Annotated in this window: 56 protein-coding genes and 1 tRNA gene (2 of these 57 running past the window's edge); 23 read left to right on the top strand and 34 right to left on the bottom strand. The window is 62.6% G+C overall.

Annotated features, from left to right (window positions below):
- Window positions 1-504: the 5' portion of a phenylalanine 4-monooxygenase gene (gene phhA / locus NKI58_RS04620; protein ID WP_352782941.1), read on the bottom strand. It extends 330 nt beyond the left edge of the window; the window shows 504 of its 834 coding nt (coding positions 1-504); it begins with the start codon at window positions 502-504; the stop codon falls past the left edge of the window.
- Window positions 505-643: 139 nt separating this feature from the next.
- On the opposite strand from phhA, the gene NKI58_RS04615 reads away from it, so the two are divergent.
- Together NKI58_RS04615 and bchE are read left to right on the top strand one after the other, a co-directional pair.
- Window positions 644-1120, top strand: a complete 477-nt coding sequence (locus NKI58_RS04615) for an Lrp/AsnC family transcriptional regulator (protein WP_023677481.1) — start codon at window positions 644-646, stop codon at window positions 1118-1120.
- A 102-nt stretch (window positions 1121-1222) separates the two neighbouring features.
- Window positions 1223-2761 carry a magnesium-protoporphyrin IX monomethyl ester anaerobic oxidative cyclase gene (gene bchE, locus NKI58_RS04610; RefSeq protein ID WP_352782939.1) on the top strand — a complete coding sequence of 513 codons (1539 nt, stop codon included), beginning with the start codon at window positions 1223-1225 and terminating at the stop codon, window positions 2759-2761.
- A gap of 19 nt (window positions 2762-2780) precedes the next feature.
- Here the strand turns inward: bchE and argB are convergent, their stop codons facing one another.
- Together argB and NKI58_RS04600 are read right to left on the bottom strand one after the other, a co-directional pair.
- Entirely contained in the window at window positions 2781-3674 is an 894-nt protein-coding gene (gene argB / locus NKI58_RS04605; protein WP_023677482.1) for an acetylglutamate kinase, read from the bottom strand.
- A gap of 96 nt (window positions 3675-3770) precedes the next feature.
- Window positions 3771-5267: an amidase gene (locus NKI58_RS04600; protein ID WP_352853060.1), complete on the bottom strand. Its 1497-nt coding sequence runs from the start codon at window positions 5265-5267 to the stop codon at window positions 3771-3773.
- A 126-nt stretch (window positions 5268-5393) separates the two neighbouring features.
- Between NKI58_RS04600 and NKI58_RS04595 the strand changes: the two genes are divergently transcribed.
- The 4 genes from NKI58_RS04595 to msrB all read left to right on the top strand — a co-directional run bounded on the left by NKI58_RS04595 (window position 5394) and on the right by msrB (window position 8071).
- Window positions 5394-5933: a sigma-70 family RNA polymerase sigma factor gene (locus tag NKI58_RS04595; RefSeq protein ID WP_023677484.1), complete on the top strand. Its 540-nt coding sequence runs from the start codon at window positions 5394-5396 to the stop codon at window positions 5931-5933.
- The gene (locus NKI58_RS04590; RefSeq protein ID WP_352472348.1) at window positions 5930-6634 is read left to right on the top strand and encodes an anti-sigma factor; all 705 of its coding nucleotides are present in this window, start codon (window positions 5930-5932) and stop codon (window positions 6632-6634) included. Before NKI58_RS04595 ends, NKI58_RS04590 begins: the two co-directional genes overlap by 4 nt.
- Window positions 6635-6837: 203 nt before the next feature.
- Window positions 6838-7395, top strand: a complete 558-nt coding sequence (locus NKI58_RS04585; protein ID WP_023677486.1) for a fasciclin domain-containing protein — start codon at window positions 6838-6840, stop codon at window positions 7393-7395.
- A gap of 175 nt (window positions 7396-7570) precedes the next feature.
- A complete protein-coding gene (msrB, locus tag NKI58_RS04580) occupies window positions 7571-8071 on the top strand; it encodes a peptide-methionine (R)-S-oxide reductase MsrB (RefSeq protein WP_023677487.1) in 501 nt (166 codons plus the stop codon).
- A 125-nt stretch (window positions 8072-8196) separates the two neighbouring features.
- Here the strand turns inward: msrB and NKI58_RS04575 are convergent, their stop codons facing one another.
- Together NKI58_RS04575 and NKI58_RS04570 are read right to left on the bottom strand one after the other, a co-directional pair.
- On the bottom strand, window positions 8197-9795 hold the full coding sequence (locus NKI58_RS04575) for a DHA2 family efflux MFS transporter permease subunit (protein WP_352782937.1): 1599 nt from the start codon (window positions 9793-9795) through the stop codon (window positions 8197-8199).
- A 22-nt stretch (window positions 9796-9817) separates the two neighbouring features.
- Complete coding sequence (locus tag NKI58_RS04570; protein WP_352782935.1) at window positions 9818-10996, bottom strand: HlyD family secretion protein; 1179 nt, start codon at window positions 10994-10996, stop codon at window positions 9818-9820.
- Window positions 10997-11139: 143 nt separating this feature from the next.
- Between NKI58_RS04570 and NKI58_RS04565 the strand changes: the two genes are divergently transcribed.
- Window positions 11140-11889: a TetR/AcrR family transcriptional regulator gene (locus NKI58_RS04565; protein WP_352517617.1), complete on the top strand. Its 750-nt coding sequence runs from the start codon at window positions 11140-11142 to the stop codon at window positions 11887-11889.
- 21 nt (window positions 11890-11910) lie between these two features.
- Here NKI58_RS04565 and yihA read toward each other — a convergent pair whose 3' ends face one another.
- The 5 genes from yihA to rpmH all read right to left on the bottom strand — a co-directional run bounded on the left by yihA (window position 11911) and on the right by rpmH (window position 15686).
- Window positions 11911-12570, bottom strand: coding sequence for a ribosome biogenesis GTP-binding protein YihA/YsxC (gene yihA, locus NKI58_RS04560; RefSeq protein WP_031193748.1), 660 nt, complete (start codon window positions 12568-12570; stop codon window positions 11911-11913).
- Complete coding sequence (locus tag NKI58_RS04555) at window positions 12567-13205, bottom strand: CatB-related O-acetyltransferase (protein ID WP_352452996.1); 639 nt, start codon at window positions 13203-13205, stop codon at window positions 12567-12569. The genes yihA and NKI58_RS04555 overlap by 4 nt, the downstream gene beginning before the upstream one ends.
- 144 nt (window positions 13206-13349) lie before the next feature.
- A complete protein-coding gene (yidC, locus tag NKI58_RS04550; RefSeq protein ID WP_352782932.1) occupies window positions 13350-15161 on the bottom strand; it encodes a membrane protein insertase YidC in 1812 nt (603 codons plus the stop codon).
- Window positions 15162-15174: 13 nt separating this feature from the next.
- Window positions 15175-15528: a ribonuclease P protein component gene (gene rnpA, locus NKI58_RS04545; protein WP_352539960.1), complete on the bottom strand. Its 354-nt coding sequence runs from the start codon at window positions 15526-15528 to the stop codon at window positions 15175-15177.
- 23 nt (window positions 15529-15551) lie between these two features.
- Window positions 15552-15686 (bottom strand): 50S ribosomal protein L34, encoded by a 135-nt coding sequence (gene rpmH, locus NKI58_RS04540; RefSeq protein ID WP_008833937.1) that lies wholly within the window; start codon window positions 15684-15686, stop codon window positions 15552-15554.
- 334 nt (window positions 15687-16020) lie between these two features.
- Between rpmH and NKI58_RS04535 the strand changes: the two genes are divergently transcribed.
- From NKI58_RS04535 to NKI58_RS04525, 3 genes are all read left to right on the top strand, one after another.
- Window positions 16021-17508, top strand: a complete 1488-nt coding sequence (locus NKI58_RS04535) for an ATP-binding protein (protein WP_352568512.1) — start codon at window positions 16021-16023, stop codon at window positions 17506-17508.
- Between the two features lie 325 nt (window positions 17509-17833).
- Window positions 17834-17910 (top strand) — tRNA-Arg (locus NKI58_RS04530).
- Between the two features lie 647 nt (window positions 17911-18557).
- The gene (locus NKI58_RS04525) at window positions 18558-18872 is read left to right on the top strand and encodes an antibiotic biosynthesis monooxygenase family protein (protein ID WP_352701780.1); all 315 of its coding nucleotides are present in this window, start codon (window positions 18558-18560) and stop codon (window positions 18870-18872) included.
- Window positions 18873-18918: 46 nt separating this feature from the next.
- Here NKI58_RS04525 and NKI58_RS04520 read toward each other — a convergent pair whose 3' ends face one another.
- Window positions 18919-20061, bottom strand: coding sequence for an alpha-hydroxy acid oxidase (locus tag NKI58_RS04520; RefSeq protein ID WP_352724652.1), 1143 nt, complete (start codon window positions 20059-20061; stop codon window positions 18919-18921).
- Between the two features lie 69 nt (window positions 20062-20130).
- Window positions 20131-21237 carry a LacI family DNA-binding transcriptional regulator gene (locus NKI58_RS04515; protein ID WP_352724651.1) on the bottom strand — a complete coding sequence of 369 codons (1107 nt, stop codon included), beginning with the start codon at window positions 21235-21237 and terminating at the stop codon, window positions 20131-20133.
- Between the two features lie 606 nt (window positions 21238-21843).
- Between NKI58_RS04515 and NKI58_RS04510 the strand changes: the two genes are divergently transcribed.
- The 4 genes from NKI58_RS04510 (at window position 21844) to NKI58_RS04495 (ending at window position 26169) form a co-directional block, all read left to right on the top strand.
- Window positions 21844-22806: a sugar-binding protein gene (locus tag NKI58_RS04510; RefSeq protein ID WP_352588525.1), complete on the top strand. Its 963-nt coding sequence runs from the start codon at window positions 21844-21846 to the stop codon at window positions 22804-22806.
- Window positions 22807-22920: 114 nt separating this feature from the next.
- Window positions 22921-24465: a sugar ABC transporter ATP-binding protein gene (locus tag NKI58_RS04505; protein ID WP_352783755.1), complete on the top strand. Its 1545-nt coding sequence runs from the start codon at window positions 22921-22923 to the stop codon at window positions 24463-24465.
- Window positions 24466-24488: 23 nt separating this feature from the next.
- Window positions 24489-25484: an ABC transporter permease gene (locus tag NKI58_RS04500; protein WP_023677502.1), complete on the top strand. Its 996-nt coding sequence runs from the start codon at window positions 24489-24491 to the stop codon at window positions 25482-25484.
- A 154-nt stretch (window positions 25485-25638) separates the two neighbouring features.
- Window positions 25639-26169 carry a DUF2231 domain-containing protein gene (locus NKI58_RS04495; RefSeq protein ID WP_352472336.1) on the top strand — a complete coding sequence of 177 codons (531 nt, stop codon included), beginning with the start codon at window positions 25639-25641 and terminating at the stop codon, window positions 26167-26169.
- 91 nt (window positions 26170-26260) lie between these two features.
- On the opposite strand, the gene phnN is transcribed toward NKI58_RS04495, so the two are convergent.
- The 9 genes from phnN to NKI58_RS04450 all read right to left on the bottom strand — a co-directional run bounded on the left by phnN (window position 26261) and on the right by NKI58_RS04450 (window position 35732).
- Window positions 26261-26890 (bottom strand): phosphonate metabolism protein/1,5-bisphosphokinase (PRPP-forming) PhnN, encoded by a 630-nt coding sequence (gene phnN / locus NKI58_RS04490; RefSeq protein WP_352782925.1) that lies wholly within the window; start codon window positions 26888-26890, stop codon window positions 26261-26263.
- Window positions 26887-28026, bottom strand: a complete 1140-nt coding sequence (locus NKI58_RS04485; RefSeq protein ID WP_352464729.1) for an alpha-D-ribose 1-methylphosphonate 5-triphosphate diphosphatase — start codon at window positions 28024-28026, stop codon at window positions 26887-26889. Before NKI58_RS04485 ends, phnN begins: the two co-directional genes overlap by 4 nt.
- Before the next feature lie 79 nt (window positions 28027-28105).
- Window positions 28106-28813: a DUF1045 domain-containing protein gene (locus tag NKI58_RS04480; protein ID WP_352568507.1), complete on the bottom strand. Its 708-nt coding sequence runs from the start codon at window positions 28811-28813 to the stop codon at window positions 28106-28108.
- Between the two features lie 154 nt (window positions 28814-28967).
- On the bottom strand, window positions 28968-29780 hold the full coding sequence (iolB, locus tag NKI58_RS04475; protein WP_023677507.1) for a 5-deoxy-glucuronate isomerase: 813 nt from the start codon (window positions 29778-29780) through the stop codon (window positions 28968-28970).
- A gap of 2 nt (window positions 29781-29782) precedes the next feature.
- Window positions 29783-30001, bottom strand: a complete 219-nt coding sequence (locus NKI58_RS04470) for a DUF3329 domain-containing protein (protein WP_254815905.1) — start codon at window positions 29999-30001, stop codon at window positions 29783-29785.
- A 26-nt stretch (window positions 30002-30027) separates the two neighbouring features.
- Entirely contained in the window at window positions 30028-30945 is a 918-nt protein-coding gene (gene iolE / locus NKI58_RS04465; protein WP_352588522.1) for a myo-inosose-2 dehydratase, read from the bottom strand.
- Between the two features lie 15 nt (window positions 30946-30960).
- Window positions 30961-32835 (bottom strand): 3D-(3,5/4)-trihydroxycyclohexane-1,2-dione acylhydrolase (decyclizing), encoded by a 1875-nt coding sequence (iolD, locus tag NKI58_RS04460; protein WP_352783762.1) that lies wholly within the window; start codon window positions 32833-32835, stop codon window positions 30961-30963.
- A gap of 34 nt (window positions 32836-32869) precedes the next feature.
- Entirely contained in the window at window positions 32870-34804 is a 1935-nt protein-coding gene (locus tag NKI58_RS04455) for a bifunctional 5-dehydro-2-deoxygluconokinase/5-dehydro-2-deoxyphosphogluconate aldolase (RefSeq protein ID WP_352453012.1), read from the bottom strand.
- A 199-nt stretch (window positions 34805-35003) separates the two neighbouring features.
- A complete protein-coding gene (locus tag NKI58_RS04450) occupies window positions 35004-35732 on the bottom strand; it encodes an SDR family oxidoreductase (RefSeq protein WP_352826892.1) in 729 nt (242 codons plus the stop codon).
- 138 nt (window positions 35733-35870) lie between these two features.
- On the opposite strand from NKI58_RS04450, the gene NKI58_RS04445 reads away from it, so the two are divergent.
- Complete coding sequence (locus NKI58_RS04445) at window positions 35871-36503, top strand: AraC family transcriptional regulator (protein WP_352782920.1); 633 nt, start codon at window positions 35871-35873, stop codon at window positions 36501-36503.
- Window positions 36500-36760 carry a helix-turn-helix domain-containing protein gene (locus tag NKI58_RS04440; RefSeq protein WP_352782918.1) on the top strand — a complete coding sequence of 87 codons (261 nt, stop codon included), beginning with the start codon at window positions 36500-36502 and terminating at the stop codon, window positions 36758-36760. The genes NKI58_RS04445 and NKI58_RS04440 overlap by 4 nt, the downstream gene beginning before the upstream one ends.
- On the opposite strand, the gene NKI58_RS04435 is transcribed toward NKI58_RS04440, so the two are convergent.
- Complete coding sequence (locus tag NKI58_RS04435; protein ID WP_023677514.1) at window positions 36757-37602, bottom strand: MurR/RpiR family transcriptional regulator; 846 nt, start codon at window positions 37600-37602, stop codon at window positions 36757-36759. The two genes, NKI58_RS04440 and NKI58_RS04435, sit on opposite strands and share 4 nt — an antisense overlap.
- 153 nt (window positions 37603-37755) lie before the next feature.
- Between NKI58_RS04435 and NKI58_RS04430 the strand changes: the two genes are divergently transcribed.
- Window positions 37756-38865 carry a Gfo/Idh/MocA family protein gene (locus NKI58_RS04430; protein WP_352691450.1) on the top strand — a complete coding sequence of 370 codons (1110 nt, stop codon included), beginning with the start codon at window positions 37756-37758 and terminating at the stop codon, window positions 38863-38865.
- Between the two features lie 213 nt (window positions 38866-39078).
- Here NKI58_RS04430 and NKI58_RS04425 read toward each other — a convergent pair whose 3' ends face one another.
- The 7 genes from NKI58_RS04425 to NKI58_RS04395 all read right to left on the bottom strand — a co-directional run bounded on the left by NKI58_RS04425 (window position 39079) and on the right by NKI58_RS04395 (window position 46776).
- The gene (locus NKI58_RS04425; RefSeq protein WP_352724643.1) at window positions 39079-40170 is read right to left on the bottom strand and encodes a 3-deoxy-7-phosphoheptulonate synthase; all 1092 of its coding nucleotides are present in this window, start codon (window positions 40168-40170) and stop codon (window positions 39079-39081) included.
- Between the two features lie 474 nt (window positions 40171-40644).
- Complete coding sequence (locus NKI58_RS04420; RefSeq protein WP_023677517.1) at window positions 40645-41439, bottom strand: SDR family oxidoreductase; 795 nt, start codon at window positions 41437-41439, stop codon at window positions 40645-40647.
- A gap of 23 nt (window positions 41440-41462) precedes the next feature.
- Window positions 41463-42464 (bottom strand): inositol 2-dehydrogenase, encoded by a 1002-nt coding sequence (gene iolG, locus NKI58_RS04415; protein ID WP_352619349.1) that lies wholly within the window; start codon window positions 42462-42464, stop codon window positions 41463-41465.
- Window positions 42465-42532: 68 nt separating this feature from the next.
- Window positions 42533-43300 carry an ATP-binding cassette domain-containing protein gene (locus NKI58_RS04410; protein ID WP_254815918.1) on the bottom strand — a complete coding sequence of 256 codons (768 nt, stop codon included), beginning with the start codon at window positions 43298-43300 and terminating at the stop codon, window positions 42533-42535.
- 2 nt (window positions 43301-43302) lie between these two features.
- A complete protein-coding gene (locus NKI58_RS04405) occupies window positions 43303-44379 on the bottom strand; it encodes an ABC transporter permease (protein WP_292655972.1) in 1077 nt (358 codons plus the stop codon).
- A gap of 114 nt (window positions 44380-44493) precedes the next feature.
- The gene (locus NKI58_RS04400) at window positions 44494-45435 is read right to left on the bottom strand and encodes a sugar ABC transporter substrate-binding protein (protein ID WP_352451673.1); all 942 of its coding nucleotides are present in this window, start codon (window positions 45433-45435) and stop codon (window positions 44494-44496) included.
- Between the two features lie 309 nt (window positions 45436-45744).
- Window positions 45745-46776: a LacI family DNA-binding transcriptional regulator gene (locus NKI58_RS04395; RefSeq protein WP_023677522.1), complete on the bottom strand. Its 1032-nt coding sequence runs from the start codon at window positions 46774-46776 to the stop codon at window positions 45745-45747.
- Between the two features lie 137 nt (window positions 46777-46913).
- Between NKI58_RS04395 and NKI58_RS04390 the strand changes: the two genes are divergently transcribed.
- The 3 genes from NKI58_RS04390 to NKI58_RS04380 are packed head-to-tail and all read left to right on the top strand — an operon-like array spanning window position 46914 to window position 49629.
- Window positions 46914-48041 carry a fatty acid desaturase family protein gene (locus tag NKI58_RS04390; RefSeq protein WP_352620624.1) on the top strand — a complete coding sequence of 376 codons (1128 nt, stop codon included), beginning with the start codon at window positions 46914-46916 and terminating at the stop codon, window positions 48039-48041.
- Window positions 48042-48082: 41 nt separating this feature from the next.
- Window positions 48083-48397 carry a MocE family 2Fe-2S type ferredoxin gene (locus NKI58_RS04385; RefSeq protein ID WP_023677524.1) on the top strand — a complete coding sequence of 105 codons (315 nt, stop codon included), beginning with the start codon at window positions 48083-48085 and terminating at the stop codon, window positions 48395-48397.
- 2 nt (window positions 48398-48399) lie between these two features.
- Window positions 48400-49629, top strand: coding sequence for an NAD(P)/FAD-dependent oxidoreductase (locus NKI58_RS04380; protein ID WP_352782288.1), 1230 nt, complete (start codon window positions 48400-48402; stop codon window positions 49627-49629).
- A gap of 34 nt (window positions 49630-49663) precedes the next feature.
- Here the strand turns inward: NKI58_RS04380 and NKI58_RS04375 are convergent, their stop codons facing one another.
- The 5 genes from NKI58_RS04375 to hslV form a co-directional block, all read right to left on the bottom strand.
- Window positions 49664-50623, bottom strand: coding sequence for a DUF1402 family protein (locus NKI58_RS04375; RefSeq protein WP_352576350.1), 960 nt, complete (start codon window positions 50621-50623; stop codon window positions 49664-49666).
- Window positions 50624-50805: 182 nt separating this feature from the next.
- On the bottom strand, window positions 50806-52119 hold the full coding sequence (gene hslU, locus NKI58_RS04370; protein WP_352782274.1) for an ATP-dependent protease ATPase subunit HslU: 1314 nt from the start codon (window positions 52117-52119) through the stop codon (window positions 50806-50808).
- Window positions 52120-52123: 4 nt separating this feature from the next.
- Window positions 52124-52720, bottom strand: coding sequence for a DUF2585 domain-containing protein (locus NKI58_RS04365; protein WP_023677528.1), 597 nt, complete (start codon window positions 52718-52720; stop codon window positions 52124-52126).
- Window positions 52721-52758: 38 nt separating this feature from the next.
- The gene (locus NKI58_RS04360) at window positions 52759-53268 is read right to left on the bottom strand and encodes a GNAT family N-acetyltransferase (RefSeq protein ID WP_352576348.1); all 510 of its coding nucleotides are present in this window, start codon (window positions 53266-53268) and stop codon (window positions 52759-52761) included.
- Complete coding sequence (hslV, locus tag NKI58_RS04355) at window positions 53258-53809, bottom strand: ATP-dependent protease subunit HslV (protein ID WP_023677530.1); 552 nt, start codon at window positions 53807-53809, stop codon at window positions 53258-53260. The genes NKI58_RS04360 and hslV overlap by 11 nt, the downstream gene beginning before the upstream one ends.
- Before the next feature lie 226 nt (window positions 53810-54035).
- Here hslV and hisB point away from each other — a divergent pair, with 226 nt between their 5' ends.
- The 3 genes in view from hisB to hisH are tightly spaced (at most 4 nt apart) and all read left to right on the top strand, a layout consistent with a single transcriptional unit that may run on beyond the window.
- Entirely contained in the window at window positions 54036-54635 is a 600-nt protein-coding gene (gene hisB / locus NKI58_RS04350) for an imidazoleglycerol-phosphate dehydratase HisB (protein ID WP_352576346.1), read from the top strand.
- Window positions 54636-54639: 4 nt separating this feature from the next.
- Window positions 54640-55113, top strand: a complete 474-nt coding sequence (locus NKI58_RS04345) for a DUF2628 domain-containing protein (protein WP_352576345.1) — start codon at window positions 54640-54642, stop codon at window positions 55111-55113.
- Between the two features lies 1 nt (window position 55114).
- On the top strand, window positions 55115-55413 hold the 5' portion of the coding sequence (gene hisH / locus NKI58_RS04340) for an imidazole glycerol phosphate synthase subunit HisH (protein WP_352576343.1). Its footprint extends 352 nt past the window's final position; only the first 299 of its 651 coding nucleotides appear in the window; it begins with the start codon at window positions 55115-55117; the stop codon falls past the right edge of the window.

Here is a 55413-nt window from a genome sequence, read left to right as displayed (position 1 = left end):
GAGCGCAATCACGCTATCGGCCTTTTTGCCATACATCTGCATGAAGTCGGCAAAGACCGGCTGCGTCAGGATCGGCACGTGACCGAAGAAATCGTGGAACATGTCGGGCTCGACAATGTAGTCGAGCTCCTTTTGGGTTCGCAGCCAGTTGGTGACCGGGAACCGGCGGTTGGCGAGGTGGTCGAAGAACGGCTGGGCGGGAATGAGCCCCGGCACGGCGACGATCTCCCAGCCGGTGAACTTGCGCAGCTTCTCGCTGACCGCACCGAAATCCGGGATCTTATCGAGAAGACCGAGTGCCGCGACGCCGTCGAGGTAGGAGTGGTGGGCGAGGTTCCTGGTCAGCTTCGTCTGCCGGTCGCACAGCGTACGCCACACCGCCTGTTCTTCGTCGCTATAATTGTAGCCCTGCGCCACGGTGAAATCGGCACGGCAGACCGAATAATCGCCGCGAAGGCCTCGCGCCGCACATTCGCGGGCATAGTCGGCAACGTTCATTGTCATGGCTTGCTCTCCCTGGAAATCATGATCAGCGGATTGCCGGAAATTCTAGCGGGATGGCGCGAGGCAAATCAGCTTTGATGGTGGCTCAAATGCGGGGTTGGAGGTAAAAGACTCCACGATCGAGCTTGGGAGAGTGAAAATGCCTCAGTTTGACGAATTCGAGATCAAGATGCTCGACATCCTGCAGCGCGACGGGCGCAAGCCGGTCTCCGAATTGGCGCAGGAGATTGGGCTGTCGACGACACCTTGCGCGCGGCGCTTCGAGGCCCTTCAGCAAGCGGGCATCATAAAGGGCTTTGCTGCGGTGCTCAGCCGCCGCGCCGTCGGGCTGATGGTCGAAGTGTTCATCCAGGTGCGCCTCGTAACCCACAGCGACGGCTCGCCCGAAACCTTTATCGCCGCCGTGCAGCGCATGGACGAGGTGTCGTCGTGCTGGACGATGACTGGAGACTACGATTTCCTGCTGCATGTCATGGTGCCGTCGGTCGACGAGCTCAATGCCTTCGTCATGCACCGGCTGATGCGGCTCGAAGGCGTGCGCGACGTCCACACTCAGCTTGTGCTGCAGAACATCAAGGGGCCAGGCCATGTCCCGCTTGCACATCTCAGACGATAGGCATTTCTGCGGAAAAGCTGCACACGAACTGCTGAATCGAGCCAATCTCCGGAGCTAGATCGCCGACTACGACATGCGGACCGCCATTGCATAAGGTCCGCCATGAAAATCGTCCTGATCAATCCGCCACATACAGCCATCGGCAGCCGTGTGCCGGACGACCATCTGCCGCCGCTCGGTTTGCTGGCACTGGGCGGTCCGCTGATCGACGCGGGACACGAGGTGCGGCTCGTCGATGCCGAATTCGGGCCGATGCCGCTTGCCACGCTGGTCCGGGACGCCTTGAGCGACCATCCCGACTGCATTCTGATCGGCCATTCCGGCTCGACCTCTGCACATCCGACAGCCCTGCTGATCGCCGGCATGGTCAAGCACATCGAGCCAGCGACAATCCTGATTTATGGCGGCGTGTTTCCGACCTATCACTGGCGCGACATACTGGCCGAAACGCATGCCTTCGACTTCATCGTGCGCGGCGAGGGCGAGGCGACAATCGTCGCGCTGGTCGAAGCGCTTGAGAAACGCAAACCGCTGTCGGACGTGGCGGGGATCGCTTTTCCTGACGATTTGCGCCGTCCTTTTGCCACCCGGCCGGCAAGGACGATCGCCAATTTCGACGATTACCGCATCGGCTGGGAACTGATCGACTTCAGTCGCTACAGCTATTGGGGCGGCAAGCGTGCGGTGGTCATGCAGTTCTCGCGAGGCTGCCCACATCTGTGCAATTATTGCGGCCAGCGCGGCTTCTGGACGCGATGGCGGCATCGCGACCCCGTGAAATTCACGCAAGAGATCGCCTGGCTGCACCGCGAGCATGGCGTCGAGCTGATCAACCTCGCCGACGAGAACCCGACATCCTCCAAAAAAGCCTGGCGTGCCTTTCTCGACGCGATGATCGCCGAGAATGTGCCGGTGCTGATCGTCGGCTCCACCCGCGCCGACGACATCGCACGCGACGCCGACAGCCTGCATCTCTATCGCCAGGCCGGCGTCATCCGCTGGCTGCTTGGCATGGAAAATACCGACGAGCAGACGCTTGCATTGATCCGCAAGGGCGGCAGCACCTCGTCCGACCGCGAGGCGATACGGCTGCTGCGCCTCAACGGTATCTTGTCGATGGCGACCTGGGTGGCCGGTTTCGAGGACGAAAGTTTGCGCGACCTCTGGCGCGGCTTCCGCCAGCTGATCGCTTATGACCCCGACCAGATCCAGGCGCTCTATGTAACGCCCCACCGCTGGACGCCGTTCTTCAGGATTGCCAGGGACCGCAAGGTGATCCAACTGGACGCCCGCCTGTGGGACTACAAGCACCAGGTGCTGCGGATGACGCGCCTCAAGCCGTGGATGTTGTTCTTCGCCGTCAAGCTGATCGAACTGGCCGTGCAGTCGCGGCCCAAGGCGCTGGCGCGCATCCTGTTCCACAAGGATCCGGAGCAACGGCATTCGATGCGCTGGTACACCAAAATGGGCCGCCGCGTCTGGTTCCGCGAAGTCTGGGGCTTTCTGGTCCGCGACCGCCGCCTGAAAAATGGCCCGACGCTCGCCGAATTCTGGGGCGCGCCGCAAGACGAGGAAGAAGAATCGATGGTTGTCGAACGCCTGTCGCGTCAGTCCGTGACCGCTATTTCGCCAAACGCTTGAGCCCCTCAGACACCCGGCCTCACGGCACGATCAGCGTGCCGGCGCCGTGTTCGGTGAACAGCTCGAGCAGCACCGCATGCGGCGTCTTGCCGTTAAGGATGACGACGCCTGCGACGCCGCGCTCGATTGCCTCGATGCAGGTCTCGACTTTGGGGATCATGCCGCCCGAGACCGTGCCGTCCTTGATCAGGGCCTTGGCCTCGGCCACGGTCAGCTCGTCGATCAGCTTCTTGTCCTTGTCGAGCACGCCGGGCACGTCGGTAAGGAACAGCAGGCGCGTCGCCTGGCAGGCGCCGGCGATGGCGCCGGCAAAAGTGTCGGCGTTGATGTTGTAGGTATGGCCGTCGCGGCCGGGCGCCACCGGCGCCAGCACCGGGATCATTTCGGACCGCGCCAGGAGGTCGAGCAATGTGCGGTCGACCTCGACAGGCTCACCAACGAAGCCCAGGTCGAGCACCCGTTCGATGTTGGAATCCGGATCGATCATGGTCTTGCGCGCCTTTTCGGCAAACACCATGTTGCCGTCCTTGCCGCACAGGCCGATCGCCCACTCGCCCTCGGCATTGATCAGCGCGACGATCTCCTTGTTGATCGACCCGGCCAGCACCATCTCGACAATCTCGACGGTCTTCTGGTCGGTGACGCGCAAGCCGCCCTCGAATTTGGATTCGATGCCCATCTTGCTGAGCATGGCGCCGATCTGCGGCCCGCCGCCATGCACGACGATCGGGTTGACGCCGGATTGTTTCAAAAGTGCGATGTCGCGGGCGAAAGCCTTGCCGAGCGCGATGTCGCCCATCGCGTGGCCGCCATATTTCACCACGACCGTCTTGTTCTCGTAGCGCTGCATATAGGGCAGCGCCCTTGAAAGCAGCGCGGCCTGCATTTCGGCGGTGGCGGCGACATCCGTCATCGGCGTGGTTCCCAGCTTGGCATGAACGGCGGCGTCTTAGCGGGAATTGGACGAGGGGGCAAACGGCTTTGCTGTCACGATCGATCAAATCACCGCCTATGCCGGCCGCTGCAGCGGCGCCCGTCGGCCCAACCAGCCCGAGATCCTTTCCATCTGCGCGGCGAACGACAAAAGCGTTTCCTCGTCGCCGGGGCGGCCGGCGGCCTGGACGCCGAGCGGCAGGCCGGCATCGGTGACGTAAACCGGAAGCGTGATCGACGGTTGCCCGCTGACGTTCTGGATCGCCGGCCAGTGGGTGAACCACAGGCTCTTGTCCATCAGCTGGCCGAATAGCGGCTTGAACTTCAGCAGGCCGGCGAGGCGCAGTCTGTCCAGAACATTCTCGATGAATTCGTCGGCGCCTTTCGGGTCCATGGTGCCGCAGGCGAGCGGCGGGTGCGCGATGACAGGCATCAGCACTGCATCATAATGCGCGGTTTCGGTGATAAGCCGGCGCGAGGTTGCGTGCAGCCGCTGCAGGCCGGCATAGATTTCGCCGGCCGAGAGAATTTCACCGAACCGGCTCATCACGCGCGTGGCGCGTTCGATGTCGCCTGAGATGGAGCGGCCGACGCGCAAGGCCTCGCCACGCATCGTGCCGGCCACCGCCGCAGCGACGGTTCTGGCGAAATCGGCGATGAAATCGCGATCGATATAGGGCAGGTCGATCTCCTCGACGCTGTGTCCGCCTTCGCGCGCCAGCCCGATCGCCGCATCCAGAGCTTTCAACGTCTCTTCCGATATCGGCAGGCCGAGCGGCGATTTTCGATAGAAGGCGAGCTTGAGCTTGCCCGGATCGCGCCCGGCGGCCGCAGTGAAACTGCCGTTCGGCGAGGGTGCCGCGTAGGGCGACAGCGGGTCGGGCCCGTGGGTCAGGTCGAGCAGCAGGGCCGTATCGCGCACCGAGCGGGCCAACGCATGGTCGACGACGAAGCCGTACCAGCTTTCGGTGACGAGCGGCGTCAAGGGTACGCGGCCGCGCGAGGTTTTCAGCCCGATCAGCCCGGTACAAGCCGCAGGCACCCTGATCGAGCCGCCGCCATCCGAGGCATGCGCCACCGGCACGACGCCGGCCGCGACCAGCGCAGCCGCACCGCCCGAGGAACCGCCGGTCGTGTGCGCGGTGTTCCATGGATTGCGGGTGACGCCGTAAGCCACCGACTCGGTCACCAGACTCAGCCCGTGTTCGGGTGCGGTGCTGGTGGCGATCGGGATCAGGCCGGCGGCCAGATAGCGTTCCGTCATCACCGAGCTGAAATCGGGGGTGAAAGCCGGGATGCGGCTGCCGCCATGCGTCGGCACGCCCTTCATGGCGATGCCGAGGTCCTTCAACGCAAAGGGCACTCCGGCAAGCGGCAGCTTGTGGTCGACGGTTTTCGCTCGCGCCCGCGCCGCCTCAAAAAGCGGTTCGGCGATGGCGTTGATCTCCGGCAGGGTGGCCTCGGCCCGGGCGATCGCCGCATCGACGAGATCTTGCGGTGTGATCTCTCCCTTGCGCACGAGTGCGGCCTGGCCGGTTGCGTCATGCTCCCACAGAACCCGCTCGATCGACATGGTCGCCCTCCCGCTCATTGCAAGCTAGCGGGCGGCGATTTCATTGGCAATCGACGCTGGCGCTGCCGGTGCGCAAGACCATTTCAGTCGTTGCAAATACATTGCAATCGCCTAATTTGGCGGCGGATGACGCCGCAGGACATCAGCAACCTGATTGTCCGGACTTCGATGAAGGACCGGGCTGCGTTCGATCTGCTCTACCGGCAGACCAGCGCGAAACTTTTCGGCGTCTGCCTTCGTGTATTGAAGGATCGGGGAGATGCAGAAGAGGCGCTTCAAGAGGTCTTCGTCAAGATATGGACGAAGGCGGACCGTTTCGCCGTTTCGGATCTGAGCCCGATCTCCTGGCTGGTGGCCATTGCGCGCAATCATGCGATCGATCGGATCAGAGCGCGGCGAGAGCCTGCCGCCTATATCGATGCCGCGCTCGACGTGGCCGATCCGGCGCCGGGGCCGGAGGCCATGGCCGTGGCGGGCGGTGAGTCCGAACGCATCTACCATTGTCTCAAGGAATTGGAGAAGGACCGGGCGGCGGCCGTCCGGGGCGCCTATCTGGATGGCAAAAGCTATGCCGAACTGGCGGAGCGCTATGGCGTACCGCTGAACACGATGCGGACCTGGCTGCGGCGCAGCCTGTTGAAACTGAGAGAATGCCTGGAAAGATGACGCTGGCTGACGACAACGGACCGGAACGTGGGGGCGACGACCTGTTCGCCGCCGAATACGTTCTTGGCGTTCTGGCCGCGGATGAACGCGAGATCGCGTCGCGCCGCATCGATGCGGACGCCGCCTTCGCGCGCCTTGTCGATGCCTGGGAGGCGCATCTTTCGCCGATGGCCGCCGCCTATCCGGAGACAGAGCCTCCGATCAGGGTCAAGGAAGCATTGGACCGCCGGCTGTTCGCTGCAGAGCCGCGCGCCGGCCTGTGGTCGAGCCTTGGCTTCTGGCGCGGTCTTGCCGCCGCCGCCATTGCGGCGCTGGCGATCTACATTGCCGTGCCTTACTTCCGCCCGTCCACCGAACCGCCGCAGGCGCGGCTTGTCGCCTCGCTGGCGGCCGAAGGCAGCGACGTCAAATATCTCGTCGTCTACGATGCCGCCCGTCACGAGGTCGGTCTTTCCCACGTTTCCGGCGAGCGGGCCGCCGGCAAGGACTTCGAGCTGTGGATGATCGAAGGCAAGAAGGCGCCGGTGTCGATGGGCGTCATCCCGGCCGGTGCGACCGCGCATTTGGCCATCCCGCCCGCCGTCCAGGAGAAATTGGCGCAAGGCGCCGTGCTTGCGGTCAGCGTTGAGCCTGCCGGCGGTTCACCGACCGGCCAGCCGACTGGACCGGTGGTCGCAGCGGGCGATCTGAAGAGCATCTGACCGCTTCTCATCTCCGGAAGCAGACCTGAAATCTATCTCCCGCGATTGAAACGCCTGCAAAGCTTGTTGGCGGCTGTCGATCCGCGCCGGGCAAATTGCAGCGACAAATATTTTTTGCGGAGAGGACGAAACTCCAGCATTTCTATCGCGTATCTCCTTGCGTTCCCAAATGAGGGGAACGATAACCCGAGGAGATTGAAATCATGCGTAAATTCGCCACCCTTTTGCTTGCCGGCACGGTCGCCATTTCCGCGCTCGCCACCATTGCCTATGCTCAAAATCCGATGGTCGGCGGCGCCGCCATGTATGCCCAGAAAAACATCGTCGAAAATGCTGTCAACTCGAAGGACCACACGACGCTGGTCGCTGCCGTCAAGGCAGGCGGCCTGGTCGATACGCTGCAAAGCGCTGGCCCCTTCACTGTGTTCGCGCCGACCAACGAGGCCTTTGCGGCACTTCCAGCCGGCACGGTGGAGACGCTGCTCAGGCCTGAAAACAAGGACAAGCTCGTCAAGATCCTGACTTGCCATGTCATCGGCGCCAAAGCGATGGCCGCCGACGTGGCCAAGATGGTGAAGAACGACGGCGGCACCCACAAGGTCAAGACAGTCGGTGGTTGCGAACTGTCGCTCAAGGCCGACGGCGGCAAGGTCACCGTGACCGACGAGAACGGCAACGTCGCCAATGTGACGATCGCCGATGTCGAGCAGTCCAACGGCGTCATCCACGTCGTCGACAAGGTTCTCCTGCCGAAGATGTAACAAACGCACGCTGCCGGCGAAGATATCACTAAGGGCCTCCCTGCGCACACGTCCGCGCCGTTCACGCAAGATGTGGATAGGCGCGGAGTCCCGCTTTGAGGACAGCGATCGTCACCGGCTTTTGATTTCCGTGTGGCGGTCGAATTTGGCACAAGCAATGACAGGAGGAATGGCCATGAACCGTCGCGAGCTTCTTTTGAGTGGTGCGGCAGCCATTGGCGTTGTCGCAGGCGCCACCGCGCTGCGCATGGGCGGAGCCCAGGATGCACGCGCGGCTGAGACTTTCGAGGTTACCAAGACCGAAGCCGAGTGGCGCGCCATCCTGTCCGACGCGGCCTTCAATGTGCTGCGCAAGGAGGGCACGGAATACCCGGGCACCAGTCCGCTGCTCAACGAGCACCGCAAAGGCATCTTCGCTTGCGCCGGCTGCGGCCTGCCGGTCTATTCGTCAGAGACCAAGTTCGATTCCGGCACAGGCTGGCCGAGCTTCTGGCAGGAAATCCCGAATTCCGTCGGCAAGACCGTGGACAGGTCTTTGGGCATGACCCGCACGGAGGTCCATTGTCGCCGCTGCGGCGGCCATCTCGGCCACGTATTCGACGACGGTCCGCCGCCGACCGGGTTGCGACACTGCATCAATGGCGTTGCCTTGACCTTCAAGCCGGCGACGGCGTGAGGACGGCTGCGACCCTGACTTTGTCGGAGCGCGAGAGGACTTCGTAATGGTTGATTTTGCGCATGACCCCGAAAATCGCTTTTCGGGGTCATGCGCGAGGGCGCCAGGCGGGGATCAAGCGCGCCTCAATGGCCTCCGCCACCGCCGCCCTGAGCGGCTGGCTTGCGGATCACCAGGGTGAAGAGCCCAAGCGTCGCGAACAAAACCGTCAGCATGAAGAATACGTCCATGAACGACAGCAGCGACGCCTGCTGCTGGACCATGCCTGACAGTTTGGAGATGGCCGCCTTGGAGGCGTCGAGCCCGGCGGTCTGCTCGAAGTTGAGCGTCATGTTCTGCAGCTTCTGCTGCGCAGCGGCACTTCCCCATTGCACGTGCTCGGAGAGCCTGGCGTAGTGGAAGGCATTGCGGTCGATCAGCACGGTGTTGATGACTGCCAGGCCGACGGCGCCGCCGAGATTGCGGGTCAGGTTGAACAGGCCAGACGCATTCTTCAGCCGCTCCGGCGGCAAGGTTCCGAGCGCAATGTTGTTGATCGGCACCATGCAAAGCATCATCGAGCAGCCGCGCAGGATCTGCGGGATCAGCAGTTCATAGAAATCCCAGTCGGCGGTGAGATGCGTCATCCACCAGGTCCCCGTGGCGAAGCCGAAGAAGCCGATCATCATCATGATGCGCGGGTCCATCTTGTTCGACAGGATGCCGGAGATCGGCGCAGTGAAGAACATGGCTAGGCCGCTGACGAACAGCGCCTCGCCGATCATCATCGAATCGTAGCCGCGGATCCGCCCCAGGAACACCGGATAAAGATAGGTCAGACCGTAGAGGCCGATGCCGACGACGAAGGAGAACAGCGAGCCGAAGGCAAAATTGATATTGCTGAAAGCCCTCAGATCGACAATCGGCTCCTCGGCGGTGAACACGCGCCAGAAGAACAGCACCGCGCCGAAGGTCATGATGACGGCGCAGATGAACACCGCCTGATCCTGCAGCCAGTCGTTGTTGGGACCTTCCTCCAGCACATATTCCATGCAGCCGAGGAAGGCGGCCATGCCGGCAAGCCCCCACCAGTCGAACTTGCTGAACAGCTTGAGATTGGGTTTGTCGAAGTCGATCAGCGACCAGGCGGCCGTCGTCACCAGAATGCCGGGCACGACGTTGACCAGGAACAGCCAGTGCCAGGACATGGCATGGCTGATATAGCCGCCGACGGTCGGGCCGATGGTTGGCGCCAGCGTCGCTACCAGGCCGATCATCGGCGAGACGATGGCGCGACGCGACGGCGGGAAGATGGTGAAGGCGGCTGCAAAGACGCTCGGGATCATGCCGCCCCCGATGAAGCCCTGCACGGCGCGGTAGACGATCATCTGGTCGATATTGGTTGCGGTCGCCGCCAGCGCGCTGGCCGCGGTGAAACCTGCCGCCGAGATTGTGAACAGCACCCGCGTCGACAGCATCCGGCTGAGGAAGCCCGACAGCGGGATCATCACCACCTCGGCAATCAGATACGCCGTCTGCACCCAAGGAATCTCGTCCGAACTGGCGCTCAGGCCCGCCTGGATCTCGGCCAGCGAGGCCGAGACGATCTGGATGTCCAGGATGGCCATGAACATGCCGAACACCATTGCCAGGAAGGCGATGACGCGGCGTGTCGAGATGTGGTCAACCGGCACCGGCACGGCTGGCGTCGGCGCCGATCCTGCAGTTAGGGTTGCGGTCGCCATGACCTTTGCTCCCGGTTCCGCTTTACTTCGATGCCGAAGGCGCCGTGCGGCTGTCGACGGCGACGACGACGCTCAGGCCGGCGCGCAGCTTGCCCGTCTTCAGCACATCCGCGGGCACGTCGATGCGAACCGGAACGCGCTGCACCACCTTGGTGAAATTGCCTGTGGCGTTCTCCGGCGGCAGCAGCGAGAACACTGCTCCCGAAGCCGGGGCCAGCGACGACACGGTACCCTCGATGTCCTGACCGTCGATCGCGTCGACCGACACTCTGACCTTTTCACCAGGCACCAGCCGGGCAAGCTGGGTCTCCTTGAAGTTAGCGACGATGTAGAGCTTGTCCATTGGCACGATGACGGCGAGCTTCTGTCCGGGGCTGATCAGGTCGCCCTGCTCGACCGAGCGGTTGCCGATCACGCCGTCATAGGGTGCGCGCAGCACGGTGAAGGACAGATCCCGCACCGCCCTGTCGTGGGCAAGCTGCAGCGAGGCCAGCGTGCTTGCCGATTCCGCCCGCTGCGCCTGGAGCACGCCGATATTGGCCTGAGCCGCCGCGATCTGCGCGTCGGCGCCGGCTAGTGCGGCATTGGCTTGCTCGACCGCCGTCTGGGCATCGTCCAACTGGGCCTGGGTGCCGACGCGGGTCTTGAGCAACTGGGCGGCACGAACCTGAGCTCGCTTCGCATTATCGGCCGCGGCCTGGTCGGCGGTCTTCTGCGCCTGCGCCTGCTTGAGCGAGGCGCGCGCCGCCTCGGTCTGGGCATCGATGCGGTCGAGCGTCTTGCTCAACGTGGCGATCTGCGCCTCGGCCTGGGCAACGGCTATCTTGTAGTCGCCGTCATCGACGATCAGCAGCGGGTCGCCGGCCTTCACCTGCTGGTTCTCGGTCACTTTGACCTGATCGACATAACCCGAGATTTTTGGCGAGATGAACGCCGTGTCGGCCTGGACATAGGCATCGTCGGTCGTGATCATGAAGCGCCCGTCGGTCCAGTAATCATAGCCATACCAGGCGCCGGCGCCCAGCAGGGCCAGGCCGATGATGGGCAGCAACATCGAGCGCATCGACCGCTTCTTCTTGGCGGGAGCCAGCGGGGTGACGTCGGCGGGCTTGAGAGGGGTTTCCGGCGCTTCGATCGCAGGCTGGACCTTGGCACTGGGGAAGGGGCGGACTTCGGCACTGGTGGGCGCGTTCGAGGACATGATATCTCTCTAAATTAACTGGCGCTGAATTTCGTCAGACTGAACCGTTCGGTTCGATCTCGACGTTGACTTAGCGCTTAAAGAGGCCCATATCAAGAGCAATCGAACCGGATGGTTCGAATTATTTTACGAGGTGTGACATTATGGCCGAAGCCCCCAAGGCCGCTTCTTTGCCTGATTCAGGCCCATTGCCCAGCGCCGGCAAGGACCAGTGCGATCTGCTGGACAGTCTGCCGCGCGGCCGCCCGGCCGCGGGGCAAGACCCGGTCAAGCGCAGCCAGATCATCGAGGGTGCGCGCCGTGTCTTCATCGACAAGGGCTTCGAAGCCGCGTCGATGAACGACATTACGCGCGAGGCCGGCGTGTCCAAGGGCACCATCTATGTCTACTTCGCCAACAAGGAAGAGCTGTTCGAAGCGCTGATCGAGGAAGAGCGCGGCACGATTTTCAAGAACATGTACGAAGTGCTCGACCAGATCGGCGACCTTCGCCAGACGCTGGTGAAGTTCGGCATCGTGCTGTCCATGAAGATCACTTCGGCGAGGGTCATCCTGGCGCAGCGGACGGTGATCGGCGCGTCGGAACGCATCCCGGAGCTTGGTGCCCGGTTCTACGAACGCGGCCCGAAGCGCGGCCATGACAGGGTCGTCGTTTTCCTCAACATGGCTATCGAACGCGGGCTGCTGAAGATCGACGACGTCGAGCTTGCCGCCTATCAGTTCACCGAGCTGTGCCTGGCCGGCCTTTTCCGCCAGTGCATTTTCGCCTATCGCACCAAGGCGCCAAGTGCGGCCGAGATCGAACACATCGTCAGGTCGGGCGTCGATGTGTTCCTGAAGGCCTACGGCACCGAACAGCTTGCAGAGCAGGAACGGGCCTCCAGCCCCGCCTGACAGGCTGCCAGGGTCGGTGGCCTATCCGCCATTGGCGGCGAGCACGATCGCCGCACGCAATTCCTCGAGGCCCTCGCTCTTTTCCGACGACGTGGCGAGCACGAAGGGAAATGCCGCCGGGCGTTTCTTGATCTTCTGGAGCGTTTCCTCGATCAGCCGCGGTACCCCCGCCGCTTTGATCTTGTCGGTCTTGGTCAGCACGATCTGATACGACACCGCCGCCTTGTCGAGCAGCGACAGCACCTCGTCGTCCTTGGCCTTGATGCCATGGCGGGCATCGATCAGCACGTAGACGCGCTTCAGCGTCACCCGGCCCTTCAGATAGTCGAACACGAGCTTCGTCCACTCGTCGACCTTTTCCTTCGGCGCCGTGGCGTAGCCATAGCCCGGCATGTCGACCAGGGCCATCGGCGGCAGATCGGCGCCTTCTCCCGAAAATCCGCCAGGCACGAAATAGTTGAGTTCTTGCGTGCGGCCCGGCGTGTTGGAGGTGCGCGCCAGCCCCTTCTGGTTGACCAGCGCGTTGATCAGCGACGATTTGCCGACATTGGAGCGGCCGGCAAAGGCGATCTCGGGTGGACCCTCCGGCGGCAGGAATTTCATCGCCGGCACGCCGCGGATGAAGATCCAGGCTCGCGTGAACAATTCGATGCCGATCGTGGTCTTGTTCAACGCGTTCAAACCGCTGCCTCCAGAAGAAAAATGTTGCTGCCACGAATGGCATCGAGATTGCGGCTGATCTTTTCCACCGGCCAGTGCCACCACGCCAGCGCCAGCAGCCGCCGGATGGTCCTGTCATCGAAGCGCATCTTCACCACTTTGGCCGGATTACCGGCGACAATCGCATAGGCTGGCACATCGTGCGTCACCACCGACTTTGCCGCGACGATAGCGCCGTCGCCGATTTTCACGCCCGGCAGCATCACCGCTTCCATGCCGATCCAGACGTCGTTGCCGACGATTGTGTCGCCACGCACCTCCTTCGACCATGTCGCCGGGTCGAAACCTTCCTCCCAGCCGTGACCAAAGATGTTGAACGGATAGGTCGAAAAGCCGGACATGGCGTGATTGGCGCCGTTCATGATGAAGCGCGCACCCTCGGCGATGGCGCAGAACTTGCCGATGACCAGCCTGTCGCCGATGAACGGATAATGATGCAGCACGCATTTTTCGGCGAATTTGTCGGGTCCGTCAGGGTCGTCATAATAGGTGAAGTCGCCGATCTCGATATTCGGCGCCGTCACCAGCGGTTTCAGAAAGCCGACGCGTGTGTGCAACGGGATCGGATGCTTGATCGATGGATTGGGTCCGGTCATATCGAGCTCCGTCGAGCAACTGCCAGGCAGGTCAAAATAGCGCGATCCGTCCGGCAGTACCAATCGCTTAATCCAGGCGGGCAGCTTGTGCAAAAAGCCCCGGACGAACCGGGGCTTTTTGGTCTCGCATCGTCGGAGCGCCGGCTATTCCGCCGGCGACGGTTTCTTGCGGAACAGCGCGACCAGATTGTCCCACAATTCGATCTTGGCGCCTTGCCGCTTCATGATCACGCCCTGCTGCAGGATCGACAGCGTGTTGTTCCAGGCCCAGTAGATGACGAGGCCGGCCGGAAAACCCGCCATCATGAAGGTGAAGATCACGGGCATCCACGTGAAGATCGCCGCCTGCGTCGGGTCCGGCGGCGTCGGGTTCATGCGCATCTGCAGGAACATCGTCACGCCCATGATCAGCGGCCAGACGCCGATCATCAGCATGTGCGGCAAGGTAACGGGGATCAGCCCGAACAGGTTGAAAATCGATGTCGGGTCCGGCGCCGCCAGATCCTGGATCCAGCCGAAGAACGGCGCGTGCCGCATTTCGATGGTGATGTAGAGCACCTTGTAGAGCGAGAAGAACACCGGGATCTGCAATGCCACCGGCCAGCAGCCGGCGAGCGGATTGATCTTCTCGGTCTTGTAGAGCTCCATCATCGCCTGCTGCTGCTTCATCTTGTCGTCCGCGTATTTCTCGCGGATCTCGAGCATCTTGGGCTGCACCTTCTTCATGTTCGCCATCGACGCATAGGACTTGTTGGCGAGCGGGAAGAACAGCGCCTTGACAATGACGGTGGTGGCGAGGATCGCCAGACCGAAATTGCCGAAGAATTTGTAAAGCGTGTCGATCAGCGAGAACATCGGCTGAGTTATGAACCAGAACCAGCCCCAATCGATCAGCTTTTCGAAAAGCCTTATCTTGCGATCTTTCTCGTAAGCATTGATCTTGTTGACTTCCTTTGCGCCGGCAAAGATCTCCGATTCAATGGTCTTGGATTCGCCGGACTGCAGCGCAATCGCGTCCGTGCGGAAGTCGGCTTGATAGCGATGACGGCCGTCCTCGTAATAAGCGAAGTTTGGCTGAAACTCCTGCGCCTCTGTCGGCACCAGCGTCGCCGCCCAGTATTTGTCGGTGATGCCCAGCCAACCGTCCTTGGACTTGCTCGGTGTGTACTGCTTGTTTTTCTCGAGATCGGCGTATTTGTGTTCCTGCAGGCCTTCGCTGCCAGTGACGCCGATCAGGCCTTCGTGCAACACATAGATGCTGGCGACCGCCGGCTTGTCGAAGCGGGTGATGCGGCCGTAATTGAACAGCGAGACAGGGCTGCTACCGGAATTCTGCACGGTGTCGGAAACGGTGAACATGTAGTCGTTGTCGACCGAGAATGAGCGTTTGAAAGTCAGGCCCTTGTCGTTGGTGAAGGTGAGCGTCACTGGTGTAGCCGGCGTTAGCGTCGGATTGCCGTCGACGTTCCAAACGGTCTTGGGTCCCGGCAGCGTTCCCACCTTGTCTTCGCCAACAAAGCCGATCTCGGCGAAATATCCGTTCGGCAGCGACTCAGGATTGAGCAGCGCGATCTTGGGTGAGTTTTTGTCGACCGTCTCCGTGTAGTGCTTGAGCTTGAGATCATCGAGACGCGCGCCGGTGAGGTTGATCGAGCCTTCGAGGCTCGGCGTGTCGATCTTGACGCGGCTGGTCGAGGCAATCGCCTGGTCGCGGCTGGCCGGCGTCACGGCGTCGCCGCCAGGCGCGCTCGGAATGGCGCCCGGCTGCACCGGTGTTTCGCTGGCGCCCGGGCTGGTGCCTTGGGCAGCCTTCTTCTGCTCCGCCACGCGCTGCTCTTCGATGCGGGCGGCTTCGCGCTGCATCTCGCTGCGCGGCATCACATAGAAATATTGCCAAAGCGCCAGGATCAGCACCGACAGTGCGATGGTGATGAAGAAGTTGCGGTTGTTTTCCATCGAAGCCCTTGGCCTATCGTGTTCCACGCAATCTGCGGGAGAGTTCGGCCTTCAACTGGCCGAACGGAGTGGTAAGCACGTCTTCGCGCCCGACGATGACATAATCATTGCCGGGCGCCATGTCATCCGCGGCATGCGTGCGCACGGCCTCTCTCAGCCGCCGCCGGATGCGGTTGCGAACGACGGCGTTGCCGACCTTCCTGGTGACGGTGTAGCCGACGCGCGGCGCCTCGCTGTCGCCGCGGCCCAGGACCTCGACGAGGAAAAGCCGCCCGCGGCGCTTTTCGCCGCGGCGGACAGCCAGGAATTCCGCGCGCTTCAGAAGCCGCTTGGGATGGGCACCCGTTGGCTTGCCGGTTGCGGGCAACGATCTTGTCTCTCGCTTGGTGCTCAGGCGCTGAGACGCTTGCGGCCGCGGTTGCGGCGGGCTGCGACGACGCCGCGGCCACCCTTGGTGGCCATGCGGGCACGGAAACCGTGCCTGCGTTTGCGGACGAGTTTGGACGGCTGGTAAGTACGCTTCATTTGTTTAAATACCGCGGGGTGCGGCCCTTCTTGATTCTGTCACTTTGTAACAGGAGCTTTGCCGGGCCGGTTTTGGCGCGATCGAAACCGCGCCGGGACGAATGGCCCGAGCGTGAGCGGGCTTATAGAAAGAAGGGTTTTGGAAGTCAATCCAGCGTGTCGGGCCGGCATTGTCGGACCGGCATCGAAGTCTTGCGGCCCTTTGTCCGGCTTCGGCCAAGGATGAATTTGGCAAAAAAGCCGCAATCGCCTAATCTCACCCGATCAAGCGATCGTGAAGACGAGCAGTCCCTAAGACAAGCAGCCGTGATGACAGGCAGCCGTGACGACGAGCATGAGTGAAGTCCCAGCAACCGACGAACGCATCGCCCAGGCGAAGGCGGCCACCCGCAGGGTGCCGCTGGCGCGCGGCCTGTCGACCAAGTTGCTGCTGCTCACCATCGTCTTCGTGCTCTTGGCCGAAATCCTCATCTTCGTGCCCTGGATCGCCAGCTACAGGCTGAGTTGGCTGAAGGAGAGGCTGAGCACCGCCGCCGCGGTTTCCATCGTCCTGGTGCAGGGCGAACCTGCCTCGCTGTCGCGTGCCGCCCAGAACGACGTACTGATGGCGATCGGCGCCAAGGCGATCGCCGTGCGCGACGGCGGCGTCTCGCGGCTTCTGGTCGTGGCCGAAATGCCGCCGCAGGTCGACGAGCATATCGATATCGCCAATGTCGGCATGATCAAGGGTATGACCGGCGCGCTGGACACGCTGTTTTTCGGCGGCAAGCGGATGCTGCGCGTTTTCGGGCCGGTCGGCGACAGCGACAAAGAATTCGAGCTGATCATGCCCGACCACCGCCTGCGCAATGCCATGCTGATCTATTCGCGCAACGTCGCCTTCGTCTCGCTGCTGATCTCGCTGTTCACCGCCATGCTGGTCTACGCCGCGATAGACCTGATCATGATCGGCCCGATCAGGACGATGACACGCTCGATGCTGTCCTTTTCCGAGGCGCCCGACGACCCCGGCCGCATCATTCACCCCGCCGCCCGGGCCGACGAGATCGGCGTCGCCGAACGCGAGCTGTCGCAGATGCAGGAGCGGCTGCAGAAGATGCTGACCGAGCAGAAGCACCTGGCCGATCTCGGCCTGGCCGTGTCGAAGATCAACCACGACATGCGCAACATCCTCGCCTCGGCGCAACTGATGTCGGACCGCCTGCGCCAGGTCAAGGACCCGACCGTGCAGGCCTTCGCACCAAAACTGCTGCGCGCGCTCGACCGTGCGGTGTCCTACTCGGAGGGCGTGCTGGCCTATGGCCGCACCCAGGAGCCGCCGCCGTCGCGCCGCAGGCTGCGGCTGCGCCAGCTGGTCGAGGACGTCCAGGGCCTGCTCGACATCGAATGCGGCATCGAATTCGTCAACGCCGTCGATCCGGTGCTCGAGGTCGACGCCGATTCCGACCAGCTGTTCCGCGTGCTCACCAATCTTAGCCGCAACGCCGTGCAGGCGATGGCGGCCGACACCGAGAGCGCCGTGGTGCGCCGCCTGACCATATCGGCCGAGCGCATCGGCAGCGTCAGCCGCATCGTCGTCACCGACACCGGCCCCGGCCTGCCGCCAAAGGCGCGAGAAAACCTGTTCGCGGCATTCCGCGGCTCGGCCCGCAGCGGCGGCACCGGCCTTGGCCTGGCGATCGCCCATGAATTGATCCGCGCCCATGGCGGCACGGTGGAGCTGGTCGAAAGCATCGGCGGCCGCACCACATTCGCGGTCACCATTCCCGACCAGCCGGTCCGGCTCGACCAGGCCCGCAACGGACTGCGCCGCCCGGCGTAACGAACCGTTTCGTTACGGACCGTTTCAATTCGCAAATGGTTGGTCCGAGGCTACGAGCCATCGGCTCGGCCGCCGTGCAACGGCGTCTTTCGTTACGGGCCGTTCCGATTGGCAAATGACTGATCCAAGACGACGACCTATCGGCTCGGCCGCCGCGTGACGCGATCTTGCCTTCGCCGGCCGGCGCATGACGGCAAAACATGACGGCAAAACTTTTGGCCAGGATCGGCTTGCTTTTCGCAAATTCAGTCGCTAGGGAACAGCTCACATTCGCGGCCGGTCGCCAGGATCGGATCGCGGGGCTATGCAAAGCATGGCCTGTTGCGCGCCCGTAGCTCAGCTGGATAGAGCACCAGACTACGAATCTGGGGGTCAGGAGTTCGAATCTCTTCGGGCGCGCCAATAAACTCATGCCTACCCCCGGGAACATAAGTAACAGAATCTACCACCGGTGGCCGGAAAGTCGCGAGGGCTGAGCGCCATCCATGCCAAAAAGGGGATCGTCAGCTAATGCTGCTCAGTCGGCCTGCTTAATCTCCGGGCCCGGTTCAGTCGGCGGGCCTGGCGTGCAATCCTGGCCAGTGCATTCCTGCACGGGATCTTTCGCCGGCGGGAGACAATTTTGGCCTTCACAATGAACGGGCGGCTGCGTTGTTGCGGCTTTATTGTTCTGCGGCACAGGCCGATCCTCAGCGCGAACGGCCGGCATTCCAACGTCGATCATGGCCGTGCACAAGAGCGCAATCCGAAGCAAATTCATTTTCGCCTCCGCAACTGACAGCGAGACGCAGATTATACCTTCGAACTGCGGCCAACATCCTGTCACCCGCGAACGGCGTTAACAGCGCGTTTCATTGCCGGTCGGAAGGGCGTACCGATTGAGATCGAGCGTCGTCCTCTTCCTGGCAAAATAGCGCCAGAAACGGGGCTTTCGGCCAGAGGTGACTGAAGCCAACCTTCCGATTTTCCTGTACACCTGTTCGAAGGGTTCGAGGTGCGTTAGGGCCTCGCATATTCGAGGTTTTCAGTTCTTTCACGGGGGAACGTACATGACGGCATTCAACAGCGTCCGCTTCCGGGTCAAGCCGGGTAGTGAAGACGAATTCGTCGAACTATTCAGCAGCGCTCCGCGCAATTTCGAGGGATTGCGAAAAATGGCTCTCATCAAATCGGGAGATGGCGCCTTCTTCTCGATTGGAGAGTGGGACACTTTTCAGCACATGGTCGATGCCAGGCACAAAATGCTGGGCAATCTTGATCGGTTCCGCCATACGTTGCAGCAGCTTGAGGGCGGATATACGGATGCTGTTTCCGGCGAGGCTGTCTTCGAAACGGACGGCAGGAGCAGCGGCAGGTCGGTATAGTTTCGCACTTCGAAAAGCTTATGCCGTGCGCCACTTCCCGGCTCTATTACCTAAACCGCACATTCCCCCTGGAAAGCTCTGCCACCGACCTGCATCCCATCAGCCGCATGTCGCGTTCGATCTCGGTTCGCATCAGGCCGAGCGCCCGTTCGACGCCGGCCTGTCCGGCGGCTGCCAGCGGGAAGAGATAGTAGCGCCCGACGCCGACGGCCTTGGCGCCCAACGACAGGGCCTTCAGCACATGCGTGCCGCGCTGGACGCCGCTGTCGATGATCACGTCTATCTTGTCGCCCACCGCGTCGGCAATCTCCGACAGTTGGTCGAAGGGGCTGCGCGAGCCGTCCAGCTGTCTGCCGCCATGATTTGACAGAACGATACCGGTGCAGCCGATGTCGACCGCCTTTCTGGCATCGGCGACGCTCATGATCCCCTTCAGGCAAAACTGGCCGTTCCAGAAGCGGACCATGTCTTCGACGTCCTTCCAATCCAGCGACGGCTCGAGGATCTCGGTGAAATAGCGGCTGATGGAAAGCGCTCCGCCGCCGAGATCGATATGGCCGTCCAACTGCGGCAGGCTGAACTTTTCGTGCGTCAAATAGTCGATAGCCCATCTCGGCTTGATCGCGAACTGCATCATGCCGCCGAGCGTAAGCCGAAAGGGGATGGAAAAGCCGGTCCGCAGGTCACGCTCGCGGTTTCCGCCGGTGACGCTGTCGACCGTCAGCATCATCACGTCGACGCCGGACGTCTTGGCGCGCTCCATCATGGCGCGGTTCAGGCCGCGATCCCTGTGGAAATAGAACTGATAGACCTGCGGCGTCCTGTGCTTGCGGACTTCCTCCAGGCTGACCGTGCCGAGCGACGAGACGCCGAACATCGTGCCGAACTTCTCCGCCGCCGCGGCGACGGCGCGCTCGCCGCTATGGTGAAACAGTCGCTGGAGAGCCGTCGGCGAACAATAGACCGGCATCGCCAGCTTCTGGCCCATGACGGTGACCGACATGTCGACCTGTCCGACGCCGGCAAGGACGTTGGGGACGAGATCGCAGTCCTCGAACGCCGCCGTGTTGCGCCGCAGCGTCGTCTCGTCGTCCGCGCCGCCATCGATATAATTGAAGATCGGACCTGGCAGGCGCTGTTTTGCCAGCCGGCGGAAGTCCTGAAAATTGTAGCAGCTTTGCAATCTCATGAAATCAATCGGGTATATGCCGGGCCCGATGTCAAGCCTGTGCCATTGTCGATCGCCGGCGCTCTCGCCTCAGCCCGCCAGAGCGCCAACCGACTCCCGCTCCACCAGCGGGCATTCGAGCTTGGTGATGGGATAGCGGCCACGACCGGGAGCAGCGGGGACTTCGAGCTGCTCGATCGCCCATTGTCCCATCGCCATATGCGGCAGGATCGACGTCGTCAGCGGCGGGAACAGATGCCGCGCGATCTCCTCGTCGTCATAACCGATCACCGAAATATCCCGGGGGATGTGCAGGCCGGCCTCCTTCAGCGCCTCGTAGCAGCCGATCGCGGTGCGGTCGTTCTGGCAGAAGATCGCGGTCGGCCGGTCCTTCAGCGCCAAGAGCTTGACGGTCGCGGCATAGCCGGCGCTCGCCGACCAGTCGCCTTCGACGACCAGCGCCGGGTCGAACGGAATGTCGGCCGTCGCCAGCGCCCGGCGGTAGCCCTTCAGCCGGTCCTGCGCCGCTTGCATCCAGGGCTCGCCGGTGATGGTGGCGATGCGCCGGTGGCCATGGCCGATCAAGTGGCGGGTGGAGCTCTGGCCGCCGGCGATCTCGCTCGGCACCACGGCGGGGAAGGCATAGTCGGCGGTGTAGCAGTTGAGCAGGATGACCGGAATGTCGAGGCCGTAGAGATAGTCCGGCGCGACGATCTCGCGGGTGAAAATGGTCATGTAGATCAGTGCCGAAATGCCCCGCTTGGTCAGTGCCGCGATGGCCCGGGGCTCCATCACCTCGTCGCCCATGGTCTGCGCCACCAACACTACATTGCCGGCGTTCCACGAGGCTTGCCGCGCCCCTTCAATGGCGACGACCGCCTCCGGGCTGGTCGCCAACTGGTCGACGGCGAAGCCGATCACGCCATCCAGCCCGTCGAATGCTGCAACCGGGGCTCGCAAGGCAGAAAACACGGGCGGCGAATAGCCCAGCGTTCGCGCCGTCTCGATCACCCGCTCTCGGGTTTGCTGCGACAGCCTGATGCCCGGCGTGTTGTTGAGCACGAACGAAACCGTCGCCTGCGAACAGCCTGCCGCCCTGGCGATGTCGGTCATGGTAACGCGGCCCTTGGGGTTTTTCCCCGACGGCTTGCGCCGCCTGGAGACATCGGGATCGCTGAGATCCGTCGGTTCGCTCATGGTTTCATGTTTCCCACCCCGGCCCGTCTAACCGGATCGCGTCGCGGGCGGCAAGCCGGTCCGACATGCCGCGTTTATAAACGGAAATCAAATTTATCATTATTATCAATCGAATCCCATCGCCCGCCATACGGCGGCGCAAACGACAATCTCGCCACAAAGCTTGATTTCTCGCGGATTTCTGCCGCTGCGCAAGCCATCGACGGTCCGCTCGATCCCCTGGCGCCTCTCTGCTCCACGCGGCGGCCAAGGCCTTGCCGCTCATGGCAAGCGACGTTCCAACCAAGAAACTAATACTGTTTACTAATAACTCGCAACGTTCTAAAGTCAATTTGTCATGCCCGGCATGGATCATGCTGGGCGCGGCAAATCGAGCGTGCGACGCGATGTCTGGCGGCTCTCGGGCCGGCGTAAATGCGTCGCGCAATCACGAAAATGTCAGACAAATCGGACTATTTACTAACCGCAAACGAGTGTCTAGAGTTTGCATCGTGGCTGGATTGGCGCCGTTCTTTCGCTGCCGGAACCCTTGAGGAGGAGGGGCGTCCAAGCCGCAATCCGCAAATTCACATCAGCGACACGACTGATTCAAATGGGAGGTTGAACATGAAATCTGTGATACGAAATACGTCCGTCGCCGCCGCGGCCCTGCTGCTCGGCCTGTCCGTCACGGCAATTGCGCGCGCCGACGACAAGCCGACGCTGGCCTTCGTCGTCAACGGCGCTTCCGATTTCTGGAAGGCGGCCGAAGCCGGCGTCAAGAAGGCTCAAGGCGAACTGCCCAACTATAGTCTGGAGCTCAAATATCCGGAACAGTCCTCGGTCGCCATACAGCAGCGCCTGATGGACGATCTGGTGACGGCCGGCGTGAAGGGGATCATGGTTTCGGCGGTGGACCCCAAGACGTCGACCGACGGGCTGAACAAGATCGCCTCGGAGACGGCATTGTTCACCACCGACAGCGACGCGCCGCAGACCAAGCGTGTCGCCTATATCGGCTCGTCCAATGTCGATGCCGGCAAGCAGGCGGCCGAGATCGCCAAGAAGGCAATGCCCGACGGCGGCAAGTGCCTCGGCTTCGTTGGCCTGCTCGGCGCCGACAATGCCAAGGAGCGCATCCAGGGCATGAAGGACGGCCTCGCGGGCACCAAGATCGAATTGGTCGACGTGCGTGGCGACGACATCGATCAGGCCCGCGCCAAGAAGAACGTCGAGGACGCGCTGGTCGCCAGCCCCGACGTCACCTGCATGGTCGGCTTCTACTCCTACAACACGCCGCGCATCTATGAAGCGCTGCGCGATGCCGGCAAGCTCGGCCAGATCACCGTCGTCGGCTTCGACGACGATCCGATCACGCTGGGCGGCGTCAAGGAAGGTACCGTCGCCGCCACCGTCGTGCAGCAACCCTTCGAATGGGCCTATCAGGGCATGAAGCTGATGGCTGCCTATCTCGAGGGCGACAAGTCGGGCGTTCCCGCCGATGGCCTGATCATCGTGCCGACCAAGATCATCGGCAAGGACGATGTCGACGCCTACGCCGCCAACCTCAAGGCGATGTCGGGAAATTGAGCGAATAAGTTGCGCCGGCTAAAGGGTTCGCCCTGAGCCGGCGATTCTATTGACGCGCCTCGCAAGGCCCGTCAGTCTGAGGCCAAAACGGCTCACCGGCTGCTGTCAGGCGTGATGAATTATTCCGACCCATCCATCGTTGCATCCACGGCCGCTCCGTTCCTGAGCCTCGACGGCGTGCGCAAGACTTATCCCGGCGTTGTCGCGCTGGACGGGTTCTCGATCGAGGTCAGGCCCGGCGAGGTCATCGGCCTGGTCGGCGAAAACGGCGCCGGCAAATCGACGCTGATGAAGATCCTCGGCGGCGTGACCCGGCCGGACACCGGCACCATCACCGTCGATGGCGTCGCCCATGACAGTCTGACCGTCGAAGCCAGCATCGGTTCGGGCATCGCCTTCGTCCACCAGGAACTCAACCTGTTCGAGAACCTCGACGTCGCCGCCAATATTTTCTTCGGCCGCGAACCGCTGCGCGCCGGCCCGTTCAGGCTGGTCGACCGCGCCAGGCTGCGAGCGCTGGCGGCGCCGCTGCTCAAACGCGTGGGCGCCAATTTCTCGGCCGATACGCCGGTGTCGGCGCTGTCGCTGGCCCAGCAGCAAATGGTCGAGATCGCCAAGGCGCTGTCGATCGAGGCGCGGCTGGTCATCCTCGACGAACCGACATCGAGCCTGCCGATCGCAGAAACCGACAAGCTGCTCGGTGTCATCAAGGCGCTGAAGGCAGACGGCATCAGCGTCATTTTCATCTCGCACCGCCTGCACGAGGTCGAGCGCGTCGCCGACCGCGTCGTCGTGCTCAGGGACGGCATGCTCGCCGGAACCTTGCCGAAGAGCGCCATCAATCACGACCAGATGGTCAAGCTGATGATCGGCCGCATGCTGAAGGAGAGGGAGAAGGCCGCAGAATCGGCGCGCCCGCCGGGCTCTGTCGCGCTGTCGGTCAAGGCCATTCGCACCGCTGCCTATCCCGACCGGCCCGTCGACCTCGATGTCAGGCATGGCGAGATCCTCGGCCTCGCCGGTCTCGTCGGCTCCGGTCGGACGGAGCTGGCGCGCGTCCTGTTTGGCATCGACAAGAGCTTTGGCGGCTCGTTCCAGCTTGACGGAAAAGATCTGGTTCTTGGTTCGGCCGCGGACGCAGTGGCCAACGGTATTTTCCTCGTCCCCGAGGATCGCAAGCTGACCGGCATCCTGCTCGACCTGTCGATTGCCCAGAACATCTCGCTGCCCAATCTGCCGGCGCATTCGCGGCGCTCGCTGGTCTCGGCCGGCGCGGAATCCGCCACCGCCGAGAAGCAGAAGACCAATCTCGGCATCAGGGCGCCCTCCGTCCAGACGCGCACCGGCACGCTGTCGGGCGGCAACCAGCAAAAGGTCGTGCTGGCCAAATGGCTGGCGATGAAGCCGAAGGTGATGATCCTCGACGAGCCGACCCGCGGCATCGACATCGGCGCCAAGGCCGAGATCTACGGGCTAATGCGGGCGCTGGCCGATGCCGGCGTCGCCGTGCTGATGATCTCCAGCGACATGGAGGAGGTGATCGGCGTTTCCGACCGCATTGCCGTCATGCATGAAGGCCAGATCTCCGGCATTCTCGACAAGGACCGGTTCAGCCAGGAAAACGTGCTGCTGCTGGCGGTCGGCAAGCAGCCGAAGTAGTTCGCAGGCACTGGGAGAAGACGATGAGCAAGAAAGATCTCGGCCTGCTGATCCTGATCCTGGTGGTCGGCGCGGTGGTGGCGATCATCAACCCACGCTTCCTGCTGCCGATCAATCTCGCCAACACCTCGAACCTGATCGGGTTGTTCGGCATCCTGTCGATTGGCCAAGCCTTCGTCATCATCACCGGTGGCATCGAATTGTCGGTCGGCTCGGTGGTTGCGCTGCTCGGCGTGCTGTTCATCGACTTCATCGCCACGCGCGGCATGGCCTGGCCGGTCGCCCTGCCGCTGATCCTGGTGCTCGGCGGCATCATCGGGCTGGCGCATGGCTGGCTGATCACCCGGCTCAAATTGCAGCCTTTCGTGGTGACTTTGTGCGGCCTGTTGATCTATCGCGGCGTGGCGCGATTCTACACCGCCGACGGCACCGCCGGCTTTGCCTTCGGACAGAACTTCCCGGAACTCGAGTTCCTGACGGCGGGGCGGTCCTGGGGCGTGCCGAACAGCTTCATCGCGCTGATCGTCATCGCCGTCGTCATGTGGGTGGTGCTGCACCGGTCGGTGTTCGGGCGCTATCTCTATGCCATCGGCAAGAACGAGGAAGCGGCAAAATATTCCGGCATCCGCACCGGCCGTATCGTCATGGCCGCCTATGTCATCTGCGGCGTGCTGACGGCGCTGTCGGCTATCTATTTCGCCATGTACACACGCTCGATCTCGCCGGCGAGCCACGGCCAGTTCTACGAGCTCTATGCCATCGCGGCCGCGGTGCTCGGCGGCTTCTCGCTGCGTGGCGGCGAAGGCTCGCTGATCGGCGTCCTGCTCGGCACGGTGCTGCTGCAGGAGCTGCAGAACCTCGTCAACCTGCTCGGCATCCCGTCCTCGCTCAACTTCGCCGTCATGGGCGGGGTGATCCTCATCGGCGTGCTGGTCGACCAGCAATGGGGCGTGTTCAGGGCGCGGCGGCGGATGCTGGAAGCCACACGCAAGGGCGTGGCGGGTGCTGCCGCTGAGTGACGCAAAAATAGCTGGATGAAATACGCCGACTGCCATGGCAGGTGGCGTGAAAGAGTCAACCGGAGCTTCGCGACAGCAGTTCAGGTCGGTCTCTATTTGGAACGAAAACCCGTATCTGAGCGTTTATTTAAGCTTTGCTACGCGGAGGCGTTCCATGCCCACGAATCCAGTTAGTACCGCCAAAGTAGGAACTCACCCCCTCCACCCGATGCTGATACCTTTTCCTGTCGCGTTTCTTGTCGGTGCGTTTGTCACCGACCTGGTTTTCTGGGGGACTGCCGATGCCTTCTGGGCACGGGCATCGATGTGGCTGATCGGGGCAGCCATAGTAATGGCCCTTCTCGCTGCGACAGCTGGTTTTATCGACTTCCTCAACGAGCCGCGCATTCGCGCCTTGTCCGACGCCTGGTACCACATGCTGGGCAACTTGACCGCGGTCGTTGTGGCACTGATCAATTTCTACCTTCGCTATGCGCAAGGCGCCGAAGCCGCGGTCCGCCCATGGGGTGCGCTCTTGTCGTTCATAGTGGTCTGCATACTGCTGTTCACCGGCTGGAAGGGCTGGGAGATGGTGTATCGGCACCACGTTGCAGTTCTGGATACACCAGCGGATGCGCCAGCGAAGCCTTCGACAACCACTGCCACGGATACTCGTCACGCTGGTCGGGACCGGCACGCCGCATGAGGCCATAATCCCGAAAAGTGGATACCGGTTTCCAAAAAGATATCGGTTAGACAAGTAGCGCCCATACCGAATGCATCGGATGGGCGCTACTTTAGATAAGGCCCGACATGTCGGAGAAGGCCATGGCCTTGCGCAGCACCTCGGCGAAGCGCTCGCCGGCGGCTTCACGAGGGCCGCTATTGTCGATCGAGGTGACACCCGGTCCGGACAGCGCCACATTGGCACTGCGCGCCAGCCGTGCCAGCACTTCGCCGCGCGATTCGCGACCGCGCAATGCCAGCCGCTCGGCCAGGATATCCGGTGTAGCCGTGATCTCGACGACAGCCAGATTGGCGTAGCGCTCCCGCAGCGCCGGGATGATCGCGCGCGAGACGTTGGCGATCGCGACACGGCCGTTTGAGACCGACCAATCGACTTCGGCCGGGATGCCATAGCGCAGGCCATGCGCCTCCCAGGAAATCGCGAAGGCGCCATCCGCTTCGGCCTCGACGAAGGCAACGTCGGCGAGCGTGTCGTGATCCTCGGTGGCCGCATCGCTCGGCCGGGTGATCACCCGGCGCACGAACTCCAGCCGGCTCTCGTCGGCAAACACGGCGCGCGCATAGCCGATCACCGTGTCCTTGCCGGCACCGCTCGGCCCGACGACGGCGACGAAGACACCGTCGCGGATCGGAAATCCCGCAGCGGACAATTCACGCTCGACCGATGCCGATACCATCATGCGACTCGGCGTCCCTGCCGCCAGACCGTGCGGACGACCGGGACATGGTCGTCGACGCGCACGCGAACCAGATCGGCGCGCCGGCCGGGCTCGATGACACCGCGATCGCTGAGGCCGACCGCCTCGGCCGGGTTCTTCGAGACCATCGCCACCGCCTGTGGCAAGGAAATGCCCTCGACCACGTCGCCGAGGAAGAAGGCTGACTGGATCAGACTGAAGGGAATGTAGTCCGACGACAGGATATCGAGCAGGCCATCGCCGGCCAGCGTGCGGGCCGAGACATTGCCCGAATGCGACGCGCCGCGCATGACGTTCGGCGCGCCCATCAATACGCCGAGCCCTGCCTCTTTTGAAGCCCGCGCCGCCTCCTCAGTGGTCGGGAACTCGGCGACGCGCACACCTTGCTCGATCGCTTCGTCGACATGGCCGACGGTTGCGTCGTCATGGCTGGCGAGCACGATGCCGCGCTCTTGGCAGGCAGCGGCGATGAAGCTGCGGTTCGGGCTCGAATTCCTCGCCGATTCCGCCATCCGCTTTTCGCAGAATTTCTGGAAATCGTGATCGGTCAGCTTCAGCTTGCGCTGGTAGTAATAGGCGTAGGTTTCCAAATTGACGAACTGGCGCTGTCCGGGCGCATGGTCCATCAGCGACGCCAGCCTGACCCGCTCGTCGCCGTCGAAATTGGCGAAGGCCGTGAGGCAGTCCGGCGCCGAAACCTCGCAACGCAGATGGAGGAAATGGTCGGCCCTGAGCCGGTCCTGCTGCACGCTGTCCTCGATCGCGTCGGCCAGCTTGCGTATGTCGGCGGCCGTCAGGTCGGCATCCTCGTCCATGCCGACACGCAAGGCGTCGAGCACGGTGGTGATGCCGGCGGTCGCCACCTGGGCGTCATGCGCGAGCACAGCTGCGATCGGGTTCCAGCGCACTTTCGGCCGCGGCGCGTAATGGCCTTCGAGATGGTCGGTGTGGAGCTCGACCAGGCCAGGGATGATGAAGTCGCCGCCCATGTCCTCGCCGCTGCGGCCAGCGCCGGGATCGATGGCGGCGATCACCCCATCGCGCAGCACGATCGACCCTTCGACGATCTGGTCGGCCAGCACAATACGGGCATTGTCAAGAACGGTCTCGGCAGTCATTTCAGGCAGTCCTTGCAGCATTTTGCAGCCAATTGAAAATGAATTGGCTTCGCACCATGCGGTTAAAGCAAATAGTCATTTAGGCAGTTCTTCTGGCCGGGCGGCGCCCGAGCGCGTGATGCGACAGCACCATGAACGGCGCACCCGGTTCAGTTTCCACAAACAGCGTCAGCGCGTCCACCGCCACCGGCCGTTGCAGCACGTCCGCAAACAGGCTGTCGATTGCTAGGCGAAGACGAGGGCTTTCCTGTGACGACACCCGGCCGGACAGCGTCATATGGAAGCGAAACGTCTCGAAGACATAGGGATAGCCCCACTGGCACAGATTGCGGAACTCGTCGGGCTTCAGCGAATCGGGGCTGCGCCGTTCGATCTCGGCTTCCGTCAACGGCGCGCGGAAGCGGTCGAAGTCGCGCACCACGTCGTCGGCGAAGCGGTTGAGCGCCGGCGGCGGTACTTCCGGCAACAGCGCGAAGAAGCCGTCGATCTGGCTGACGACGAGGCGCGGGATCGTAACCACCGGCGTCGCCTCGGCAAAATCGTCGAGTGCTGCACGAAGCGACGTTTCCGTCTCGTTGGAGGCCAGTCTGAAGGGCGCCTTCAGTGTCGCATGAAAGCCATAGCGGCGCGCCGAGGCGGTATGGAAGGCAACTTCTGCCGCCGACAACTCGCCCGCAGCCTCGACCGGCTTTGTGGCGGCACCGAATGGGTCGCGGCCGAGCCAGTTGGCGGCGATCCGTGCCAGCGGTTCGTCTTGTCGGGGGGTGAAATAGATCGCGTAGCGCATCGAAAGTCCTCGTCAGCCCCGCTGCCCATAGGCGATTTGCATGACGAAATGACGAAGCTGGTGATTGCTTCTGATAACAAAGTTGTCCAGGCGGGTCATTAGCCGACGATTTTTTCGCCTTGGACCAGCGGATGAAGGCGAAGCGAAAAACCTGTTAGGCCTTCATCAGCCATTCGTGCTCGGGCGCGTTGTGGAATTTCCACGTCCGCTTCGGTCCGGCCATGACGTTGAGATAATAGAGATCATAGCCGTGGCAGGCTGCGCAGGGGTGATAACCCTTGGGGACCAGCACGACGTCGCCATCCTCGATCGCCATCGCCTCGTCGAGCGAACGAGCACCGTTCTCGTCGGCATCGGTGTAGACGCGCTGGAAAGCAAAGCCCTGTGGCGGGTTGAGACGGTGGTAATAGGTCTCCTCGAGATAGGATTCAGCCGGCAGATTGTCCTGGTCGTGCTTGTGCGGCGGATAGCTCGATGTGTGGCCGCCGGGTGTGATGACCTCCACCACCAGCAAGGAATCGGCCGGCTTGCCCTCCGGCAGGATGTTGGTGACATAGCGCGTGTTGGTGCCTTTGCCGCGAACCTCCTGGCCGAGATCGTCGGGCCCGATGACACGGACCGGCAGACCGCCGCCCAGTCCTGGCGCCGAACAGACGGCAAGTTCGAGATCGGTATCGGCGCTCACCGACCACTCCGACCCCTGCGGCACATAGACCGACCACGGCTTGCCCTCGAACGGCGACATGCGTTCGCCGAGCAAGCCGAGATCCTTGCCGCCGGCCTTGGCCTTGCCCTTGCCGGTGACGAACACCAGGCAGACCTCACGATCCGCGGTTTGCCCGGAAGCGCTCTCGCCGGGCCTGAGCCGATGCAGATCGAAGCCGACATAGGTCCAGCCGGCGCTTTGCGGCGTCACATGGGCGATGCGGCCGTGGCCCTTATTGGCTTTGACGAGCAGCTTCGACATGGTCATTCCTTCGGTTTGGCGTCTGCCGATGGCTTGTCCTCGTCAGCCGGCTTGTAGAGATAGAAGAATTGCCAGACGGCATAGCCGGCGAAGCCGAGCGCGATCACGCCCCAGAACGGTGTGCCCGTAGCGAATTCGATCACCGACCAGACCAGGCAGACCGCGACAACGGCAACGCGCCGCCACAGCGGCCGGAAAAACGGGTGCTCGGAGTCTTTCATCGGATCAACACCTTTCCTCGCGAGCCTCAAGCATTGGGAAAGCCCTGTGTCTCCACCGTATAGCCGGCCGCCGTCATAGCCCGCATCAATTCCTTGTAGCCGACCTGCGCCATCTTGAGCGGCGGGTTCTTCTTCGGATCCTGCTCGGCCTCGACCACGAACCAGCCTTCATAGCCATGGTCGGCGAGCCTCTGGACGATGGCGCCAAAATCCAGCGAGCCATCTCCCGGCACGGTGAAGGCGCCAAGTGCCACCGCGTCGAGGAACGATTGCTTCTCGCGATCCAGTCCCGCGATCACCTCCATGCGCACATCTTTCACATGCACATGGTTGATGCGCGGGTGGTGGTTATCAATAGCGCGCAGCACATCGCCGCCGGCAAAGGCCAGGTGACCCGCGTCGAGCAGCAATGGAATGCCTTCTCCCGAATAGCGCATGAAGGCATCTAGCTCTGGCTCGGTCTCAACTACTGCCGCCATATGATGATGGTAGGAGAGCCGCATGCCTTGCTCTGCACACCATTCGCCGAACTGCGTGAGCCGCCGGGCGTAGGCTTTCATTTCCTCGTCCGAAAGCCTGGGCTTGCTGGCGAGCGGCTTCGAGCGGTCGCCCTGGATGGAGCGGCCGACTTCACCATAGACGATGCAGGGCGCGTTCACCGCCTTGAACAGGTCGATCATCGGCTGGATACGATCCTTGTTCTTCGCCATGTCTTCGTCGACCAGCGTCCCCGAGAACCAGCCGCCGCAAAGCGTCACGTCGGCCTCTTTCAGGATCGGCAGCATGATTTGCGGATCGTTGGGAAAGCGGCGGCCCATTTCCATTCCGGTAAAGCCAGCCGAGCGCGACTGGCGCAGGCACTCCTCCAGCGACACATCATCGCTGAGTTCGGCAAGATCGTCGTTCCACCATGCAATGGGGGACATGCCCAGTTTGGCTTTCAAGTCGTCACTCCAGTTTCAGACATTCGAGGCGCGTTCGCGGATGGCTAAAGAAACCCGCCCGCTCAGCGCTTCCTCATATTTCTTGCGCGCCGCATTCACTTGCGGCCGTGCCGAGACTTCCGGCACTGCGACATCCCACCAGCTTCCACCGGCCTCGGTCGAAACCAGCGGGTCGGTGTCGATGACCAGCACGGTCGTTCGCGTGTTCTTCTTCGCTTGCGCCAGCGCCGTTTCCAGCCCGGCGATCGATGGCACTTTTTCGGCAATCGCACCCATGCTCGCAGCATGCGCGGCGAAGTCGATCTCGGGCAAGGTTTCGTGACGGGCGTCCTTCAGCAGATTGTTGAAGTTGGCGCCGCCGGTCGCCATCTGCAACCGGTTGATGCAGCCATAGCCGCGGTTGTCGAGCAGCACGATGGTCAGCTTGAGGCCGAGCATCACCGAGGTCGCGATCTCGGAATTGAGCATCAGGTAAGAGCCGTCGCCGATCATCACCACGACCTCTTCGTCCGGCTTGGCCATCTTGACGCCAAGCCCGCCGGCGATTTCGTAGCCCATTGTCGAGAAGCCGTATTCTGCGTGATAGGAGCCGGGCGCGCCCGCCTGCCATAGCTTGTGCAATTCGCCGGGCAAGCCGCCGGCGGCATGAAGCAGTACCACGCCGGAGCCCATGGCGCGCTGTACTGCGCCGATCACTTGCGCGTCGGACGGATAGGCGGCATTGGTCGACGCCGTCACCTTGTCGGCATCCGCTTGCCAGTTCTTCTTGCCCGTGATCGCATTGTCGGTCCAGCCTGAAGGGGCTTTCCAGCCTTTCAGCGCCGCAGCGAGTTCGGCGAGCCCTTCCGCCGCATCGGCGACCAGCGGCAGCGCCTGGTGCTTTCCGGCGTCAAAAGGCTGCACGTTGAGCCCGATGATGGTCCTGCCGGCATGCTTGAACAATGCCCCGGAGCCGGTGGTGAAATCCTGCAGTCTGGTGCCGACGGCAAGCACGACGTCGGCCTCTTCGGCCAGCCTGTTGGCCGCCGAAGTGCCGGTAACGCCGACCGCGCCCATGTTCAACGGATGATCGTCCGGGAGCGAGGATTTGCCGCCTTGCGTCTCGCAAACCGGAATGCCCCAGCATTCCGCGCACCCGGCCAGTTCTTCCCACGCCTGCGAATAGAGTACGCCGCCGCCGGCGATGATCAGCGGCTTCTTCGCGCTCTTCAGCGCCGCGACGGCGGCCGCCAGTTCCCGGCGATCCGGACGGATCATGCGCGGGATCCAGACCCGTTCGGCAAAGAAGCTCTCCGGATAATCATAAGCCTCTGCCTGCACATCCTGGCACAGCGCCAGCGTCACCGGGCCGCATTCGGCGGGATCGGTCAGCACCTGCATGGCGCGGTTGAGCGCCGGCATGATCTGCTCCGGCCGCGTGATGCGGTCGAAATAGCGCGACACCGGGCGGAGGCAGTCATTGACCGTCGCCGTGCCGTCGGAAAAATCCTCGGCCTGCTGCAGGACGGGATCGGGAATGCGGTTGGCGAAGACGTCGCCGGGCAGAAACAGGACAGGCAACCTGTTTACATGCGCAAGTGCCGCAGCGGTCACCATGTTGAGCGCGCCGGGGCCGATCGAACTGGTCGCCGCCATGAAGCGACGGCGGAAATTGGCCTTGGCGTAGGCGATCGCCGCATGCGCCATTGCCTGCTCGTTATGGGCACGGAAGGTCGGCAGTTCGTCGCGAACCTGGTAGAGCGCCTCGCCGACGCCGGCGACATTGCCGTGGCCGAAGATCGCCCAGACGCCGCCGAAGATCGGCATTTTCTTCCCGTCCATCTCGGTCATCTGTCGAGCAAGAAAGCGGGTCAGCGCCTGCGCCATCGTCAGGCGGATTGTCTTGGTCATGTCGATTCCTCCGCAGTCCTTATGCCGCGCCTTCTTATGCTGCTTTGCGGCCGCGCGCCGCAAGCCATGCCTCGGTCAGTCTCTCGAAGCGAGATGCCATGTCGGCAACCGCTTCATCGTCTGACATCTTGCCGGCAAGCCATTGTTCGGCCGCGTTGATGAAGATGGTGCGGCCGACGGCAAAGCCCTTGACGATAGACGCCTTGGCGGTGGCAGCAAAGGCCGCTTCCAATTCGTCCTGCGGCGCTTCCAGGCCAAGCAGCACAATCCCGCGGCACCACGGATCGTTCTTCAGGATCACCGCCTCGATCTTTGCCCATGCGCCGGCCGATGCCTGCGGTTCGAGCTTCCACCAATCGGGCTTGATGCCGAGTGCGTAGAGTTCCTCGAGCGCGCGCGGGATGGTCATGTCGTCGAGCCTGCCGTGCTTGCCGGCGATGATCTCGACCAGAAGTTCTCTGCCCACTTTCCGCGCGGCCTCGAACAAAGCGCGCAGTTTCTGCTGCTGTTCGCTCTTCAGCGCCGCCGGATCGTCGGGATGATAGAAGCACAGGCACTTGATGCAGTGGTCGACCGGCCATTCGGTCAGTTGCGAACCTATGTCTTGCGAGAACTCGAAGCGAAGCGGCCGCGAACCCGGCAACTCGACCGGCCGGCCGAGCCAGGCGAAGGAATGGTGGGCGAATTCGAACATCGCCTCGCGTCCGTATTTTTCGTCGAGCAGCATGCCGTAGCCGGCGCGGCCAGCCGCGACCTTGGCCGCAGCCTTGACCGTCAGCACCTTGAAAGCTGGGATTCGCGACGGATCGGCGCCGGCTTTTGCCGCGACATCCTCCAGCTGGACGCGGTGGTCGCAGGCGAACGCCATCAGCGAGGGGATGTCGCGCCGGCGCGTGGTCGCCCAATGGATGTGATTGATCGCCTCGTCCTTGCGCAGCGCCAGATGCTTGCTGCCGTTTTTCAGGAAGAACTGCAATTCCTCGAAAGTCGGGTATTCCGGTGCGCAGAGCAGCCGCGACACGGCAAAGGCGCCGCAGGCATTGGCCCAGGTCGCCGCCGTCGCCAGGCCTTCCTCGCCGAGCCAGCCGCGCAGGAAGCCCGACATGAAGGCGTCGCCGGCGCCGAGCACATTGTAGACCTCGATTGGAAATCCCTTGCCGACGATACCGTCCTCGAGGTCGTCGCTGATCGGCCCGTCATAGACGATGCAGCCCATGGCGCCGCGTTTCAGCACGATGGTTGCCGCCGACAGCGAGCGGATGGTTTTCAGCGCGCTCAGGCAATCGTCTGCGCCCGAGGCGATCATGATTTCCTCTTCGGTGCCGACGATGAGATCGCAATCGGGCAGCACCGTCTTCAACTGCGCCGAGACGCGGTCGGATTTCACATAGCGCTCGAAGCCTTCGGCGTGGCCGGCGAGACCCCAGAGGTTGGGGCGGTAGTCGATGTCGAACACCACCTTGCCGCCCTTGGCTTTCATGACACGGATCGCCTTGCGCTGGGCGGCGTCGCTGTTGGGCCGTGAAAAATGCGTGCCGGTGACGACGACCGCGCGTGCCGAAGCGATAAACGCCTCATCGATATCGTCTTTCGAAAGCGCCATGTCAGCGCAATCGCTGCGATAGAAGATCATCGGCGAGACGCCTTCATCCTCGACCGACAGCAGCACCAGGGCGGTCAGCCGCTCCGGATCGGTCTTGAGGCCTTGGACCGAAACGCCCTCGCGGGTCAGCTGCTCGCGGATGAAGCGGCCCATCTGCTCATTGCCGACGCGGGTGAGCAGCGCCGAGCGCAGGCCGAGCCTGGCAGTACCGACCGCGATATTGGCCGGACAGCCGCCGACCGACTTGGCAAAGGAAGTAATGTCCTCGAGGCGCGAGCCGATCTGCTGACCATAGAGATCGACGGAAGCGCGGCCGATGGTGATGATGTCGAGCGGCGCATGTCTCGCTTCCACGGCTTCGCCCATTCGAACCTCCCATCGGCTTGTTGTATTGGGTAACACGCGCGAGCGGCAGCGTGGCGCCGGCAATATGAAATAATAATTCCAATCCATAGTCAATATGGAACGAGCATTCCCAAGGCTGAAAAGTGCTGTGCAAGGCTCGCGCGTTCAGAAACTTTGAAGTCAGACGAACGTCAAGTGTCTACCACTGAAACCAGCTGATTTACCAAGGAAGCGGGCCATCATCGTTGAAGTACCCGGCGGTCGGGCCATCGGCGTCCAGGGTCGCCAGGTGAATGACGATCTCGGCCGCCTGCTGCACCGTGCGGTGACCTTTATACCCGTTGAGATCGGTGGCAGTGTAGCCGGGCGCCGCGGCGTTGACCTTGATGCCTTGGGGCGCGAGCTCCCTGGCGAACGCCACCGTGATGGCATTCAAGGCTGTCTTGGAGCTGCCGTAGCCCATCATGTTAACGGCGTGGTTCGTAGTGGCGGGATCGAGCGCCCGGCCGATGGACCCGGTGGAGCTGCTCACCATCACGATCCGGGCAGCAGGTGCTGCTAGCAGCAGCGGCAGGAATGCCTGGGTCACGCGGATCGGGCCGAAGACATTGACGTCGCAGGTGGCCTGGATGTCGGCGATCCGCTGCTGGCTCGGCGGCAGGTCGTAATTGATGGCGACGCCGGCGTTGTTCACCAGCACGTCGAGGCAGGGGCTGGCCTGCCTGAATGCCTCGGCTGCCGCCTTCACACTGTCATCCCGCGTGACGTCCAGCTCAAGCCACTCCACGTCGAGGCCTTCGGCGCGCAATGCCTGCGCCGCCGCCATGCCGCGTTCGGCGCTCCTGGCGCCGAGCCAGACCTTGAAGCCCATGGTCGCCAGTCGCCGGGCGATTTCACGGCCTATACCCTTGTTGGCGCCGGTCACCAGCGCGCTTTTCGATGTTCTCATAATCGGTGTCTCCATTTTTCTTGTGGAAGACCCACAAATGGTGCGAGGCAGCGGGCGTTGCGCGCCGGAAATTCTCCGGCTCTTGCCTAATCCTCTCACGCTGTTGCGCCGCCGGTGCGAATGCGCGATGCTGGCGCAATGAGCGAAGCGCTGCAGGAGTTGATCGAGATCGCCAGCCGCCATGCGCGCGGGCGACGAACAAGAACGGCGGTTCCCCGCGTTTCGATAGGCCGCAGCGAAGTCGCCACGGCGACAATGCCAGGGGTGTGGGGGGCGGGGATCTTATTCGTACTGCAGGGCGCGAAGACGGTTCTGATCGGCGACCGGGCTCTTCGTTACAATCCGGCCAGCTATTTCATCTATACTGTCGAGACGCCCACCATCAGCCAGATAATCGAAGCGAGCGCGGCGCGTCCTTACCTGGCCATTGGCTTGACCCTTGACCTGCAGGCCGTCGCCGCGCTCCTCGTCGAGCACGCGCCGGCCCTCAGTGGCGACAGTTTCTCCACCTCTCCCGCTGATGACGATCTGCTCGACGCGTTGCGTCGAATGATGCGGCTGCTTGACCGGCCAGCGGAGATTCCCGTGCTCGCGACCATGATCGAGCGAGAGATGCTGTTTCGGCTCCTGCAAGGCCCCCAAGGCGGAAAGCTTCGTGAACTTGCGCGCGCCGATGGCCATCTGTCCCGGATTGGCCGGCGATCGCCTGGATCCGTTCGCATCCCCATCAGCCGGTCCGGGTCGGCGATCTGGCCGAGATTGCCCGTATGAGCAGCGCTGCGTTTTATCGTCACTTCAAGGCGGCGACGGCCATGAGCCCAATCCAGTATCAAAAGCAAATCCGCTTGCTGGAAGCCCGCCATCTGCTGATTGCCCAGCCGGGCAACGTCGCACGTGTCGCCTTCGCCGTCGGCTATGAGAGTGCTTCCCAGTTCAGCCGGGAGTATGCCCGCCAGTTCGGGTCGCCGCCTGCCCGCGACGCAGCGCGGCTTTCGGCAGAAGGCGAAACCGCAATAGAGGTGATCTAAGGCTTGCGCTTCTTGCCAGTATCGCGCCGCTTCTCGCCGACCGCGACGGTCAGCGCCATAGCCAAAGCCATCGTCGCCGACAGCGAGCGGAAGCCGGCGAAATCGGCCTCGGCGACCTCGAACCAGACCCTGGCGAATTGGGCGAGTGGCGAAAAGGAGCTGTCGGTAATCGCCACGATCGGCACGCCTTGCTCCGAAATGACGCGCGCCTCCTCGATGGTGGCCGGGGCATAGGGCGAAAAGCTGATGGCGATCACGGCGTCCCTTGGAGAGGCAAAGCCGATCATCTCTGCATTGAGGCCGGCGGCCGATTCGATCAGCTGGTTGCGGATCTTGAGCTTGCCCAATGCATAGGCGATATAGGAGGCGACCGGGTAGGAGCGCCGCTTGGCCAGCACGTAAATGGTTTCGGCCTTGGCCAACACAGTGATCGCATCTTCGAAATGGTCTTCATTCAGCGTGCGCGAAATGTCGTTGAGCGAGGTACTGGCTGCGGCAACAAAACCGTCGAAAATCGCGCGGTGGCCGGCGCCTTCCTCGGCCTTGGCGCGCAATGCCGCCAGCCTTTCATCATAGGATGAGTTGCGCTCGCGCAGGCGCTCGCGAAACACCAACTGCAGGCTGGTGAAACCATCAAAACCAAGCTGCTGGGCAAAGCGGATCAGGGTCGAAGGCTGGACACCGGCGGAAGCGGCAATGCTGGCAGCGGTGCCGAAGGCGATATCGTCTGGGTTGTCGAGCGCATAGGCGGCGATCTGGGCGATACGTTTCGGCAGGCTGTGGCGCCGCTCCAGGATCGTCGCCCGCAGCGTCTCGAAATCGCGCGGCACCCGTTCGTCCATCGTCGCTCCGCCCAGGCTCATCGTCTGGTTCCCTCTGTGCCCCATCATAGCGGGCCTGTGCAAGAACACCATAAAAAATGAGACAAGCGTTCCATCTGCAGACAAAATGGACTAATTCATCCACACAAATTTTGCACACAGGGAGGCAAGCGGATGGTCGGGGTAGGTCTTATCGGCACGGGTTTCATGGGCAAGTGCCACGCCATTGCCTGGAACGCGGTCGGCACCGTCTTTCCCGAAGTGGCCAAGCCAAGGCTGGTCCATCTGGGCGAGGTCAACGAGGATCTTGCCAAACGCCGTGCCAGCGAATTCGGCTTCGCCAAGGCCTCCGGCGATTGGCGCGCTGTCGTCGACGACCCGGAAGTCGATGTCATCTCGCTGACCACGCCGAACCAGTTCCACCCGGAAATGGCCATCGCCATCCTCGAAGCCGGCAAGCATCTGTGGTGTGAAAAACCGATGGCGCCGAGCTTCGCCGAGGCGCAAGCAATGGCTGCGGCGGCCCAAAAGTCCGGCAAGGTGGCCGCGCTCGGCTATAACTATATTCAGAACCCAGCGATCCGCCATATCGGCGCGCTGCTCGACGAGAAGATCATCGGCGAGGTCAACCATCTGCGTATCGAGATGGACGAGGACTTCATGGCCGATCCGGAGGCGCTGTTCTTCTGGAAGCACGAGGCGGCGTCCGGCTACGGCGCGCTCGACGATTTCGCCGTGCACCCGCTGTCGCTCATCGCCGTACTGTTCGGCCGCGTTGCCCGCGTCATGTGCGACATGGCCAAACCCTATGCCGACCGCCGCGTCGCCTCGGGCGGGCGCCGCGCGGTCGAGACCTACGACATCGCCAGCATCCTGATGCATCTCGAAAACGGCATCGCCGGCACGCTGCTGGTCAACCGTTCGGCTTGGGGCCGCAAAGGCCGGATCGCCATCCAGATTTTTGGCTCGAAGGGCTCGATCCTGTACGACCAGGAGCGGATGAATGAGTTCCAACTCTATCTGACGGCCGACCGGCCGACCGAGCAAGGCTACCGCACCATCCTGGTGGCGCCGCATCATAAGCCTTATGACGCCTTCCTGCCGGCGCCCGGTCACGGCCTTGGCTTTAATGATCTCAAGATCATCGAATGCCGGGAGCTGTTGACGCGGCTTGCCGGCAAGCCGGCGCGGATCATCGATTTCGACGAAGGCCTGGAGATCGAGCGCACGGTGCACGCGATGGCGCGCTCGTTCGCGGAACAGCGCTGGATGGAGGTGCGGTAGTAAGCCCCTTCTCCCCTTGTGGGAGAAGGTGGCCGAGCGAAGCTCGGTCGGATGAGGGGTGTTGGACGGATCGCTACAGCAAAGAAATAAGCGCTTCAAATCCCTCAAATTTTCACGCCGAGATCCTTCCGGCACCCCTCATCCGGCTCGGCGCTGCGCGCCGATCCACCTTCTCCCACAAGGGGAGAAGGGACAGGGCCGGCATTGGCTGCCTCAGGCGGCTCCCGGGCGATCGGCGATCATGGCACGTCTCGCCGACCGGCGCCGCTCGACGGCGTCGGCAAGGCCGTAAAGCACCGTCTCGGTGGTTGCCCAGTCGATGCAGCCATCGGTGATGCTCTGGCCATAGACGAGCGGCTTGCCGGGCACGACGTCCTGCCGGCCGGCGACGAGGTTGCTCTCGATCATGATGCCGACGATGCGCTCGTCGCCCGCCGCGATCTGGCCCGCCATGTCAGCCGCCACCAGCGGCTGGTTTTCCGGCTTCTTGCTGCTGTTGGCGTGGCTGACATCGATCATCAGCCGCGGCGCCACGCCGATCCGGCCGAGCTCAGCGCAGGCAGCAGCAATGCTTGCCGCGTCATAATTCGGCACAATACCGCCGCGCAGGATGACGTGGCAGTCCTCGTTGCCGGTGGTCGTCGCGATGGCGCTGCGCCCGCCCTTTGTCACCGCCATGAAATGATGCGGCTGGGCGGCGGACTTCACCGCTTCGGCGGCAATCCGCAGATTGCCGTCGGTGCCGTTCTTGAAGCCGACCGGGCAGGACAGGCCTGACGCCAGCTCGCGATGGATCTGGCTCTCTGTCGTGCGTGCGCCGATCGCGCCCCAGGCGACGAGGTCGGCAATATATTGCGGGGTGGCCATGTCGAGGAATTCGGTGGCCGCCGGAAGGCCGAGATTGTTGACGGCGGAGAGCACGTTGCGGGCCATCCGCAACCCCTTGTCGATGTTGAAGCTGCCGTCGAGGTCGGGATCGTTGATCAGGCCCTTCCAGCCGACCGTCGTGCGCGGTTTCTCGAAATAAACCCGCATCACGATCTCCAGCCGGTCCGACAGGCTTTCACGCAGCGATGCCAAACGGCTGGCATAGTCTACGGCGGCGGCCGGGTCGTGGATCGAACAGGGGCCGACGACGACCACCAGCCGATCGTCGGTGCCGGTCAGCACGGCGTGGATCGCGTTGCGTGACGCGGCAACGGTCCGCGTCGCCGTCAGCGTGCGCGGTATCTCCCGCATCACCTCGTCCGGCGTGCTCAATTCCCTTATTTCTTTGACCCGAAGATCGTCTGTGGTCGTCAACACGGCTTATGCTCCTGTTTGGGAGACCTGCCGGCTGAAACAAAAAAGCCGCCAGGTCTGGCGGCTGTTCGGATATTGTTGCTGCAATCTTCAGATCGAGCGCAATCCTCCCGCCGCCAGCGAGCTCATAAAGTACCAATATGTGGCGGTCAGGTTGATCATGAGGGCTGATATAGTCGATGCGGAGGCGCTTGTCACGTGCCTGGTGAGGAGGAGGTCTACTCCAGCCCATTCGCGATTGGCTGAAGCCCCCCGAACTTCGTCATCCCAGGGCGAAGCAGGAGCGGAGCTCCGTCGCGGAGACCCTGGGATCCATGCCGTTGCCTTGGCCAAGGAGTGCTGCGGAACTAAATTCTGCATTGTAGCGACGCCTAGATGTCACGGCATGGATCCTCGGGTCTGCGCCGCGTCGCTGCGCTCCTTGCTCCGCCCGTGGATAACGAAGTGATGGGCGGCGTTCCGCTAGACTTGCCGGCGTTATTCCGGTGACGCCCCGGCGATGCTCTGATCGTAGTCGACCAGCGACCCGGTCATGACGCCGGACTGCGGGCTGATCATATAGCTGATCAACCGGGCAAGCTGCGCCGGTTTCACCAATTGGCCCATCGGCTGCGCGGCTTCGGCCTTCTCCAACCAGTCCTCCGGCGCGTCGTGCCATTTCTTCTGCACGATCGCCTCGCCCTCGGTGTCCATCCAGCCGGGCAGCACCGCATTGCAGCGGATGCGATTGCCGCGATAGGCATTGGCGACATTCTTGGTGAGTGTCGCCAGCGCTCCCTTGCTCGACGAATAGGGCGCCAGGAACGACTGGCCGCAATGCGCCGACATCGACAGCACGTTGACGATCGAGCCCGGTACCTGGCGCGCCAGCAAATGCGCCACCACGCCCTGCATCAGGAAAAACGGGCCGCGCACATTGGTCTGGAATATCTGGTCGAACAGATCCTCGGAGGTCTCGACCAGCGAGCCGCGAGCCGAGGTGGCAGCGGCGTTGACCAGCGCGTTGACGGTACCAAAATGGCCAATCGCCGTTTCGACCGCACGCTTGCAGTCGGCCACTTTTGAGACGTCGGCGCTGATGAAGATGGCATCGACGCCTGCCCCCTTGAGGATGGCGACAGCCTTGTCGCCCTTCTCCTGCGAGCGGCCGATCAGCGCCAGCGCCCGGCAGCCCTCATCGGCCAGCGCTTCGGCGACGGCAAAGCCGATGCCTTGTGCGCCGCCGGTAACGATGGCGCGTGTTTCGGAATTGCGACCGGCTGAACCGTTCATCGCCTTGCTCCTGTGCTTGATAGTCAGATTGTTTTGTCGAGGCGGACGGTCTTGCCTTCCTTGGCCGATTTCAGCGCCGCATCCGCCAGCCTGAGCGCCACCAGCCCGTCCTTGCCGCTCGGCGCCGCCTTCTTGCCTGACGTCGCTGCCGCAATGAAGGCAGCGATCTCGTTAGCATAGGCGTCGAGATAACGGGTCATGAAGAAATCGTGCAGCGGCGGCCGCGTATAGCCTTTCTCATTGGCCAGTTCGATCGACACCGGCCGCTGGTTCTCGGCCGCAATCATGCCTTTCGAGCCATGCACCTCGATGCGCTGGTCGTAGCCGTAGGTGGCGCGGCGTGAGTTGGAGATAACGCATTGCTTGCCGGAGGCAGTTTCGAGGATGACGCTGACGCTGTCGAAGTCGCCGGCCTCGCCGATCTTCTTGTCGACCAGCACCGAAGCATGCGCGCTGACCGCCACCGGCTCCTCGCCGAGCAGGAAGCGCGCCATGTCGAAATCATGAATGGTCATGTCGCGGAAGATGCCGCCCGAGCGGCCGATATAGTCGAGCGGCGGCGGGCCGGGATCGCGCGAGGTGATTGTCACCATTTCGACAGTGCCGATGGCGCCGTCGTCGATCGCCTTGCGCACGGCGGCAAAATGCGGATCGAAGCGGCGGTTGAAGCCGACCATCAGGGTGGCGCCGGCCTTGTCGACGACAGCCAGGCAACGTTCCACCCGGGCTGCGTCGAGGTCGATCGGCTTTTCGCAGAAAATCGCTTTACCCGCTTTGGCGAAGCGTTCGATCAGATCGGCATGGGTATCGGTCGGCGTGCAGATGACGACCGCATCGATATCGCCGGCCTTCTCGATGGCATCGATGCTGCGCACTTCGGCGCCATAGGCAGAGGCCAGATCGGTCGCCGCCTTCTCGAAGGCGTCGGCAACTGCGACCAGCCTGGCCTCAGGATTGGAACCAACGGCGCGAGCATGAACCTTGCCGATACGGCCGGCACCGAGAAGAGCAAAGCGAAGAGGCATGAAGAATTTTCCTTTGAGGATGGTTCGGAAGGGAGGGCGTGTCAGCGCCTGTGGCTCGGCGTTGGCCGTTACGCCGCAAGTTCCGCCTGCCCGGTCTTGGCGCCGGTGATGTAGGAGACGATATCGTTGCCGTCGGTGTCCTGCTTGCGCAAATTGGCGACGATGCGGCCGCGCCGGAAAACGACGATGCGGTCGACCAGGTCGAACACCTGGCGCATGTTGTGAGAGATCAGGATCAGCGGTTCGCCATTCTCCTTCAGCGTGCGGATGATGTTTTCGACCTGCATCGTCTCCTGCACGCCGAGTGCCGCCGTCGGCTCATCCATGATGATGAGCTTGGAAGCAAAGGTCGCGGTTCTGGCAATTGCTACGCACTGGCGCTGGCCGCCCGACATGTGGCGGATAGTATTGGAAAGATTGGGGATCTTGACCGCTGTCCGGACCAAGGCTGCCTCGGTCGCCTTGCGCATGAACTTGCGATCGAGGATCGAGAAGGGCCCGAGATTGAAAAGCACCCGCTCGCGGCCGAGGAACAGGTTCGACGGCACGTCGAGGTCGTCGGCGAGCGCCAGGTTCTGGAACACCGTCTCGATGCCCGCCTCGCGGGCTTCGATGGGGCCGGCAAAATTCACTTCCTTGCCGTCGAACCACATCCTGCCGCTGGTGCGCTGCTCGACGCCGGTGATCTGGCGTACGAAGGTCGATTTGCCAGCGCCGTTGTCGCCCATGATGGCGACATGCTCGCCCTTGCGCAGCTCGAAGTTGGCACCCTCCAGCGCATGGACGCCGCCATAATACTTGGTCAGGTTTTCGGTCTTCAGGACGATGTCTGACATGATCAAGCCCTCATCGCCCGCAGGCGTTGGCGCCACTGGTCGAGTACGACTGCGCCGACGATGATCACGCCTTTGACCATCTCCTGGTAATAGGCGTCGAGGCGCAGAAAGGTGAAGCCGGAGATGATGACGCCGAAGATCAGCGAGCCGATCACTGTCCCGATAATCGAACCGCGGCCGCCCGACAGCGAGACGCCGCCGATAACCGCCATGGCGATCGCGTCGAGCTCGTACATTACACCCATGCCGGCCTGGGCGGTGAGATTCTTGGAGCTCAGCACCACGGCGGCGAGCGCGGCGAGGACGCCGGCAATGACGTAGACGAGGATCTTGTGGTTGGCGATGTTGATGCCGGACATGCGCGCGGCGTCCTCATTGGAGCCGATTGCATAGCAGTGCTTGCCATATTTCGTGTAACTCAGGATCAGCTGGAACAGCACTGCGAGCGATATGAAAATGATGACCGGCATCAGCCCCTTGCCAATGGCGGCGAAACTCTCGGTCGGAAACGAGATCGGCTGCCCCTTTGACCACCATTTGGCGATGCCGCGCGCGGTGACCATCATGCCGAGCGTGGCGATGAACGGCGGGATGCGCGTGTAGGCGATCAAAGCGCCGTTGACCAGGCCGGCCAGCAGGCCGCAGCCGATCGCGACCAGCACGGGCACGATCACCGGCAGGTCGGTCCAGCCCTGCGCGATGAACATCGCCTTCGGGTTCGGGTTGCCATTGACGGTCGCCACCTGGGCGAAGCTCATGGCTATCATCGCCGTGGCGCCGACGATCGAACCTGAGGACAGGTCGATGCCGCCGGTAATGATCACCTGCGTCACGCCGATGGCAATGATGCCGACTATCGACACCTGCAGGATGATGATCTGCAGGCGCGCTTCGTTGAAGATCGCATCGATATTGTCGCGGGTGTTGAACAGGAAGCTGTCGCCCAGGAAAACCCGGCCGATCAGCTCGAAAGCGCCGACCAGGATGACGAGCGCCAGGAAGACGTTGAATTCGGCCGGCCATGCGCGCCGCTTCGCATCATAGCTGAGCCCGCCGACGCCGTGAGATGTCTGTGCCAATCGTGCTTCCTCCGTCAGCCACGGTCTCCACTCGGCGCTGTTCAGGCCGAGAGGGAAAAAGCGGAGCGGCGCTGTCTTACCTTGGCGCGCCGCTCCGTATCGGACAGGTCCGCCTCAGTTCTTCTTCAGGAACTTGTCGATATTTGCCGGCGTGACCAGCTGGAACGGGATGTAGACCTTGTGCTCGACCTTCTCGCCCTTCGCCAGCTTGAGCGCTGCGTCAAGCGCGCCGGCACCCTGGCCGGCCGCGTCCTGGAACACCGTCGCATCGAGGTCGCCCGCCTGCATCGCGGCAAGCGCATCCTGGGTAGCGTCGACCCCGCCGACGACAACCGACTTCATGTCGATGTTGGCGGCCTTCATCGCCTGGATGGCGCCGATGGCGCTTTCGTCATTATTGGCGATGACGCCGTCGAACGGCTTGCCGGTCGACAGCCAGTTGGTCATCAGGTTCTGCGCTTCTTCGCGCTTCCAGTTCGACGTCTGCTTGTCGATGATCTTGATGAAGCTGCACTCCGGCGTGGCGATCACGTCGTCAATGTCCTTGGTGCGCTGCACCGCTGCCTGGTTCGACAGCTCGCCCATGATCACATAGACGTTGGCTTCAGTCTTGCCGGCCTCCTTGAACAGGCGGCAGACCTCCTTGGTCTCGAGCGTGCCGGAATCGGCTTCGTTCGAGGCGACGAAGGCCTGGTTTTCGGGCAGCGTGTCGACGTTGACCGGCTCGCGATTGACATAGACCAGTGGAATCTTGGCAGCGGCGGCTGCGTCCGACATCGCCTGAGTCGCCGAGGTGTCGACCGGGTTGACGATGATGGCGTCGACGCCTGAGGCGGCGAAGTTCTTGATCTGGTCGAGTTGCTTGGCGACGTCGTTCTGCGCATCCTCCACCTGCAGCTCGACGCCGTCCATGCCCTTGGCCTGTTCAATCATGCCGTTGCGCAGCACTGTGAGAAAATTGTCGTCGAACAACGCCATCGACACGCCGATCTTGGCAGCAAAGGCGGACGAACTCATCAGCGCCGCGAACGCGACGCCCAAAAGCAGTTTTTTCATTTTATTTCTCCTCCACATTGGTGTCCGGCTGCACCGATCTACCCGGAATCCCCGATCTCGCAGGGAATTCTCTCCCGATTGCCGTTTTTAGTTCCGGAGGCATTTGCCTGAAACAGATCTTCCGGAACGAAAGAACCAAAATTCTCAGTTGGTGAAATATTTATTCCATTTCGCTTGGGCGTCAAGCGAGATTTCGCCATGAGGAATGGATTTTCGGCATTTCGAGCGCTTTTAGACGGACGCTAACGCAAGCCAGGCCTGAAAGCGTTCTGATAGATTACATCATGTCTGCCGCCGATGACCGCGACGTCAGATGTTTTCCGGCAGATAAATGTCGAAGGGCAGAAAGGTCTGGCCCGGCGCATTCGCAGCGCCGGTCTCGATGGCATGCGCCATCAGCCCGACAAGCTCGCGGCAAAGCGCCGCCAGTGGCGTCGAGATCACCATGGTCAGGAAATTATCTGCCAGCGCCGCGCGGGAGTCGGGCGTGATCTCGTTGCAGACGACCGCCGGCATCTCAGCCGGCTTTGCCTCCCTCAGCGCCGAGATCGCGCCTTCCATGCCGCCACCGGCGACATAGCAACCGGCGAGATCAGGGTGGCGGGCCAGAAGCTCGATCATTGCATCATGCGTGATCTGGTTCGCTTCCAGATTGACCAACGTCTCGAGGAGAGTGAATTCCGGCGCCTGCTCGCGAAAGAAGGAGCGAAAACCGATCTCGCGAAGCTCATGGCCATGGAAGCGATGGCTGCCGACGAAGAGGGCAACCTTGCCAGGTCTCTTCGCGGCCTTCGAGATCATCCAGGCAGCGGTGCGGCCGACCTTGCGATTGTCCAGGCCAACATAGCCCTCGCGAATACCGGACGCAAAGTCGGAAAGCAGGGAGAACACCGGTACGCCATTGGCTTTGAGAGCCTCGACGGCGACCGTCAGCGTCGGGTGATCAGGCCCGACCAGGGCGACGGCCCTGGATTTGGCGGCCAGCTTGCGCATCCGCTCGACGATCTCGTCCGGCGCCAGCGAAGCGGCGAAGTCGATGGTGGCCACGCCGCGAAAGCGCGGCGACTGCGATACCGCCAGTTCAAGCTCGCGGGCAAATTCACTGTAGAAGACGTCCTCCCGTCTCAACAGCAGGAACCCGAGCCGGTATTCGGGCAATTCATGGCGCATCCGCTGCTTGATCAATCCGGCTGCGTGATAGCCGATGCTGGTCGCGGCCTCATAGACGCGGCGCGCGGTTTCCTCGCGCACCGGCAAGCGGTTGTTCAGCACCCGGTCGACGGTGGCAACGCTGACCCCCGAAATGCGCGCCAGGTCGGTGATCGTCGGCCGTTTCGCCATCGCTGCCTCATTCCACTGTTTGGCCCTTTTACACCATTCTGATGGAAAATGATAGAAACTATCTTTGTGATATTGAGCCTATCAGGGCTCGGCGTTATTTTGAACGCTGACCGAATATGATCGAGGCCTCCGCTATGGTGGATATTGGACTCCGAACCGGGAATACGAGCTCCGCAGCGGCGTCCCGACGCGACTATAGCCTGATCGGCCGCGACGCGAAGCTTGCCGTCGAGAGCGGGCTGGCGGCGGCCGAGTGGTATCACACCGACGTGCCGCGCAAGCAGATGAAGGAGCTGATGCAGCGCTCCGACGGCCCGGCGATCCGCGATACCATCGTCTGGCTCGGCGCCATGATCCTCAGCGGCGCCGGCGCCGCCTGGTTCTGGGGCAGCTGGTGGTGCGTGCCGTTCTTCTTCGTCTACGGCGTCCTCTACGGTTCCTCCACCGATTCACGCTGGCACGAATGCGGCCACGGCACCGCTTTCAGGACGCAGTGGATGAACGACGTGGTCTATCAGGTCGCCTGCTTCATGATCATGCGCAACCCGGTGACCTGGCGCTGGAGCCACACGCGCCATCATACCGATACCATCATCGTCGGCCGCGATCCGGAGATCTCGGTGATGCGTCCGCCCGATCTGCTGCGCGTGGTGCTCAACTTCGTCGGCATTCTCGACGCCTGGCATGCGATGAGCGACATGCTGCGCAATGCAGCCGGTATCGTCAGTCCGGCCGAAAGAACGTTCATTCCCGACCAGGAGCAGCCGAAGGCAATTCGCATTGCCCGCATCTGGACGACAATCTATGCCGCGACCATTGCGCTGGCGCTCTATACCGGCTCGTTCCTGCCGCTGATGCTGGTCGGTCTGCCCAGGCTTTACGGTGCCTGGCACCATGTCATGGTCGGCCTGCTGCAGCATGGCGGCCTGGCTGAAAACGTCACCGATCACCGGCTCAACAGCCGCACCGTCTACATGAACCCGATAAGCCGCTTCATCTACTGGAACATGAACTACCATGTCGAGCATCACATGTTTCCCATGGTGCCCTATCACGCGCTGCCCAGGCTGCACGAACTGATCAAGCACGATCTGCCGACGCCGACATCGTCCATCCTGGCCGGCTACCGCGAGATGATACCGGCTTTCCTGCGCCAGCTGCGCAATGAGGATTATTTCATCAAGCGCGAACTGCCGCCGACGGCGAGGCCCTATCGCGAGGACTTCCACAACGACAACGCTACCGCTGCGGTGGCTGCCGAATGACAAGCCCATGCCGAGGGTGCCAAGTATTGGGGGAGCCGTAGATGAGCGACTGGGTCGAGGCCTGTGACGCCGAGGACATCGACGAAGAGGACGTGATGCGCTTCGACCATGGCGGCCGCACCTTTGCCATCTATCGCAGCCCCGACGACGAGTATTTCGCCACCGACGGGCTTTGCACGCATGAGAAGGTGCATCTGGCCGACGGGCTGGTGATGGACGATATCATCGAATGCCCGAAGCACAATGGCCGCTTCAACTACAAGACAGGGGCTGCCAGGGGCGCGCCGGTCTGCGTCGATCTAAGAACTTATCCGGTCAAAGTCGACGCCGGCAAAGTCCTTGTCCGGATTGGTTGATGATGACGAAGGGAATGGTCATCATTGGCGCCGGCGAATGCGGCGGGCGCGCCGCCCTTGCGCTGCGCGAGCTCGGCTTTAATGGACCGGTGACGCTGGTCGGCGACGAGCCGCATCTTCCCTATGAGCGGCCGCCGCTGTCGAAAGACGCGATGGTTGCCGACGCGCCCCTGCTCAAGGCAATCGCCACCGACGCGATCCTGGCCGAAAGATCGATCAGGCATATCCATTCGGTTCAGGCGGTGGCGATCGACAGCGCGGCGCATGTCGTGCGCCTCTCGGACGGTTCCGTCCTGGCCTACGACAAGCTCCTGCTGGCGACCGGTTCGGTGCCGCGCAAGCTGCCGATGCCGGGCCTTGGTGGGCGCTGCGTCTACCTCCGGACCTTCAACGACGCGCTGGCCATTCGCGCCCATCTCAGCGCCGGAAATCGCATCGCCATCATTGGCGGCGGCTTCATCGGGCTTGAGCTTGCCGCGGCGGCACGCAGACTGGGTGCGGCGGTCACAGTTATCGAGGCGCAGCCGCGCATCTTGATGCGCGGCGTGCCGGCCGAGATCGCTGAGATCATCCATCAGGCGCATGAAGCCGAAGGCGTGAAAATCCTGTGCGGCGAGGGCATCGCCGCCATTGCCGATGATGGCGCCGAAGTGCGCATCGCGCTCGCCGGTGGACACGACATTGTCGCCGATCTTGCCGTGATCGGCATCGGCGCCGTGCCGGTGACCGGACTTGCCGCGGAGGCGGGGCTGACCGTCGACAATGGTGTCGCCGTCGACGCCGAGCTTCGCACCAGCGACCGGGATATCTTTGCCGCCGGCGATTGCTGTTCGTTTCCGCTCGCCATCTATGGCGGCCGGCGCGTGCGGCTCGAAGCCTGGCGCAATGCACAGGAGCAGGGCGCGCTCGCCGCAAGGAATATGCTTGGCGCCGGCGAGTCCCATGCGGCGGTGCCGTGGTTCTGGTCGGATCAGTACGGCCTGACCTTGCAGATCGCCGGCCTGTCGGACGAAGGCCGCAGCATCGTGCGCCGCGACCTCGGCGACGGCGCCTTCATCCTGTTCCACCTCGCCGAGGACGGCAGGCTGGTTGCGGCAAGCGGCATCGGCCCCGGCAACGCGGTCGCCCGCGACATAAGGCTGGCCGAGATGCTGATTGCAAAGCAGGCAAGGCCGGCGCCGGAAGCGCTAGTCTCGCAGGCGGTCAAATTAAAATCGCTGCTGGCGGCTTGATCCGCCGCGTGGATAATTGGCCGAACGCGTTCGGCTAAAACAGCGCTTTCAGCTCCGGCAGCTTGTCGTTGACCAGCCAGCCATAGTAATTTTCCTCGGGCAGCTTTTCCGGCTCGCCCGCAGCGCGGCGCTTGTCGTTCTCGGCTTTCAGCGCATAGGCGCGCTGTTCGGGATTGCCGACATTGTAGAGCGTCGACGTGATGCCGGGATTGCCTGAGATGTCGAAGCCGGCAATGCTTTTATAGGCGTCGATCGACTTCCTTATCGTCGCCGCGACATAAGGCAGTGTCAGGTCAGGGTCCATGATCGTCTTGTAGACCGCATTGGGGTCACCGACGTCGAGTTCCGGCAGGCCGGAAACCTTGTGCACGAGATCGCTCATCTGCAGTGCCGTCAGCGGATTGAGCTGGCCAAGGCCAAAAGTCTGGCCGGCATAATAAGGCTGGAAGAAAGTGGCGCCGAAGCGGTCGTTGGGAAAGCTCTCGCCGTTGACGGTTTTGCCGCGGAACGACCGGTTCCACACCTGTTCGCGGCACTCCCACAGATCGTAGCTGTCGGACTTCCCTGCGCATTTCGCAAATTGCGGCCGTTGCACGAAATCGGTGATGTCCTCGCCATCATAGGCAAAGGAGAGCTTGCTCGACAGATACGAGATCGCCTTGACGTAATAGGTCTGCAGCCGGTCATAGGCATCGACATTATAGGTATGCTCGCCGACGATGGCTCCAACGATATGCATTGGGTCGATGTCATAGGCCGCGGCTGCCTGCTTGATCTTACCGCGCAGCTCGGCATCGTTCTGGAGCAGCGCAAAGACTTTGCGGTATTTCGCCTGGAAGGTGGTGTTGGTCGCCTGGGTGCGCCGGCTCGAAGCGCCCGGTATGTCGGGCTGCTCGGTGTTGCGGTTGCCCGGCGGCACCATCGTTGCCGCTTGCGCGGCGAACATGGCTGCCGCCAGCGTCAGCCCCAAAATGACGAGGATCAGTTTTTTCATGCGCCGCCGCCCAAATAGTCGCCGGCAAACTAGGTAATGCTCCACCGGGAGTCGAGAGACGCCTGCACCCGACGGGACGAAAGCTTGCCGGATGCTTCCATTTGGCCACACATCGGGAATGCTGGGCCAAATTGGGGAGGCCGGGAGCAATTCCCCGACCCTCTTCGAGAATGAAGCGTCTCCTACAGGATGAAACGCGACAAGTCCGTGTTTCGGGAGAGGTCGCCGACATGCTTCTCGACATAGGCGGCATCGATGGTCACCGAGGTGCCGTTGCGGTCCGGCGCGTCATAGGAGATATCGTCCAGCACCCGTTCCATCACCGTCTGCAGCCGCCTGGCGCCAATATTCTCGACGCTGGCGTTGAGGTCCACGGCGATGCCGGCCAACGAATCGATGGCGTCGTCGGTGAAGACCAGATCGACGCCTTCGGTCTTCATCAGCGCGATATACTGCTTGATCAGGCTGGCTTCGGTCTCGGTGAGGATGCGGACGAAATCGCCCTTCTCCAGCGCCCGCAGCTCGACGCGGATCGGCAGGCGGCCCTGCAATTCCGGCAGCAGATCGGAGGGCTTAGCGATGTGGAACGCACCCGAGGCGATGAACAGGATGTGGTCGGTCTTCACCGGTCCGTATTTGGTCGCAACCGTGGTGCCTTCGACCAGCGGCAGCAGGTCGCGCTGCACACCTTCACGCGAAACACCGGCACCGATGCCGCCTTCGCGCGAGGCGATCTTGTCGATCTCGTCAAGGAAGACAATGCCGTCATTCTCGGTCGATTCGAGTGCCCTGCGCACCACTTCGTCCTGATCGAGCAGCTTGTCGGACTCGTCGCTGATCAACAGCCCGTAGGACTCCTTGACGGTCGTCTTGCGCAACTTGGTCTTCTTGCCGCCCATCGCTTTCGACAGCATATCGTTGATGTTGAGCACGCCGATATTGGCGCCCGGCATGCCGGGGATCTCGAAGCCGGGCATGCCGCCATTGCCGGTATCGGCCACTTCGATCTCAATCTCCTTGTCGTCGAGCTCGCCGTCGCGCAGCTTCTTGCGGAAACTGTCACGGGTGGCCGGGCTCGCCGTCTTGCCGACGAGCGCTTCGAGCACCCGTTCCTCGGCGTTGATGTGGGCACGCGCCTTGACGTCCTCGCGCATCTTCTCGCGAACCAGCCCGATGGCGATCTCGACCAGGTCGCGGATGATCTGCTCGACATCGCGGCCGACATAACCGACCTCGGTGAACTTGGTGGCTTCGACCTTGACGAAAGGCGCACCGGCAAGGCGTGCCAGGCGGCGCGAAATCTCGGTCTTGCCGACGCCGGTCGGGCCGATCATCAGGATATTCTTCGGCATCACCTCTTCGCGCATCTGGCCCTCGAGCTGCTGGCGGCGCCAGCGGTTGCGCAAGGCAATCGCCACGGCACGCTTGGCGTCTTTCTGGCCGATGATGAAGCGGTCGAGTTCCGAAACGATTTCGCGAGGAGAGAAGGTGCTCATGTCACTAAATTCCACTTTGCCACTGCCGAATGGACTCGAACGGATGCAGCAGCATGATCACGTTGAGTGTCAGATTGTCCCGAATGAGATAGCCGACACCGAATTCGAAGATGAGGGCGAGGGTTACGACCACCCATATAGGAAGCCTTCGCGCCATGACAAACCCCAGCACCATGGCCAGTGTGTCCGACACCGAATTGATGATGCTGTCGCCATAATAGTCGAGCGAGATCGTGCCAGCGCGATAGCGATCGATGATGAAAGGGCTGTTCTCGAGCAGCTCCCAGCCGCCCTCTATAACCACCGCAAAGGCCAGCCTGAGCCCGATCGGCGAGCGCGGGAAAAGGAACCACGCCAGCGCATAGAACAGGAAACCGTGAATGATGTGCGAGAAGCTGTACCAGTCGGAAATATGCTGGGAATTCTCCGAGCTTTGCACGATGCCGTGCCACAGCTTGACATAGCCGCAGGTACAGATCGGCGTCCGCCCCATGCCGTAAAGGACCCCGGCCTGGAAGATGACCAGGCCGAGAACCAGCAGAAGCCCCATTCGCCAACTGTCGTAGTAGGCCGAGACGGTTTTGTCGCTGGATACGCTCATGCTGCTATTGCCCCTCTTCTGCGTCACCCTGTCCGGCATCACCCCTCTGGGGCATCAATCGCCATCAGCACGGCATCGCCATATTCCGACTTCCTGCGATCGATAGCCGTGAAACCGGCCTTTTCATAGGCACGGATAGCCCGTGCATTGGCGGGGTCCGGGTCGATGATGACGCGCGGCGTACCTTCCTCGAAAAGCTGCTCGACGAACTGCCGGACGATCGCCGAGCCGTGGCCGACCCCGACAAGCTCCGGCACGCCGATCGACAGATCGATGCCGAGCGTGCCGAACGGCTGGTCGCTATAGGGATGGCCGTCCTCCAGATGCGGATCGTAGCTCTGCAAATAGCCGATGGGCTTTCCGTCGAGCTCGATAATCAGCGGCTCGACCGAAATGCTGTCGATATGCTCGCGGATCTCCGCAATCTCGGTCTCTGGGTCGTTCCACCATTCGGCGACATGCGGCTCGGCAAGCCAGCCGGCGATCATCGGCAGGTCCCTCTGGGTCACCGGCCGAAAACCATAGCGGAGGCTCCGCTCAGGCGGCATCGAGGGTTTCGACGACGAAGTTGTTGTTGGTGTAGACGCAAATGTCTGACGCGATCTGCATCGCCTTGCGGGCGATCTCCTCTGCGCCCTTGTCGCTGTCCACCAGCGCGCGTGCCGCTGCCAGCGCGTAATTGCCGCCCGAGCCGATGGCCATGACGCCAAATTCGGGCTCCAGCACGTCGCCGGTGCCGGTCAGCGCCAGCGACACCGACTTGTCGGCCACCAGCATCATCGCTTCCAGCCGCCGCAAATAGCGGTCGGTGCGCCAGTCCTTGGCAAGCTCGACGCAGGCGCGTGTCAGCTGGTCGGGATATTGTTCGAGCTTGGCTTCAAGCCGCTCGAGCAGAGTGAAGGCATCGGCGGTGGCGCCGGCGAAACCGGCGATGACGTTGCCGCCCTTGCCGATGCGGCGCACCTTCTTGGCGTTGCCTTTCATGATGGTCTGGCCGAGGCTGACCTGGCCGTCGCCGGCGATCACCACCTTGCCGCCCTTGCGCACGGTCAGGATGGTCGTGGCATGCATGGTCAGTTCATTCGACATTTTCTGCTCCGATAAGCACCGATCCCATCGAGGCGATCGGCGCGTTACGAGTGACTTGATCGGCCATATGTATGCATAGGCCGGACGATTGCAAACCGGCCATCCACCGGGTCGGATCGGGCTCCGCAGCGGTAACTGGCAATCGCCGGATCATGCTGCTAGAAGGCTTTCGTTTTCAGGCATGTGAACGCCTGAATCGTGCAAAATCTGAGACAAGGATGAGGTCATGGCGCCCCGTTCCGCCGAGATAAGCCGCAAGACCAGGGAAACCGACATCGCCGTGTCGGTTCAGGTCGACGGCTCGGGCAAATCCGACATTTCGACGGGCGTCGGCTTCTTCGACCATATGCTGGACCAGTTGTCGCGCCATTCGCTGATCGACATGACCGTGAGGGCCAAGGGCGACCTGCACATAGACGACCACCACACGGTCGAGGATACGGGCATTGCGCTCGGCCAGGCGCTGGCCAAGGCATTGGGCGAGCGGCGCGGCATCATGCGCTACGCCTCGATCGATCTCGCCATGGACGAGACACTGACGCGGGCGGCAATCGATGTCTCCGGGCGGCCTTTTCTGGTCTGGAATGTTTCATTCTCGTCGCCGAAGATCGGTACGTTCGACACCGAGCTGGTGCGCGAATTCTTCCACGCGCTGGCGCAGAATGCCGGCATCACGCTGCATGTCACCAATCATTACGGCGCCAACAACCACCACGTCGCCGAGACCTGCTTCAAGGCCGTGGCGCGTGCGCTGCGTTCGGCGCTTGAGCGCGACCCGCGCCAGCCGGACGCGGTTCCCTCCACCAAGGGATCCCTGAAAGGATAGCGTCATGGCCATCTATGTCGTGATGGAGCCGCCAGGCCGCAGCGAAAGCGTGGACACTACCTTTATCCGTGACGGCTTTGCCTGGCTCGGCTTCTTGGTGCCGCCGCTGTGGCTGGCCTGGCACCGGCTGTGGGTCGAGGCGGCATTGGCGTTTGTCGCCATGGGCCTGCTCTCGATGCTGGGCGAAAGGCTGGACCTGGAAACAGCCGGCTCGCTTTTATCCCTGCTTGTCATGCTCTTTGTCGGACTGGAAGGGCAGGGCTTGCGGATCGCAGGCCTGCGCCGTCGCGGCTGGCATGAATGGGGCGTGGTCGAGGCCGACAGGCTCGACGACGCAGACGTCCGCTATGCATTGGAAGCCGATGCTCAGTCGGATGAACAACCGACGGTGCAACGCATCGTCCCAGACGCAGCACATGCCCGGTCGGCGCAGATGGGCCTGGCGCTGGGGCTGAACCATATTCCGGGAAAGCCCTGAGATGAGGGTGGCGATCATCGATTATGGGTCGGGCAATCTGCGCTCGGCCACCAAGGCCTTCGAGCGTGCCGCGCATGAAGCCGGCATTGCCGCCGCGATCGAACTCACCGCCGATGCCGAGCGGGTCAGGACCGCCGACCGCATCGTCCTGCCCGGCGTCGGTGCCTATGCCGATTGCGCCGCTGGACTGCGTGCGGTCGCCGGCATGTGGGAAGCGGTCGAGGAGGTGGCGATCGCCAAGGCTCGGCCGTTCCTCGGCATCTGCGTCGGCATGCAGCTGATGTCGGAGCGAGGCCTGGA

Source organism: Mesorhizobium sp. M0522 (genome assembly GCF_040321085.1).
GTDB lineage: Bacteria > Pseudomonadota > Alphaproteobacteria > Rhizobiales > Rhizobiaceae > Mesorhizobium.
The sequence above is the reverse complement of the archived record's forward strand: the minus strand, read 5'-3'. Positions and strand labels throughout refer to the sequence as shown.

Bases quoted from the DNA above. Each gene is read 5' to 3' on its own strand.
- iolD (WP_352783762.1), bottom strand. From the start codon at position 32,835: ATGACCAAGACAATCCGCCTGACGATGGCGCAGGCGCTGACCCGCTTT.
- NKI58_RS04345 (WP_352576345.1), top strand. From the start codon at position 54,640: ATGGCCATCTATGTCGTGATGGAGCCGCCAGGCCGCAGCGAAAGCGTG.
- NKI58_RS04590 (WP_352472348.1), top strand. From the start codon at position 5,930: ATGACGCTGGCTGACGACAACGGACCGGAACGTGGGGGCGACGACCTG.
- NKI58_RS04495 (WP_352472336.1), top strand. From the start codon at position 25,639: ATGCCCACGAATCCAGTTAGTACCGCCAAAGTAGGAACTCACCCCCTC.
- NKI58_RS04435 (WP_023677514.1), bottom strand. From the start codon at position 37,602: ATGGACGAACGGGTGCCGCGCGATTTCGAGACGCTGCGGGCGACGATC.
- phnN (WP_352782925.1), bottom strand. From the start codon at position 26,890: ATGATGGTATCGGCATCGGTCGAGCGTGAATTGTCCGCTGCGGGATTT.
- NKI58_RS04615 (WP_023677481.1), top strand. From the start codon at position 644: ATGCCTCAGTTTGACGAATTCGAGATCAAGATGCTCGACATCCTGCAG.
- NKI58_RS04375 (WP_352576350.1), bottom strand. From the start codon at position 50,623: ATGAAAAAACTGATCCTCGTCATTTTGGGGCTGACGCTGGCGGCAGCC.
- NKI58_RS04450 (WP_352826892.1), bottom strand. From the start codon at position 35,732: ATGAGAACATCGAAAAGCGCGCTGGTGACCGGCGCCAACAAGGGTATA.
- NKI58_RS04515 (WP_352724651.1), bottom strand. From the start codon at position 21,237: ATGAGCGAACCGACGGATCTCAGCGATCCCGATGTCTCCAGGCGGCGC.
- NKI58_RS04535 (WP_352568512.1), top strand. From the start codon at position 16,021: ATGAGTGAAGTCCCAGCAACCGACGAACGCATCGCCCAGGCGAAGGCG.
- NKI58_RS04455 (WP_352453012.1), bottom strand. From the start codon at position 34,804: ATGGGCGAAGCCGTGGAAGCGAGACATGCGCCGCTCGACATCATCACC.
- hisB (WP_352576346.1), top strand. From the start codon at position 54,036: ATGGCGCCCCGTTCCGCCGAGATAAGCCGCAAGACCAGGGAAACCGAC.
- NKI58_RS04570 (WP_352782935.1), bottom strand. From the start codon at position 10,996: ATGTCCTCGAACGCGCCCACCAGTGCCGAAGTCCGCCCCTTCCCCAGT.
- hslU (WP_352782274.1), bottom strand. From the start codon at position 52,119: ATGAGCACCTTCTCTCCTCGCGAAATCGTTTCGGAACTCGACCGCTTC.
- NKI58_RS04365 (WP_023677528.1), bottom strand. From the start codon at position 52,720: ATGAGCGTATCCAGCGACAAAACCGTCTCGGCCTACTACGACAGTTGG.
- iolB (WP_023677507.1), bottom strand. From the start codon at position 29,780: ATGTCGAAGCTGCTCGTCAAAGCCAATAAGGGCCACGGCCGCATCGCC.
- NKI58_RS04505 (WP_352783755.1), top strand. From the start codon at position 22,921: ATGAATTATTCCGACCCATCCATCGTTGCATCCACGGCCGCTCCGTTC.
- NKI58_RS04430 (WP_352691450.1), top strand. From the start codon at position 37,756: ATGGTCGGGGTAGGTCTTATCGGCACGGGTTTCATGGGCAAGTGCCAC.
- NKI58_RS04600 (WP_352853060.1), bottom strand. From the start codon at position 5,267: ATGTCGATCGAGCGGGTTCTGTGGGAGCATGACGCAACCGGCCAGGCC.
- NKI58_RS04520 (WP_352724652.1), bottom strand. From the start codon at position 20,061: ATGAGATTGCAAAGCTGCTACAATTTTCAGGACTTCCGCCGGCTGGCA.
- NKI58_RS04470 (WP_254815905.1), bottom strand. From the start codon at position 30,001: ATGAAAGACTCCGAGCACCCGTTTTTCCGGCCGCTGTGGCGGCGCGTT.
- NKI58_RS04385 (WP_023677524.1), top strand. From the start codon at position 48,083: ATGAGCGACTGGGTCGAGGCCTGTGACGCCGAGGACATCGACGAAGAG.
- NKI58_RS04445 (WP_352782920.1), top strand. From the start codon at position 35,871: ATGAGCGAAGCGCTGCAGGAGTTGATCGAGATCGCCAGCCGCCATGCG.
- NKI58_RS04420 (WP_023677517.1), bottom strand. From the start codon at position 41,439: ATGAACGGTTCAGCCGGTCGCAATTCCGAAACACGCGCCATCGTTACC.
- NKI58_RS04595 (WP_023677484.1), top strand. From the start codon at position 5,394: ATGACGCCGCAGGACATCAGCAACCTGATTGTCCGGACTTCGATGAAG.
- NKI58_RS04380 (WP_352782288.1), top strand. From the start codon at position 48,400: ATGACGAAGGGAATGGTCATCATTGGCGCCGGCGAATGCGGCGGGCGC.
- NKI58_RS04480 (WP_352568507.1), bottom strand. From the start codon at position 28,813: ATGCGCTACGCGATCTATTTCACCCCCCGACAAGACGAACCGCTGGCA.
- NKI58_RS04485 (WP_352464729.1), bottom strand. From the start codon at position 28,026: ATGACTGCCGAGACCGTTCTTGACAATGCCCGTATTGTGCTGGCCGAC.
- NKI58_RS04555 (WP_352452996.1), bottom strand. From the start codon at position 13,205: ATGACCGGACCCAATCCATCGATCAAGCATCCGATCCCGTTGCACACA.
- NKI58_RS04585 (WP_023677486.1), top strand. From the start codon at position 6,838: ATGCGTAAATTCGCCACCCTTTTGCTTGCCGGCACGGTCGCCATTTCC.
- NKI58_RS04510 (WP_352588525.1), top strand. From the start codon at position 21,844: ATGAAATCTGTGATACGAAATACGTCCGTCGCCGCCGCGGCCCTGCTG.
- NKI58_RS04410 (WP_254815918.1), bottom strand. From the start codon at position 43,300: ATGTCAGACATCGTCCTGAAGACCGAAAACCTGACCAAGTATTATGGC.
- argB (WP_023677482.1), bottom strand. From the start codon at position 3,674: ATGACGGATGTCGCCGCCACCGCCGAAATGCAGGCCGCGCTGCTTTCA.
- NKI58_RS04395 (WP_023677522.1), bottom strand. From the start codon at position 46,776: ATGGCGAAACGGCCGACGATCACCGACCTGGCGCGCATTTCGGGGGTC.
- NKI58_RS04400 (WP_352451673.1), bottom strand. From the start codon at position 45,435: ATGAAAAAACTGCTTTTGGGCGTCGCGTTCGCGGCGCTGATGAGTTCG.
- yidC (WP_352782932.1), bottom strand. From the start codon at position 15,161: ATGGAAAACAACCGCAACTTCTTCATCACCATCGCACTGTCGGTGCTG.
- NKI58_RS04500 (WP_023677502.1), top strand. From the start codon at position 24,489: ATGAGCAAGAAAGATCTCGGCCTGCTGATCCTGATCCTGGTGGTCGGC.
- NKI58_RS04575 (WP_352782937.1), bottom strand. From the start codon at position 9,795: ATGGCGACCGCAACCCTAACTGCAGGATCGGCGCCGACGCCAGCCGTG.
- bchE (WP_352782939.1), top strand. From the start codon at position 1,223: ATGAAAATCGTCCTGATCAATCCGCCACATACAGCCATCGGCAGCCGT.
- msrB (WP_023677487.1), top strand. From the start codon at position 7,571: ATGAACCGTCGCGAGCTTCTTTTGAGTGGTGCGGCAGCCATTGGCGTT.
- rpmH (WP_008833937.1), bottom strand. From the start codon at position 15,686: ATGAAGCGTACTTACCAGCCGTCCAAACTCGTCCGCAAACGCAGGCAC.
- NKI58_RS04565 (WP_352517617.1), top strand. From the start codon at position 11,140: ATGGCCGAAGCCCCCAAGGCCGCTTCTTTGCCTGATTCAGGCCCATTG.
- NKI58_RS04440 (WP_352782918.1), top strand. From the start codon at position 36,500: ATGAGCAGCGCTGCGTTTTATCGTCACTTCAAGGCGGCGACGGCCATG.
- NKI58_RS04360 (WP_352576348.1), bottom strand. From the start codon at position 53,268: ATGCCGCCTGAGCGGAGCCTCCGCTATGGTTTTCGGCCGGTGACCCAG.
- hslV (WP_023677530.1), bottom strand. From the start codon at position 53,809: ATGTCGAATGAACTGACCATGCATGCCACGACCATCCTGACCGTGCGC.
- NKI58_RS04525 (WP_352701780.1), top strand. From the start codon at position 18,558: ATGACGGCATTCAACAGCGTCCGCTTCCGGGTCAAGCCGGGTAGTGAA.
- iolG (WP_352619349.1), bottom strand. From the start codon at position 42,464: ATGCCTCTTCGCTTTGCTCTTCTCGGTGCCGGCCGTATCGGCAAGGTT.